The 57,671-nt window shown below is 72.4% G+C and carries 45 protein-coding genes (1 of these 45 only partly in view); 22 read left to right on the top strand and 23 right to left on the bottom strand.

Annotated elements, in window-relative coordinates:
- Window positions 1-17: 17 nt before the first annotated feature.
- The 4 genes from OG802_RS10165 to efeO are packed head-to-tail and all read right to left on the bottom strand — an operon-like array spanning window position 18 to window position 4,341.
- Window positions 18-1,040 (bottom strand): hypothetical protein, encoded by a 1,023-nt coding sequence (locus OG802_RS10165; protein ID WP_329409276.1) that lies wholly within the window; start codon window positions 1,038-1,040, stop codon window positions 18-20.
- Entirely contained in the window at window positions 979-1,872 is an 894-nt protein-coding gene (gene efeU / locus OG802_RS10160; protein WP_329409274.1) for an iron uptake transporter permease EfeU, read from the bottom strand. The genes OG802_RS10165 and efeU overlap by 62 nt, the downstream gene beginning before the upstream one ends.
- 3 nt (window positions 1,873-1,875) lie before the next feature.
- Complete coding sequence (efeB, locus tag OG802_RS10155; RefSeq protein WP_329409272.1) at window positions 1,876-3,183, bottom strand: iron uptake transporter deferrochelatase/peroxidase subunit; 1,308 nt, start codon at window positions 3,181-3,183, stop codon at window positions 1,876-1,878.
- Between the two features lie 18 nt (window positions 3,184-3,201).
- Entirely contained in the window at window positions 3,202-4,341 is a 1,140-nt protein-coding gene (gene efeO / locus OG802_RS10150) for an iron uptake system protein EfeO (protein WP_329409270.1), read from the bottom strand.
- A gap of 258 nt (window positions 4,342-4,599) precedes the next feature.
- On the opposite strand from efeO, the gene OG802_RS10145 reads away from it, so the two are divergent.
- Both OG802_RS10145 and OG802_RS10140 read left to right on the top strand, forming a co-directional pair.
- Window positions 4,600-5,244 carry a PhzF family phenazine biosynthesis protein gene (locus OG802_RS10145; protein WP_329409269.1) on the top strand — a complete coding sequence of 215 codons (645 nt, stop codon included), beginning with the start codon at window positions 4,600-4,602 and terminating at the stop codon, window positions 5,242-5,244.
- 105 nt (window positions 5,245-5,349) lie between these two features.
- Window positions 5,350-5,553, top strand: coding sequence for a hypothetical protein (locus tag OG802_RS10140; protein WP_329409267.1), 204 nt, complete (start codon window positions 5,350-5,352; stop codon window positions 5,551-5,553).
- Window positions 5,554-5,681: 128 nt separating this feature from the next.
- On the opposite strand, the gene map is transcribed toward OG802_RS10140, so the two are convergent.
- A complete protein-coding gene (gene map, locus OG802_RS10135) occupies window positions 5,682-6,539 on the bottom strand; it encodes a type I methionyl aminopeptidase (RefSeq protein WP_329409265.1) in 858 nt (285 codons plus the stop codon).
- A gap of 57 nt (window positions 6,540-6,596) precedes the next feature.
- Between map and OG802_RS10130 the strand changes: the two genes are divergently transcribed.
- Window positions 6,597-6,839: a hypothetical protein gene (locus tag OG802_RS10130; RefSeq protein ID WP_329409264.1), complete on the top strand. Its 243-nt coding sequence runs from the start codon at window positions 6,597-6,599 to the stop codon at window positions 6,837-6,839.
- A 12-nt stretch (window positions 6,840-6,851) separates the two neighbouring features.
- Here the strand turns inward: OG802_RS10130 and OG802_RS10125 are convergent, their stop codons facing one another.
- Window positions 6,852-8,183, bottom strand: coding sequence for an MFS transporter (locus OG802_RS10125; protein WP_329409263.1), 1,332 nt, complete (start codon window positions 8,181-8,183; stop codon window positions 6,852-6,854).
- Window positions 8,184-8,236: 53 nt separating this feature from the next.
- Window positions 8,237-8,833: a hypothetical protein gene (locus OG802_RS10120; protein ID WP_329409262.1), complete on the bottom strand. Its 597-nt coding sequence runs from the start codon at window positions 8,831-8,833 to the stop codon at window positions 8,237-8,239.
- Between the two features lie 103 nt (window positions 8,834-8,936).
- On the opposite strand from OG802_RS10120, the gene npdG reads away from it, so the two are divergent.
- The gene (gene npdG, locus OG802_RS10115) at window positions 8,937-9,665 is read left to right on the top strand and encodes an NADPH-dependent F420 reductase (protein ID WP_329409260.1); all 729 of its coding nucleotides are present in this window, start codon (window positions 8,937-8,939) and stop codon (window positions 9,663-9,665) included.
- A gap of 4 nt (window positions 9,666-9,669) precedes the next feature.
- The gene (locus tag OG802_RS10110; protein WP_329409258.1) at window positions 9,670-9,939 is read left to right on the top strand and encodes a hypothetical protein; all 270 of its coding nucleotides are present in this window, start codon (window positions 9,670-9,672) and stop codon (window positions 9,937-9,939) included.
- 78 nt (window positions 9,940-10,017) lie between these two features.
- Here the strand turns inward: OG802_RS10110 and OG802_RS10105 are convergent, their stop codons facing one another.
- Complete coding sequence (locus tag OG802_RS10105; RefSeq protein WP_329409256.1) at window positions 10,018-10,818, bottom strand: site-2 protease family protein; 801 nt, start codon at window positions 10,816-10,818, stop codon at window positions 10,018-10,020.
- A gap of 247 nt (window positions 10,819-11,065) precedes the next feature.
- On the opposite strand from OG802_RS10105, the gene OG802_RS10100 reads away from it, so the two are divergent.
- Entirely contained in the window at window positions 11,066-14,566 is a 3,501-nt protein-coding gene (locus tag OG802_RS10100) for an AfsR/SARP family transcriptional regulator (protein ID WP_329409254.1), read from the top strand.
- A 51-nt stretch (window positions 14,567-14,617) separates the two neighbouring features.
- On the opposite strand, the gene OG802_RS10095 is transcribed toward OG802_RS10100, so the two are convergent.
- From OG802_RS10095 to panB, 3 genes are all read right to left on the bottom strand, one after another.
- Entirely contained in the window at window positions 14,618-15,439 is an 822-nt protein-coding gene (locus OG802_RS10095) for an ABC transporter permease (protein WP_329409253.1), read from the bottom strand.
- On the bottom strand, window positions 15,436-16,461 hold the full coding sequence (locus OG802_RS10090) for an ATP-binding cassette domain-containing protein (protein WP_329409252.1): 1,026 nt from the start codon (window positions 16,459-16,461) through the stop codon (window positions 15,436-15,438). The genes OG802_RS10095 and OG802_RS10090 overlap by 4 nt, the downstream gene beginning before the upstream one ends.
- A gap of 285 nt (window positions 16,462-16,746) precedes the next feature.
- Entirely contained in the window at window positions 16,747-17,613 is an 867-nt protein-coding gene (gene panB, locus OG802_RS10085) for a 3-methyl-2-oxobutanoate hydroxymethyltransferase (protein WP_329409249.1), read from the bottom strand.
- 179 nt (window positions 17,614-17,792) lie between these two features.
- On the opposite strand from panB, the gene OG802_RS10080 reads away from it, so the two are divergent.
- The 4 genes from OG802_RS10080 to OG802_RS10065 all read left to right on the top strand — a co-directional run bounded on the left by OG802_RS10080 (window position 17,793) and on the right by OG802_RS10065 (window position 22,689).
- The gene (locus OG802_RS10080; protein ID WP_329409247.1) at window positions 17,793-19,385 is read left to right on the top strand and encodes a DHA2 family efflux MFS transporter permease subunit; all 1,593 of its coding nucleotides are present in this window, start codon (window positions 17,793-17,795) and stop codon (window positions 19,383-19,385) included.
- Between the two features lie 95 nt (window positions 19,386-19,480).
- Window positions 19,481-20,113, top strand: a complete 633-nt coding sequence (locus tag OG802_RS10075; RefSeq protein ID WP_329409245.1) for a TetR/AcrR family transcriptional regulator — start codon at window positions 19,481-19,483, stop codon at window positions 20,111-20,113.
- A 182-nt stretch (window positions 20,114-20,295) separates the two neighbouring features.
- A complete protein-coding gene (locus OG802_RS10070) occupies window positions 20,296-21,357 on the top strand; it encodes an endonuclease/exonuclease/phosphatase family protein (protein ID WP_329409243.1) in 1,062 nt (353 codons plus the stop codon).
- 108 nt (window positions 21,358-21,465) lie between these two features.
- Window positions 21,466-22,689, top strand: coding sequence for an MFS transporter (locus tag OG802_RS10065; RefSeq protein WP_329409241.1), 1,224 nt, complete (start codon window positions 21,466-21,468; stop codon window positions 22,687-22,689).
- A gap of 777 nt (window positions 22,690-23,466) precedes the next feature.
- On the opposite strand, the gene OG802_RS10060 is transcribed toward OG802_RS10065, so the two are convergent.
- The 4 genes from OG802_RS10060 to OG802_RS10045 form a co-directional block, all read right to left on the bottom strand.
- Window positions 23,467-25,506, bottom strand: coding sequence for an NAD(+) synthase (locus OG802_RS10060; RefSeq protein WP_329409238.1), 2,040 nt, complete (start codon window positions 25,504-25,506; stop codon window positions 23,467-23,469).
- Between the two features lie 129 nt (window positions 25,507-25,635).
- The gene (locus tag OG802_RS10055; protein WP_329409236.1) at window positions 25,636-27,573 is read right to left on the bottom strand and encodes a S53 family peptidase; all 1,938 of its coding nucleotides are present in this window, start codon (window positions 27,571-27,573) and stop codon (window positions 25,636-25,638) included.
- 191 nt (window positions 27,574-27,764) lie between these two features.
- Window positions 27,765-28,373 (bottom strand): DUF305 domain-containing protein, encoded by a 609-nt coding sequence (locus OG802_RS10050; protein WP_329409234.1) that lies wholly within the window; start codon window positions 28,371-28,373, stop codon window positions 27,765-27,767.
- A gap of 11 nt (window positions 28,374-28,384) precedes the next feature.
- The gene (locus tag OG802_RS10045) at window positions 28,385-29,059 is read right to left on the bottom strand and encodes a DUF3105 domain-containing protein (RefSeq protein WP_329409232.1); all 675 of its coding nucleotides are present in this window, start codon (window positions 29,057-29,059) and stop codon (window positions 28,385-28,387) included.
- 186 nt (window positions 29,060-29,245) lie between these two features.
- On the opposite strand from OG802_RS10045, the gene OG802_RS10040 reads away from it, so the two are divergent.
- The gene (locus OG802_RS10040; protein WP_329409229.1) at window positions 29,246-29,788 is read left to right on the top strand and encodes an RrF2 family transcriptional regulator; all 543 of its coding nucleotides are present in this window, start codon (window positions 29,246-29,248) and stop codon (window positions 29,786-29,788) included.
- Here the strand turns inward: OG802_RS10040 and OG802_RS10035 are convergent.
- A complete protein-coding gene (locus OG802_RS10035) occupies window positions 29,748-29,936 on the bottom strand; it encodes a hypothetical protein (RefSeq protein ID WP_329409228.1) in 189 nt (62 codons plus the stop codon). The genes OG802_RS10040 and OG802_RS10035 overlap by 41 nt on opposite strands.
- 341 nt (window positions 29,937-30,277) lie before the next feature.
- On the opposite strand from OG802_RS10035, the gene glnA reads away from it, so the two are divergent.
- Together glnA and OG802_RS10025 are read left to right on the top strand one after the other, a co-directional pair.
- Window positions 30,278-31,639 carry a type I glutamate--ammonia ligase gene (gene glnA / locus OG802_RS10030; RefSeq protein WP_329409226.1) on the top strand — a complete coding sequence of 454 codons (1,362 nt, stop codon included), beginning with the start codon at window positions 30,278-30,280 and terminating at the stop codon, window positions 31,637-31,639.
- A gap of 307 nt (window positions 31,640-31,946) precedes the next feature.
- A complete protein-coding gene (locus OG802_RS10025) occupies window positions 31,947-34,943 on the top strand; it encodes a bifunctional [glutamine synthetase] adenylyltransferase/[glutamine synthetase]-adenylyl-L-tyrosine phosphorylase (protein ID WP_329409224.1) in 2,997 nt (998 codons plus the stop codon).
- 31 nt (window positions 34,944-34,974) lie between these two features.
- On the opposite strand, the gene OG802_RS10020 is transcribed toward OG802_RS10025, so the two are convergent.
- Window positions 34,975-35,928, bottom strand: a complete 954-nt coding sequence (locus OG802_RS10020) for a DMT family transporter (RefSeq protein ID WP_329409222.1) — start codon at window positions 35,926-35,928, stop codon at window positions 34,975-34,977.
- A 96-nt stretch (window positions 35,929-36,024) separates the two neighbouring features.
- Here OG802_RS10020 and OG802_RS10015 point away from each other — a divergent pair, with 96 nt between their 5' ends.
- Window positions 36,025-36,957 (top strand): LysR family transcriptional regulator, encoded by a 933-nt coding sequence (locus tag OG802_RS10015; RefSeq protein WP_329409220.1) that lies wholly within the window; start codon window positions 36,025-36,027, stop codon window positions 36,955-36,957.
- A 103-nt stretch (window positions 36,958-37,060) separates the two neighbouring features.
- Here OG802_RS10015 and OG802_RS10010 read toward each other — a convergent pair whose 3' ends face one another.
- Window positions 37,061-37,951, bottom strand: coding sequence for a phosphatase PAP2 family protein (locus OG802_RS10010; protein ID WP_329409219.1), 891 nt, complete (start codon window positions 37,949-37,951; stop codon window positions 37,061-37,063).
- 197 nt (window positions 37,952-38,148) lie between these two features.
- A complete protein-coding gene (locus tag OG802_RS10005; RefSeq protein ID WP_329409217.1) occupies window positions 38,149-39,183 on the bottom strand; it encodes a LacI family DNA-binding transcriptional regulator in 1,035 nt (344 codons plus the stop codon).
- Between the two features lie 403 nt (window positions 39,184-39,586).
- Between OG802_RS10005 and OG802_RS10000 the strand changes: the two genes are divergently transcribed.
- From OG802_RS10000 to OG802_RS09970, 7 genes are all read left to right on the top strand, one after another.
- A complete protein-coding gene (locus tag OG802_RS10000) occupies window positions 39,587-40,861 on the top strand; it encodes an extracellular solute-binding protein (protein ID WP_329409215.1) in 1,275 nt (424 codons plus the stop codon).
- A gap of 113 nt (window positions 40,862-40,974) precedes the next feature.
- Window positions 40,975-41,979, top strand: a complete 1,005-nt coding sequence (locus OG802_RS09995) for a carbohydrate ABC transporter permease (RefSeq protein WP_329409213.1) — start codon at window positions 40,975-40,977, stop codon at window positions 41,977-41,979.
- Between the two features lie 13 nt (window positions 41,980-41,992).
- A complete protein-coding gene (locus OG802_RS09990; protein WP_329409211.1) occupies window positions 41,993-42,901 on the top strand; it encodes a sugar ABC transporter permease in 909 nt (302 codons plus the stop codon).
- A 170-nt stretch (window positions 42,902-43,071) separates the two neighbouring features.
- Window positions 43,072-44,760 (top strand): glycoside hydrolase family 13 protein, encoded by a 1,689-nt coding sequence (locus OG802_RS09985; protein ID WP_329409209.1) that lies wholly within the window; start codon window positions 43,072-43,074, stop codon window positions 44,758-44,760.
- 314 nt (window positions 44,761-45,074) lie between these two features.
- Window positions 45,075-46,460, top strand: coding sequence for an alpha-amylase (locus tag OG802_RS09980; RefSeq protein WP_329409207.1), 1,386 nt, complete (start codon window positions 45,075-45,077; stop codon window positions 46,458-46,460).
- A 143-nt stretch (window positions 46,461-46,603) separates the two neighbouring features.
- Complete coding sequence (gene pulA, locus OG802_RS09975) at window positions 46,604-52,009, top strand: pullulanase-type alpha-1,6-glucosidase (RefSeq protein ID WP_443055440.1); 5,406 nt, start codon at window positions 46,604-46,606, stop codon at window positions 52,007-52,009.
- A gap of 194 nt (window positions 52,010-52,203) precedes the next feature.
- Complete coding sequence (locus OG802_RS09970; protein WP_329409204.1) at window positions 52,204-52,569, top strand: 5-carboxymethyl-2-hydroxymuconate Delta-isomerase; 366 nt, start codon at window positions 52,204-52,206, stop codon at window positions 52,567-52,569.
- A gap of 4 nt (window positions 52,570-52,573) precedes the next feature.
- On the opposite strand, the gene OG802_RS09965 is transcribed toward OG802_RS09970, so the two are convergent.
- The 3 genes from OG802_RS09965 to OG802_RS09955 all read right to left on the bottom strand — a co-directional run bounded on the left by OG802_RS09965 (window position 52,574) and on the right by OG802_RS09955 (window position 56,011).
- Window positions 52,574-53,263, bottom strand: coding sequence for a TetR/AcrR family transcriptional regulator (locus OG802_RS09965; RefSeq protein WP_329409202.1), 690 nt, complete (start codon window positions 53,261-53,263; stop codon window positions 52,574-52,576).
- 178 nt (window positions 53,264-53,441) lie between these two features.
- Entirely contained in the window at window positions 53,442-55,370 is a 1,929-nt protein-coding gene (locus OG802_RS09960) for a hypothetical protein (protein WP_329409201.1), read from the bottom strand.
- A 137-nt stretch (window positions 55,371-55,507) separates the two neighbouring features.
- Window positions 55,508-56,011, bottom strand: a complete 504-nt coding sequence (locus OG802_RS09955) for a tetratricopeptide repeat protein (RefSeq protein ID WP_329409200.1) — start codon at window positions 56,009-56,011, stop codon at window positions 55,508-55,510.
- 101 nt (window positions 56,012-56,112) lie between these two features.
- Between OG802_RS09955 and OG802_RS09950 the strand changes: the two genes are divergently transcribed.
- On the top strand, window positions 56,113-56,526 hold the full coding sequence (locus OG802_RS09950) for a hypothetical protein (RefSeq protein WP_329409198.1): 414 nt from the start codon (window positions 56,113-56,115) through the stop codon (window positions 56,524-56,526).
- 89 nt (window positions 56,527-56,615) lie between these two features.
- Here OG802_RS09950 and OG802_RS09945 read toward each other — a convergent pair whose 3' ends face one another.
- Window positions 56,616-57,671, bottom strand: partial view of a DUF1996 domain-containing protein gene (locus OG802_RS09945; protein ID WP_329409196.1) — the 3' portion only. It continues 525 nt past the right edge of the window; only the last 1,056 of its 1,581 coding nucleotides appear in the window; its start codon lies beyond the right edge, outside the window; its stop codon occupies window positions 56,616-56,618.

Here is a 57,671-nt window from a genome sequence, read left to right as displayed (position 1 = left end):
GGGCGACGGCGCAGGCCTCACTCGCCCTTGGCGCCGGTGAATCCCTCCAGCCGGCTCAGCACCGACACCTTGCCGCCCTTGGCGCCCTTCGCGGGGCTCAGCGCGACGTCGGCGGCGACGAACTCCATCGTCAGCGACTGCTTGATCTCGCCGGTCGTCAGCGCGCGCACGTCCGCGTTCGGGGTGGGGACGGCGGCGTTCGCGGCGGCCGTCTGCTTCATGTAGTGGTGGGTGGTGAAGAACACCAGCGCCCCGCCGTCGACGGTGCGCAGCGCCAGCGGCGCGTACGCGCCCTCGGTCAGCGGCTGGTCGACGTACTGGGTGGCCAGGCCCGGCTTCGTGGCGTTCTTCGCCCGCGAGGCGCGCAGCGCGCTCGTGTACTCGCCGTCGGCGAAGGCGCCCCGGCCGCTGCGCAGATAGGCCGCGTAGTCCTTGCTCATGTCAGCGGGGGCCAGGGCGAGTCCGGCGGCGCCGGCGGGCACGGCCTCGGCCCACCCGTCCTCGTCCTTCCGGAACTCGGGCACCGCGCCCGGCGTCATCAGCGTCAGGTAGGTGGCCTGCCACGGGCGGGTCCGCCCCTCACGGGTGAACACCAGCAGCCAGCGCGCGTCGCCGCCCTTGCTGCCCTTGGCGTCGGCGACGAACCAGCGCGGCCAGCCCGCCTTCTCGGGGATCGTGTACTTCACGTCCGACAGCACCAGCGGCGTGTGCTTCGGGTTGCCCTTCGGGTGGTTGAGCCGGCCGGCCTTCAGCCGGGCCGCGTCGATGACGGCGAGGGCGCCGGCGGTGTGCTCCGCGTCCAGCGAACCGTCGTACGCCGCGTCCGCCTTGTTGTACGCGGCCGTGAACTGCTCGACGGCCTCGACGGCCTCGCCCCGGGTGGCGGACGGGAGCACTTCCCGCTCGCCGTGGACCACCACGCAGCCGCTCGCGGTCAGCGAGACGGCGACGAGCGAGGCCGCCACGAGGGCGTACCGGTCACGCCTGCGGAGTCCTCGACGCTTGCGAACCCCGGTCGTCAGGCTGCGTTCCCTGGTCATCAGGCGACTTCACCTTCCCCTTCCCGGAGGCGAACCCTACCGGGGCGAGGAACAGCGCGAGCGTCGGGACCAGGTAGAGCAGCCACACCGTGACCTGGAGAACCGTCGGGTCGGGCTGGAAGTTGAACACGCCCTTCAGCAGCGTGCCGTACCAGCTGTCCGGCGGGATCGTGCCGCTGACGTCGAACGCCCGGTCCGTCAGGCCCGCGATCCAGTCGGCCTCCTGGAGGTCGTGGACGCCGTACGCCAGCACGCCCGCGGCCACGACGACGAGCATGCCGCCCGTCCAGGTGAAGAACTTCGCCAGGTTGATCCGCAGCGCGCCGCGGTAGAACAGCCAGCCCAGCAGGACGGCCGTCGCCAGGCCGAGCGCCGCGCCGATCAGCGGGCGCGGGGTGCCGTCGCCGGCCGCGTGGACGGACGTCCACACGAACAGGGCCGTCTCCAGGCCCTCCCGACCGACCGCGAGGAACGCGGTGGCCACCAGCGCGCCCGTGCCCATCGCGAGGGCCGCGTCCAGCCTGCCGTGCAGCTCGGACTTCAGGTGCCGGGCGGTGCGCCGCATCCAGAACACCATCCACGTCACCAGCGCGACCGCGACGATCGACAGGGAGCCGCCGAGCGCCTCCTGCGCCTTGAACGTCAGCTCCTGCGAACCGAATTCGAGGACGCAGCCGAAGCCCATCGCGAGGAGCACCGCGATGGCGATGCCGGTCCACACCGGCTTCAGCGCGTCGCGGCGGCCGGTCTTCACCAGGTAGGCGATGAGGATGCAGACGACGAGAGAGGCCTCCAGGCCCTCGCGCAGTCCGATCAGGTAGTTGGAGAACACGGGCTACGCCTCCTCGGAGAACAGCGTCCGGCCCCACCAGTCGTCCTTGTCGCGGACGCCTGGCGGGACGGCGAAGACGGCCGAACCCACATGCTGGATGTATTCGTTGAGCGCGTCGGTCGCCAGATTGCGCTGGATGCGGACGAACCCGTTGCCCACGTCGCGCATGTAGGCGAGGAAGAACAGCCCCGCCTCCAGCCGTCCCAGACCGTCGGTGCCGTCGGTGAAGGAGTAGCCGCGGCGCAGGATCGTCGACCCGTGGTTGGCGTCGGGGTGCGCGAGCCGCACGTGCGCGTCGGGCTTCATCGCCTTCAGGAACGGCTCGTCGCGCTCCTTGGCCTTGCCCACCGGAGCGCCCTCGCCCTTGTCGCGGCCGAAGATGTCCTCCTGCTCCTGGAGCGGGGTGCGGTCCCAGGTCTCGATGTGCATGCGGATGCGCCGGGCGACGAGATAGGAACCGCCCACCATCCAGGCGGACTTCGCGTCGACGTCCTTGTCGCCGACCCACACGAACTTCTTCAGCCGGTCCGTCTCCGTGCCGGCGATGTTGCGGGTGCCGTCCTTGAAGCCCATCAGGTTGCGCGGGGTCTGCGCGTCGGGCGTGGTGGAGGAGGTCTTGCCGAAGCCCAGCTGCGACCAGCGGATGACGACCTTGCCCATGCCGATGCGGGCCAGGTTGCGGATCGCGTGCACGGCGACCTGCGGGTCGTCCGCGCACGCCTGCACGCACAGGTCGCCGTTGCTGCGGGCCGGGTCGAGGGCGTCCCCGGCGAACGTGGGCAGGTCGACGAGCGCGTCCGGCCTCCGGTCGGCCAGGTCGAACTTCTTGAACAGGGAGGGACCGAACCCGACCGTCAGGGTCAGCCGGGACGGCTTGAGACCCAGCGCCTCACCGGTGTCGTCCGGCGGGGCCTCGGGCAGACCGCCGTAGGCGCCTTCACCGACCGCCTTCCCGGCCGTCATCCGGCGGGCCGCCTCCGTCCAGTCCTTGAGCAGCCGGACGAACTCGTCGCGGTCGGTCGTCGTCACGTCGAACGCGGCGAAGTGCAGCCGGTCCTGCACGGGGGTGGCGATGCCCGCCTGGTTGGCGCCGTGGAAGCCGACGGCGGCGCCCGTGTCGGCGCCCGCCGGGTCGACGTCGTTGCCGGCGCGGGTCATCGCGACCGCGCCGCCGGCCGCGGCGGCGCCGATCGCGAGCCCGGCGCCGCCCCAGCCGATCAGCGACCGCCGGGACGGGCCTCCGGCCCTGTTCCCCGGGTTCTCCGCGTTCTCCGGGCTGTCCGGGCTGTCCGGGTTCTCCGACTCCGTCATGTTCGTGATGCCCCTCGGTTACTTGGCGACGGCGGCGGCGAGCTTGGACAGGGGCTCGGCGAGCGCGTTGACCGCGTCCGACAGCTCCTTGCGGCCGGCGGCGCCGACCTTGTCGTAGGAGGTGAACTCGTACGACGTCGTGTTCGGGCGGTACTTGTCCAGCAGCGCGTCCAGCGCGGCGAACTGCTTGTCCAGCTCGGTGACCAGGGCCCCGTCGTTCTCCTTGGCGACCGGCTTGAGCAGCTCGTAGGACTGCTGCGCGCCCTCGACGTTGGCCTTGAAGTCGACCAGGTCGGTGTGCGAGTAGCGCTCCTCCTCGCCGGTGACCTTGCCGGTGGCGACCTCGTCGAGGAGTTCCTTGGCGCCGTTGGCCATGGAGGTCGGGGTGATCACGGCCTTGCCGACCCGGTTCTGCCAGTCGGTCAGGTCGGTGACGAGCTTGTCGGCGAGGGTCTTCTCCTCGGGGCCGATCTTCTTGTCCTGCCAGAGGGCCTTCTCCAGCCGGTGCCAGCCGGTCCACTTCTGGCCGCTCTCCAGGCCGTCGGCGCGGACGTCGACCAGCGGGTCGATGTCGCCGAACGACTCGGCGACCGGCTCGGTGCGCTCCCAGCCGATGCGCGAGGGCGCGTACGCCTTCTTGGCGGCCTCGATGTTCCCGGTCTTGACCGCGGCGGCGAAGACGGCGGCCTTCGGGAGCGTCTCGTCGGCCTGGGTCTGCGCGTAGGCGCGGTAGGCGGCGACGGCCTTGTCCAGCCGGGGGTCGCGCTGGGCGGCCGAGCCGCCGGTGACCTTGAGGGTCTGGCGGATGCCGTCGCCCTTCATGCCCGGCTTGCAGGCGATGCGGTACTCGCCGGCCTTCACCTCGGCGGTGACGCGCTGCTTGGTGCCGGGGCCGATGTTCTCGCGCTCGCTGACGATCCGGTCGTCGGGGAAGAGCAGGTAGACCTCGGTGACCTTGGAGCCCTTGTTCTCGACGGCCAGTTCGACGTGCCCGGCGGGGATCTCCTTCTTGGAGGTCTCGCACGTGGAGTCGGTGGCGGTCACGCCGATGACCCGGTCGCCGTCCTTCGCGTCGCTCTTGGAGGTGCAGCCGGTGACGGCGGCCAGAGCCGTGACGGCGGCTACGGCGGTGACGGCGGACAGTCTGGCGGCTCGCATTCGGGCTCCCAGCGGTGGCTGAAAAATCGCGTGACAGGGCTCACACGGATTGGTGAGGCTCGCCTAACTTATCCAAGGCTTACCTGCGTAATACCCGTCCAGGCCGTGATTCACCTCTCATAGACGCTGTAAGAGCACGAGCCGATCACGGTCGGGCCAAGCGGACGTCAACGGAGAGTCAAAGGAGATTCAAAGGTTCCGCTTCGCCCGCCTCGGCCACCACGCGGGCGGCCGCCCCGGCGGTGCTTCAATTCCCCGGTGACTGATTACGACGTGCTCCGCGTCTTCTGCGCGCCGAACGGCGGCTACGGCAACGAACTGGGCGTGGTCCGCGAAGGCTCGGTGCTCCCCGCCCGCGAGGACCGGCAGGACCTCGCGGCGAAACTCGGCTTCAGCGAGACGGTGTTCGTCGACGACCCCGAGCGCGGGGTCGTCGACATCTACACGCCCACCCTCCGGCTGCCCTTCGCCGGCCACCCGTGCGTGGGCGTCGCCTGGCTGCTCGACGTGCCCGAGCTGGTCACCCCGGCCGGCGTCGTGGGCACCCGGCTGGACGGGGAGTTCACCTGGATCGAGGCGCGCGCCGAATGGGTCCCGCCGCGCACCCTGCGGCAGTACGCGACCGCCGCCGAGGTCGACGGCCTCCCCGTGCCGCCCAAGGGCGAATGGATCTACGCCTGGGCCTGGGAGGACGAGCCCGCCGGCCGCGTCCGCGCCCGCGCCTTCCCCGGCCGCGACGACGGCATCGACGAGGACGAGGCCACCGGCGCGGCGGCCCTCCTGCTCACCGAACGACTGGGCCGCGCCCTGAACATCACCCAGGGCGCGGGCTCCCAGATCCTGACGGCCCCGCAGCCGCACGGCTGGGTCGAGGTCGGCGGCCGGGTCTTCCTGGAGCGCTGAGCCCTTCGGGCCAGGGCCTGGGGTCCGTACGGGTGGTGTGGAGTGTGCGGCGCGAGGGGAGCGGGGACCTCTGGGCGTGACCACTCGCCCCGTGAGAGGAACACCATGCGCATCCGTTCAGTCCTGGCCGCGACCGTCCTCGGCATCGCTCTCGCCGCCGCCGGCGCCACGACCGCCACCGCCGACGATGGCCCCCGCCAGCACCACCACTTCGGCGGGGACGAGGGCGTCTGCAGCCCGTACATCGGCGCGGTCGACACGGTGTCGGCGGACATCTTCTGGGCCGGCAAGCACTGCGACCGGATCTGACCCGGCGCCGGGCCCCCTCGCCGTGAACCGAGGGGGCCCGGCCCGTCCGCCGCACCCGCGCCGGCGCGCCGGCCCACGCGCGACGAAGGCCCGCCCTCCGAAGAGGGCGGGCCTTCGTCGCACCACGGCTACGGCAGGGTGAGGATCTCCGCCCCCGTCTCCGTCACCACCAGCGTGTGCTCGAACTGGGCCGTGCGCCTGCGGTCCTTGGTCACCACGGTCCAGCCGTCGTCCCACATGTCGTACTCGTGCGTGCCGAGCGTCAGCATCGGCTCGATCGTGAACGTCATCCCGGGCTGGATGACCGTCGTCGCGTGCGGGCTGTCGTAGTGCGGGACGATCAGCCCGGAGTGGAACGACGAGTTGATGCCGTGACCGGTGAAGTCCCGCACCACCCCGTACCCGAACCGCTTGGCGTACGACTCGATGACCCGGCCGATGATGTTGATCTGCCGGCCGGGCCTGACCGCCTTGATCGCCCGCTCCAGCGACTCCCGGGTCCGCTCCACCAGCAGCCGCGACTCGTCGTCGACGTCCCCGACCGGATACGTGGCGTTGTTGTCGCCGTGCACCCCGCCGATGTACGCCGTCACGTCCAGGTTGACGATGTCGCCGTCCCGCAGGACCGTCGAGTCCGGGATGCCGTGGCAGATCACCTCGTTGACGCTCGTGCACAGCGACTTCGGGAAGCCGCGGTAGCCCAGCGTCGACGGATAGGCGCCGTGGTCGCACATGTACTCGTGCGCCACCCGGTCCAGCTCGTCGGTGGTGACCCCCGGCGAGATCAGCTTCGCGGCCTCCGCCATCGCCTGCGCGGCGATCCGGCCGGCCCGGCGCATCGCCTCGATCGTCTCGGGCGTCTGCACCTCCGGTCCGGTGTAGGGCGTCGGCGCCGGCTTGCCCACGTACTCGGGGCGGCGGATGTTTCCGGGCACGGAACGGGTGGGGGACAGCTCCCCCGGAACGAGCAGCGACTGGCCAGACATGCCAGTGAGTCTAACGAGACGCCATGGGGGAACATGACGATGGCGAGAGGAGCCGTCATGCCCCTGTTCAAGAAGCGGACCGCCGGAAAACCGGGCGAGTGGTACTACTGCCTGGAGCACAAGAAGGTCGAGGAAGGGCCCGAGTGCCCGGCCAAGGACCGGTTCGGCCCGTACGCCACCCGTACGGAGGCCGAGCACGCGATGGAGAGCGCCCGCGAGCGCAACCTCCAGTGGGAGAACGACCCCCACTGGCACGACGCGCCGACGGGCGGCGCGACGGGCGCGGGGGACGAGGACTGACCGGCCGGGCGGTCAGCCCTCCAGGGAGGGCGCGGCCGCCGACCGCTGCGCCCGCACCCGCGCCGCGTGCTCGTCCGTGCGCGCGTCGTACCGCATCAGCCCCGGCAGGCACAGCGCCAGCAGCCCCACCGCGCCCACGCACAGCACCCCGCCCGACCACACCGACGTCCGCACCCCCAGCCACGCCGCGAGACCGCCGCTGCGCACCTGGCCGACCGTCGGCCCCACCGAGTACGACAGCAACTCGATCCCGGCGAGCCGCCCGCGCAGCTCGTCCGGGATCGTCTGGTTCCACATGATCCCGCGGAACACCCCGCTGACCATGTCGAAGCCGCCCGCCAGGGCCAGGCAGAGCAGCACCCACCAGACGTTCCCCACCAGCCCCGCAGCGGCGATCGCCGCACCCCACAGGGCGGCCGACAGCACCACCATCCGCCCGTGCCGGTGCACCCGCCCCGTCCAGCCGCTCGTCACGCTCACCACCAGCGCCCCGGCCGGCACGGCCGCGTACATCAGCCCGAGCGACCACTGCGCGTGCAGCTCGTCCGCGAGGAAGGGCAGCACGGCGAGGGGCATCGCGAAGAACATCGCGGCCAGGTCGACGGCGTACGTGCCGAGCAGTTCCTTGCGGTTCCAGGCATACCGGGCGCCCTCGGCGATCGCCCGCAGGGAGGGCCGGGCGGCCTCCCGGGCCGCCGGGGAGGACGCGATGCGCACGACCAGCGCGAGCGAGACGACGAAGGTCAGCAGGTCGGCGGCGTAGGCCCAGCCCAGGCCCGCGTAGGCGACGACGACGCCGGCGACGGCCGGCCCCGCGACCCCGCCCACGGTCCACCGCAGGGCGTTCAGCGAGGCCGCCGCCGGCAGCTGTTCATGGGCGACGATCCGCGGCCACAACGCGTCCAGCGCGGGCCGCTGCACGGAGCCCAGGGCCGACGACAGCGCCGCGACCACGTACAGCGGCCACACGGCCGGCCCCGGCAGCACCGCGTTGACCAGCAGCACCGCGCTCAGCAGCCCCTGCCCGGCCTCCGTCCACAGGATGAGCCCGCGCTTGTCCCACGCGTCCGCCAGCGCACCGCCGTACAGCCCGAACACCAGGAGCGGCACCAGCTCCACCGCGCCGATCGCCCCGACGGCGGCGGCCGACCCGGTCAGCTCCTTCACCTGCACCGGCACCGCGACGAAGGTGAGGAAGCTGCCGAACGTCGACACCGCCCCCGAGACCCACAGCCGCCGGAAGTCCCGCGAGGTCCGCCACGGGGCGAGGTCGGGAAGCAGCCCGCGCAGACCCGAGGGGGAGTCGGAGGGCGGGGGAACGGTGGCGGCGCCGGAATCTGTCACGAAGGGTCATGCTCGGCCGCCGCAAGAGCCGCGGACAACTCCTTTTCCCGGCGTCACCAAGGGGGTGGGGGTGGGGCTGTCAGGCGTTCGGCGAGGCGGGAGAGACGGTCGGCCAGGCGGCGGCGGCCCCGGGCCGGCGGCAGCGTCTCGCCGGCCGCCGCGCTCACCAGGTGCTGCACGGTGTCCAGGTCCAGCTCGGAGCCGTCCGGCACGGCCAGCGTCTCGTGCGCCAGAGCCGTCAGCTCCGCCTCCTCGGGACCGAGGGCGAGCACGGTGACCCCGGCCCGGCGGGCGTCCGCCACCCGTTCCAGCAGAGATGCGTCCGCCGACGGCGACGCCACCAGCAGCGTCTCGCCCCGCCGCGCCGCCTCGATGCGGCCCGGCCCCACCGAGAGGTGCGCGGGGTCGCCGGGGCGCGGTTCGTGGCGGACCAGCGTCGGCGCCAGCTCCGGCGTGCCGGACCACGCCGCCTCGTCCACCAGGTGCGCCGCGAGGTGCCACGGCTCGTACTCCGCCGTCCCCGCCAGCAGCAGCCCGCCCCCGTGCGACACGACCGATCCCCGCAGCACCCCGGCGAACCTCCGGGTGGCCCCGAGCCACTCGGTCCCGGCGAGCACCTCGCGCAGCAGCGCGACCCGTACGGCGTCCATGCGCCCGCATGCTGCCGCACCCGGCCGTCCCCGGCACCGGGTTCGCCGCCCGTTCACCCGACATGGGGAAGGGCCGCCGGACGCGCCGACGTAAAGTCGGCCCATGACCTCTACCGACAGTGCCCACCACACGTCCGGGGAAGCCCCGGCGAAGGCCCCCGCCAAGGACCCCTGGGACCTTCCGGACGTCTCCGGACTGGTCGTCGGCGTGCTCGGCGGCACCGGCCCGCAGGGCAAGGGCCTCGCCTACCGCCTCGCCAAGGCCGGCCAGAAGGTGATCATCGGCTCGCGCGCCGCCGACCGCGCCCTGGCCGCCGCCGAGGAACTCGGACACGGCGTCGAGGGCGCCGACAACGCCGAGACCGCGCGCCGCAGCGACATCGTGGTCGTCGCCGTCCCGTGGGAGGGCCACGGCAAGACGCTGGAGTCCCTGCGCGAGGAGCTGGCCGGCAAGCTCGTCGTGGACTGCGTCAACCCGCTCGGCTTCGACAAGAAGGGCGCCTACGCGCTCAAGCCGGAGGAGGGCAGCGCGGCGGAGCAGGCCGCGGCCCTGCTGCCGGACTCGCGCGTCGCCGCCGCCTTCCACCACCTGTCGGCCGTCCTCCTCCAGGACCCGCGGATCGACGAGATCGACACCGACGTGATGGTGCTGGGCGAGGAGCGGGCCGACGTCGAGATCGTGCAGGCCCTGGCCGGCCGCATCCCCGGCATGCGCGGCGTCTTCGCGGGCCGGCTGCGCAACGCGCACCAGGTGGAGTCCCTGGTCGCCAACCTGATCTCGGTCAACCGCCGCTACAAGGCCCACGCCGGGCTGCGCGTCACCGACGTCTGAGCGGATGGGGGACACTGGACGGCGAAGCAGTGTCCCCCGACAGGAGCCGACCGACATGCCCGCCGTGCCCCCGCCCAGCCCGACCCGGCGACTCGCCCTCTACAGCCTCGTCGTCTGCGTCCTCGCCGTGGCCGCGGCGGTCGTCTCCTTCGTCCAGGGCAGCCTCCTGGGCATCGTGTGGGTGCTGCTCGCGGGCCTGTCGTCCAACATGACCTGGTACTACATGAAGCGGGACAAGGCGCGCAGGGCGGACCGGACCCAGCCCACCGGCTGACCCGCCCCACGGGCGCCCCGCCCCACGGGCCGGCCGAGGCCGCCCGTGCACCGGGATCACGGCCCGGCCCGTCCCGGCTCAGCGGCCGACCGAGCAGAACTCGTTCGTGCCCTCCCAGAAGCGGTACAGCGACTGACCGCAGTACGTGTCGACGTCGCTGATGCCCAGGCCGCGCAGCAGCGCGTCGACCATGTCGAAGAACGCGCCGTTCACCGACGGCACCCACAGCAGGGCGAACACGAACAGCAGGCCGAACGGCGCGAACGGCTCGACCTGCCGCTTGACGTCGTACGACAGCCAGGGCTCGACGACCCCGTAGCCGTCCAGGCCCGGCACCGGCAGGAAGTTCAGGATCGCCGCCGTCACCTGGAGCATGGCGAGGAAGCCGAGCGCGAAGCGGAAGTCGTCCGGCACGCCGTCCAGCGCGTCCAGCCAGAACGGGGCCGTGCACACCACCGCGAACAGCACGTTCGTCAGCGGTCCGGCCGCCGAGATCAGACTGTGCCGCCACCGGCCCCGGATGCGGTCGCGCTCGATGAACACCGCCCCGCCCGGCAGACCGATGCCGCCCAGGATCACGAACAGCACCGGCAGCACGACGCTGAGCAGCGCGTGCGTGTACTTGAGCGGGTTGAGCGTGAGATAGCCCTTCGCCCCGACCGAGATGTCCCCGCTGTGCAGGGCCGTCCGCGCGTGCGCGTACTCGTGCAGGCACAGGGACACGATCCAGGCCGCCGTGACGAACAGGAACACCGCGACGCCGGGCTGTTCGGCGAAGCCCGTCCAGGTCGCCCATCCGGTGACGGCCGTCACGGCCAGGATGCCGACGAAGACGGGACTGATCCTCCGCTCGCCCCGGCGGGTGGTGGCGGTCGTCATGGGGCCCCCTGAGGTCGTACGCACGTGTGGAACTGCCCGACCGTACCGGGCACACCGGGGAAACGTCTCGTGCCGGGCCTCTGGTTCCGCCCGGAGCGGAGCGGTGCACCGGGCTTCCGGGGCCCGCGCTCCGGGGCCCGGAGGCTTCGGCGTCCTGGCCGGCGGCCCGTCCCGCGTCCGCCCGGCGCCACCGCGTCCGCCGCCACTCCGGCGAACCCCGTGACCCCCGCCGTCCGGGCCAGGGACAATGAACCCCGTGCGCTACCGCATTCTCGGCACCACCCAGGCGCTCCGCCCCGACGGGACCCCCGTCGCCGTCGGCGGAGCGCGGCTGCGCGCCCTGCTCACCGTGCTCGCGCTGCGGGCCGGGCGCAGCGTGCCGGCCGGGCTGCTGACGGAGGAGGTGTGGGCCGGGGACCCGCCCGCCGACGCGCCGGGCGCGCTCCAGGCGCTCGTCGGGCGGCTGCGCCGGGCCCTCGGGGCGGACGCGATCCGCTCCGCCGACGGCGGCTACCGGCTGGCGGCCGCCCCCGACGACGTCGACCTGCACCGTTTCGAGCGGCTGGCCGGCGACGGGACGCGCGCCCTGGCCGACGGCGACCCCGCCAAGGCGGCCGTCCTGCTCGACGACGCCCTCGCCCTGTGGCACGGCCAGGCCCTCGCCGACCTGCCCGACCGGGTGACCGAGGCGGCCCGCTGGGAGGCCCGCCGCGTGGACGCGCTGCGCGCCCGGCACAGCGCCGCCCTCGCTCTCGGCCAGGCGGGGCAGGCGCTGCCCGAGCTGACCGCGCTGTGCGACGCGCACCCGCTGGACGAGCCGCTCCAGGCGCTGCGGCTGCGCGCCCTGCGCGACGCGGGCCGCACCGCCCAGGCGCTGGCCGCCTACGACGAGGTGCGCCGACTGCTGGCCGACCGCCTCGGCGCCGACCCCGGGCCCGAGCTGCGCGCCCTGCACGCCGAACTGCTCGACCCGCCGACCGCCCGCACCGCTGCGTCCCCGCCGGGAGCGGAAGCCGCCGAACGGGCGCGAGCCCACGCAGCCGCAGGGGGGCCCGCCGGTCCCGAGGGCGAGCCGGAAGGGGCGGCCGTGCGGTCGGCGCGGGGTTCCCGGTCCGCGGCCTCGCCGCCGCGCGGCAACCTCCGGGCCCGGCTCACCTCGTTCGTCGGCCGTGAGGACGACATGAAGGCCCTGCGGGGCGACCTGGCGCGCGCCCGTCTGGTGACGCTGCTGGGCCCCGGCGGGGCCGGCAAGACACGGCTGTCGCAGGAGGCCGCCGAGGCCGTCGGGGACACGGCACGCGACGGCGTCTGGCTGGCCGAACTCGCGCCCGTCGCCGACCCGGGCGCCGTGGCGCAGACCGTCCTCACCGCCGTGGGCGCCCGCGAGACCGTCCTGTACGGCGCCGGGGCCGAGGAACTGCGGGCCGTCGCCGAGCGCCGCGGCGACCCCGTGGAGCGGCTGGTGGAGCACTGCTCCCGACGCCGCATGCTCCTCGTCCTGGACAACTGCGAACACGTGGTGGAGGCGGCCGCCCGGCTCGTCGAGGAACTGCTGGCGCGCTGCCCCGGGGTGACGGTGCTGGCCACCAGCCGCGAGCCCCTCGGCGTGCCGGGGGAGGTCCTGCGCCCGCTGGACCCGCTGTCCGAGCCGGCCGCGCTGCGCCTGCTGGCCGACCGGGGCGCGGCCGCGCGTCCGGGCTTCCGCGTCGAGGACGACCCCGAGGCCTGCGCCGAGATCTGCCGCCGCCTCGACGGACTGCCCCTGGCCGTCGAACTCGCCGCCGCCCGGCTGCGGATGCTGACGCCCCGGCAGATCGCCGGCCGGCTCGACGACCGGTTCCGCCTCCTGACCTCCGGCAGCCGCACGGTCCTGCCCCGCCAGCAGACCCTGCGGGCCGTCGTCGACTGGTCCTGGGACCTGCTCGACGACGACGAACGCGACGTCCTGGCCCGGCTCTCCGTCTTCGCCCGCGGCTGCGACCTCGCCGCGATCGAGGCCGTCTGCGCCCCGCCCGCCCCGCCCGCGCCGTACGTCGCCGGGCCCGCGGACGCCGCGAGCACCCGCGGAGCCCGCGGCTCCCGCCCGCCGTCGAGCGCCTCCCGCGCGGGCCGCACCCCCCTGGACGCCCTCGCCTCCCTCGTCGACAAGTCGCTCGTCGTCGCCGCTCCCACGCCCGGCGGGGGCATGCGCTACCGGCTCCTGGAGACCGTCGCCGAGTACGCGGGCGAGCGGCTGGACGAGTCCGGGGGACGGGAGGCGGCCGAGCGCGCCCATCTCACGTACTACCGCGAACTCGCCCGCACGACCGACCCGTTGCTGCGCGGACCCGGTCAGCTGGCGGCCGTCGAGCGACTCCAGCTGGAGTACGAGAACCTGCGCACGGCGCTGCGCCGGGCCGTCGACGCGCGCGACGAGCAGGAGGCGCTCGTCCTCACCCTGTCGCTGGTCTGGTACTGGCAGCTGCGCGATCTGCGCCTGGAGGCCCGCGGCTGGTGCGTCGAGGTCATGGCCCTGGGCCCCGACCCGTTCGCCGAGCCGCTGCGCCGGGCCGCCCCGGTGTGGCAGCCGTGCACCGACGCCCCGCCGCCGCTGACCGGCGAGAACCTCCTGGAGGCCCGCCGAGGCGTCCACCTGGCGCATCTCGCCTGCATGGACACCGAGTTGGCGGCCTGGCACAACCCGGCCGCGCGGACCAAGCTGCGTCTGATCGCCGAGGCCTACGAGCCGGGCCTCCCGCAGACCTGCCGGACGCCCGGCCTGATCTGGTTCTTCGCCGTGCTGATGACCGGCGACCAGGAGCGCATCCGCGAGATCATCGACGCCAACGTCGACACCTGCCGCCGCACGCCGGGCTACGAGTGGGAGCTGGCCTCCTGTCTGCAGATGCGCGCCAACGTCCTCGCCAACCGGTCCGACTGGGCCCGGGGCGCCTTCCGTGACGCCGACGAGGCGCTGGAGATCTTCCGGCGGCTCGGCGACGCCTGGGGCACCGCCGAGGCGCTCTCCGCCCGCGCCGAGGCCCACGAGCGGCTGGGCGCCTACACCAGGGCGGCCGCGGACTACGAGGACGCCATCGACCACGCCGAGCGGCTGAACGCGCGGGCGCAGGCCGCGGTCCTCGCCGCGCGGCTGGGCAGCGTGCTGCTGGAGGCGGGGGACGGGGAGCGGGGCGAACGCATGCTCCGCGAGGTGATCGACGGGCCCGAGCACATCGGCCACGAGGCCGTCCCGGCGGCCCGTCTCTTCCTCGCCGGCTGGCTCGGCACCACCGGCCGCCGGGCCGAGGCGCGCGAGCAGCTGCGGCTGCTGCGCGAGAGCTTCGACTTCGGCCACTTCGCCGTCTTCGACGCGTTCGTGCAGGGCGCGGAGGCCTGGCTGGACGCGGTGGAGGAACGGTACGCGCAGGCCCTGACCGGCGTCCGCGCCGCGCTGCGGCGGGCCGCCGACCCGCTGTCCCTGGCCATCGCCCCGCAGATGCGCTCGGTCTACCTGTGCGTCGCCGCGACCACCCTCGCCGGCGCGGACGGCGGCAGCCGGGCCGGGACCGCCGCCCGCTGCCTGGGCGCCGCGGACGCGCTGCTGCCGGCGGGGCACGTGCCGTCGCGCTGGGAGCGCGACGCGCACGACACGGCCGTGCACCGCACCCGTGCCGCCCTCGGCGAGCGGGACTTCGCGTCCGCCTACGCCGAAGGCGGCGGCCTCTCCTACGAGGAGGCCACCGCCCTGGTGGAGCGCGCACCGTTGTGAACGCGCGGGTCACGAGCGGGATCACGCGCGGACCCCCGTGGGCCGACGCGCTCAGCTCTTGGTGCGGAACTTGTGGATCGCGACCGGGGCCATCAGCGCGGTGAGCCCGAACGACCAGGCCAGCGTGATCCACAGGCCGTGCGCGACCGGGCCGCCGGACATCAGACCGCGCGCCGCGTCCGCGAGCGCGGACAGCGGGTTGTAGTCGGTGAAGGCCTGGAGCCAGCCCGGCATCGACGCCGTGGGCGCGAAGATCGACGAGCCGAACTGGAGCGGGAAGAGCACCAGGAATCCCATGGCCTGCACGGACTGCGCGTTCTTCAGGACCACGCCCAGGGTGAGGAACACCCACATGATCGACGAGGCGAAGACGGTGGACAGGCCCACGGCGGCGAACAGTCCCGGCCAGCTCTCGATGTCGAATCCGACGAGGACGGAGACGATCATCAGCACGGTCGTCGCGAAGAGCATCCGGACGATCTCCACCGAGATCTTCGCGAACAGCACCGAGCCGCGCCCGATCGGCAGCGAGCGGAACCGGTCCATGACGCCGGAGTTGAAGTCCTGGCTGAAGCCGGTGCCGACGCCCTGGGACAGCGTCATGCTCATCATCGCGATCATGCCGGGGATCACGTACTGGACGTAGCCGTCCTGGCCGCCGCCCAGCGCCTGCCCGATCGAGCCGCCGAAGACGTACACGAAGAGCAGGGTGAAGACGATCGGCATCAGCAGCGCGTCGAACATCGACTCGGGGTCCTGCCTGATCCACAGCAGGTTGCGCCGGATCAGAGCCCCCGTGTGGCGCAGGTGGCCGCGCAGCGGGATGCGGGCGTCCGGCTCCACGCCGGCGATCGGAGCGGTCGTGGTGCTCATACGGAGACCTCCTCAAGGGTGTCGGCGGGCGCGGTGTCGTCCGCGGCGCCGGCCCGGTGGCCGGTGAGGGACAGGAACACCTCGTCCAGGCTGGGCAGTTCGGTGGTGACGGAGGCCAGCGTGATGCCTCGCGCGGTGACCGCGCCGACCACGGCGGTCAGTTGTTCGTCGCTGAGGACGGGGACCAGGACCGAGCCGCGCTCGGTGTCCACGGTGGTGCTCGCGAGGCCGGTGAGGCCGAGGTCGTCGATCCACCCGGCGAGCGGGCGCAGTTGCGCCGGGTCGGCCGGGCGGACCCGCAGCGCGCGGCCGCCGACCTTCGCCTTCAGCTCCTCGATGGCGCCGCCCGCGATGACCTTGCCCCGGTCCACGACGGTCAGCTCGGAGGCGAGCTGCTCGGCCTCCTCCATGTACTGGGTGGTGAGCAGGACGGTCACCCCGTCGCCGACCATCCGCTTGACCTCGCCCCAGACCTCGTTGCGGGTGCGGGGGTCGAGCCCGGTGGTCGGCTCGTCCAGGAACAGCACCTGCGGGCGTCCGATCATCGACGCGGCCAGGTCGAGCCTGCGCCGCATGCCGCCGGAGTAGGTGCTCGCGGGGCGCTTGGCCGCGTCCGTGAGGGAGAACCGCTCCAGCAGCTCGTCGGCGCGGGTCCGGGCGTCCTTGCGGGACAGGTCGAGCAGCCGGCCGATGAGGTAGAGGTTCTCCCACCCGGGGAGCTTCTCGTCGACGGACGCGTACTGACCGGTGAGCCCGATGACCCGGCGCAGCTGCCGGGGCTGGCGCAGCACGTCGTACCCGGCGACGGTCGCCCGGCCGGCGTCCGGGCTCAGGAGGGTGGACAGGATCCGTACGAGGGTGGTCTTTCCGGCCCCGTTCGGCCCGAGCACACCCATCACGGTGCCCTCGCGCACGTCCAGGTCGACGCCGTCCAGCGCCCTGGTCTCGCCGTAGTGCTTGACCATCCCCCGTACGGTGACGGCGTTCCCGCCGCCGCTGGAGTTCTTGTCGATTCGTGTCATGCCGGGAACGCTGTCAGCCCACGCCGACAAACCGCCGACAGGCCACCGACAGAAGCCGACGGGCACCGACAGATCACCGACAGATCGCCGACAGGCCATCGGCGGGCCGTCGGCACGGGCGCCGGCAGGTCACCGACGGGCCGTCGCCACGGGCACCGGCAGATCGCCGCCTCGGGCGGCGGCAGGCCATCGACGGACCCCCGGGAGGCCCTGGACGGGAGCCGTACAGGGGGACAGCCCGCCGACGGGGGACGGTCGGCGGGCTGTCGTGGTGCGGAACCGGCCTCAGTGGACGGAGTGCTCGTCCAGCGGGAACGTTCCGCCGACGACGTCCTCCGCGAACGCCTTCGCCGCGTCGCCCATGACCTCGCGCAGGTTCGCGTACTGCTTGACGAACTTCGGCACCCGGCCGCCGGTCAGCCCGAGCATGTCGGTCCACACCAGCACCTGGGCGTCGGTCTCCGGACCGGCGCCGATGCCGACCGTCGGGATGTGCAGCACCCGCGTGACCTCGGCCGCCAGCTCGGCCGGCACCAGCTCCAGCACCACCGCGAACGCGCCCGCGTCCTGCACGGCCTTGGCGTCGCGCAGCAGCTGGGCGGCCGCCTCCTCGCCGCGGCCCTGCACCCGGTAGCCCATGGAGTTCACGGACTGCGGGGTGAGGCCGATGTGGGCCATGACCGGGATGCCCGACTCCACCAGCAGCTCGATCTGGCGGTGCGAGCGCTCGCCGCCCTCCAGCTTCACGGCCCCGACCCCGGCCTCCTTGACCAGCCGGGTCGCCGAGCGCAGCGCCTGCACCGGCCCCTCCTGGTAGGAGCCGAAGGGCAGGTCGCCGACGATCAGCGCGCGGGAGGTGCCGCGTACGACCGCCGCGGACAGCATGGTCATCTCGTCGAGGGTGACGGGGACGGTCGTCTCGTACCCGAGGTGGCAGTTGCCCGCCGAGTCGCCGACGAGCATCACGGGGATCCCGGCCTCGTCGAAGACGGAAGCGGTCATCGCGTCGTACGCGGTGAGCATGGGCCACTTCTCGCCCCGCTCCTTGGCGAGCGCGAGGTCGCGAACGGTGATGCGGCGTGTGCCCTTGCCCCCGTACAGCGCCTTGCTGCCGTCGGTGGACTTCGTCTGGGCAGCCGAGGACTGCGTCATTGCACCGGCTCCTTCGTCATCTCGAGGCGCCCTCACGGCGTCCCCGGACCGCTTCCCATGGTGGCACCTCGCCCCGGCGAGGGCCAGAGCGCCCCCTGTGGGTAAAGCCTCAGTAAGAAAGACGGCGGCGGAATCGATACGAGACGGTTCCGTATCGGAAGTGTTCTAGGCTCGGCGTCATGACTACTCCTGCCGTCCCCACCGCTCCGCGGATACCGGAAGCGGTGCACCGGCGTCGTTGGGCGATCCTCGGCGTCCTGATGCTGAGTCTGCTGATCGTGGTGCTCGACAACTCGATCCTGAACGTCGCGATCAAGACGATCTCCACGCCCGCCCCGACGGGACTCGGGGCCACCCAGAGCGAGCTGGAGTGGGCGATCAACGCCTACACGCTCGTCTTCGCGGGACTGCTGTTCTCCGCCGGCCTCCTCGGCGACCGCATCGGCCGCAAGAAGGTCCTGCTCGGGGGACTGGCGGTGTTCGGCATGGGCTCGGCGCTCGCCGCCGAGTCCGGCTCGCCCGCCCAGCTCATCGCCTTCCGCGCGCTGATGGCGCTCGGCGCGGCCTTCGTGATGCCCGCCACGCTCGCCGTCCTGATGAACGTCTTCGACCGGGAGGAGCAGCCCAAGGCGATCGGCATGTGGGCCGGCGGCGTCGGCCTCGCCATCGCCATAGGCCCCATCACCGGCGGCCTGCTGCTCGACCACTTCTGGTGGGGCTCGGTCTTCCTCATCAACGTGCCGATCGTGCTGCTCGCGATCGGGCTGATGCTGTGGCTGGTGCCCGAGTCCCGCGACCCGAAGCCGGGCCGGGTCGACCTCGTCGGCGTCGTCCTGTCGGTGATCGGCCTCGTCCTGCTCGTGTACGGCATCATCAAGGGCGGTGAACTGGCCGACTTCACCGACGCGAAGGTGCTGGCGACCATAGGGGCCGGCCTCGTCGTCCTGGCCGCGTTCGTGGTGTTCGAGAAGCGCAGCGACCACCCGTCCGTCGACATGGACTACTTCAAGAACAAGGTGTTCTCCGCCGCCATCTCCGTCATCGCGCTGGTCTTCTTCGCGCTGATGGGCGTCACCTTCTTCTCGGTCTTCTACACCCAGAGCGTGCGCGGCTACTCGCCGCTCCAGACCGGTCTGCTGCTGCTGCCGCTGGCGGCCGCCCAGCTGATCTTCGCGCCGCGCGCCCGGCTGGTCGTCGACCGCATAGGGATCCGGGCGACGACCACGACCGCGATGCTCGTGCTCGCCGCGACGCTCGTCGCGTTCGCCACCCTGGACGCCGACACCCCGATCTGGCTCCTGGAGGTCGTCTTCTTCTTCATGGGTGCGGGAATGGCCCACATCATGACCCCGACCAGCGTCGTCATCATGCAGGCGCTGCCCCGCGAGAAGGCGGGCTCCGCCTCCGCGCTGAGCAACACCTTCCGCCAGGTCGGCGGCGCGCTCGGCATCGCCGTCCTCGGCTCCGTGCTGTCGACGTCGTACCGCAACGGCATCGAGGGCCACCTCGGCACGCTGCCGCCGGGCCTGCGCGACACGGCGGGCGAGTCGATCGAGGCCACCCTCGGGGTCGCCGCCAAGCTCGGCGACCAGGGCCGGTCGCTGGTCGTGCCCGCTCATGACGCGTTCCTGCACGCCATGCACATCACCGCCCTGTGCGGGGCGGGCGTGGCCGTGGTGGGCGCGATCGTGGTGGCCCTCTTCCTGCCGGGTCGTCCGAAGCCCGTGCAGGAGGCCGCGAACGAGGAGGAGTTGGCGCGGGCGAAGCCGTGACCGGCGGGCGGGCGGGGCGGCCGGGAGTCGCCGCCCCGCCCGCCATCCGCGCGACAATCGCTTCAGCGCGACGAAGGGACCGGACGAAAGGACCGATGGACGTGAGCCCCGCCGACAGCACAGCCGTGGAGCAGCCGGTCCGGGGCCGGCCCCGGAGCGAGGCCGTGGAACGGGCCATCATCGAGGGCGTGATGAAGCTGCTGGAGGAGGGCGTCTCGCTCGGCGAGATCTCCATCGAGCGCATCGCCCGCACCGCCGGCGTCGGCAAGGCCGCCATCTACCGCCGCTGGAGCGGCAAGGAGGAACTCTTCGTCGACGTCCTGCGCACCGCGGAACCCGACGACCTGGAACTCCCCGGCACCTCCATGCGCGACGACCTGATCGTGCTGCTGGAGTCGCTGCGCCGGCGGGGCCTCGTCAACCGTTCCTCCGCCATCCTGCACAACGTGCAGGCCCAGATGAAGAGCAGCCCGAAGATCTGGGCCGCCTACCACAACACGGTCATAGCACCGCGGCGCAGGCTGGGGATCGAGGTCCTGCGCCGGGGCCAGCGCGACGGCGAACTGCGCGGCGACGTCGACGTCGATCTCGTGAACGACCTGTTCGTCGGGCCGATGCTGGTGCGCGCCGTCCTGCGGCCCGACGCCGACCTGCCGGAGGACCTGCCCGAACGCATCGTCGACACGCTGCTCGCCGGACTACGCCCCGTCAGCTCCCCGGCTCCGTAACGCCCATGTGCGCGTTCCGTCACAGACCAGGTCACACGGCCCGGGTCCGGAACCCCTGAGCGCGCCCCGTTCGTCCTCCTGCCCGTACGGCCGTCACGGGACGGCGAGAACGAAACCGAACATCGCCTAGGGTCGTACCCGGGGGGACGTACGGTGTGCACGGCAGGCAGTGAGGCGACGGTATGGCGCAGCAGGCGTACATGACGGAGACGGACGACAACGGCGGCTCGGGACACGAGCCTCGGGGAGCCCGGCTCCGGCGCCTGATCGGACGCTTCGTCGGCCGGCTGTCGACGGGCTGGCGCGGTGATCCGCGCATCTGGCGGCGCGGTCTGGTCCTCACCGGCGTCGCCACGGCGCTCGCCCTGGTGATGCTGCTGCACTCGCGCATCCCGAACCGCTTCGGCAACCTCGGCAGCCTGACGGAGACGTTCCTGCCCTGGATCGGCGTCCTCGTCCCGGTGCTGCTGGTGCTGGCGCTGGTGCGCAGGTCGGCGATCGCGCTGATCGCCGTCGTCCTCCCGGCCGTGGTCTGGGCGAACCTCTTCGGCGGACTCCTCGTGGACCGGACCGGCGCGGGCGGGGACCTGACCGTCGCCACCCACAACGTCAACGCGGACAACCCCGATCCGGCCGGCACCGCCCGTGACGTCGCCGCGTCGGGCGCGGACGTGGTGGCGCTGGAGGAACTGACCGGCACGGCGGCGCCGGTGTACGCGAAGGCGCTGGCGGCGACGTACCCGTACCACTCGGTGCAGGGCACGGTTGGGCTGTGGAGCAGGTACGCGCTGAGCGCCGTGAAGCCCGTGGACATCAAGCTGGGCTGGACGCGCGCCATGCGGGCGACCGTGGCGACACCGCAGGGCGAGGTCGCCGTCTATGTCGCCCATCTGCCCTCGGTGCGGGTGAAGCTGCGGGCCGGTTTCACGGCCCGCCAGCGCGACACGAGCGCGGACGCGCTGGGCGAGGCGATCGCCGACGAGAAGCTGACCCGGGTGATCCTGCTGGGCGACCTCAACGGCACCATGAACGACCGTTCGCTCAACGCCGTGACCTCGCAGATGCGCTCCACGCAGGGCGCGGCGGGCAGCGGCTTCGGGTTCAGCTGGCCGGCGTCGTTCCCGATGGCCCGCATCGACCAGATCATGGTCAAGGGTGTGGATCCGGTCACCTCCTGGACCCTGCCGCAGACGGCGAGCGACCATCTGCCGGTGGCGGCGCGTGTGAAGGTCACCACACCGTAACCGGGGCGTCGGCCGCCGGAATACCGGGCCGGGGAGACTTTGTTCCGTACTTGAACATACGAAACGTATGATGGCCGGAACCCGCTCTCTCTGAAAGGCACGTTCTTCATGCCCCTGGCCCTGCTCGCCCTGGCCGTGGGTGCCTTCGGCATCGGCACCACCGAGTTCGTGATGATGGGCCTGCTGCCCGAGGTCGCGGACGACCTGCACATCTCGATCCCGGCGGCCGGGCACCTCGTCTCCGCGTACGCGCTCGGCGTCGTCATCGGCGCGCCGCTGCTGGCCGCCGCGACGGCGCGGATGTCCCGCCGCACGGTCCTGATCTCCCTGATGGCCCTCTTCGTCACCGGCAACGCGCTCTCGGCGCTCGCCCCGGACGACGGCTGGCTGCTGGCCGCCCGCTTCCTCAGCGGTCTGCCGCACGGCGCCTTCTTCGGCGTGGGCGCGGTGGTGGCCACCAACCTGGTCGCGCCGGAACGCAAGGCCCGCTCGGTGTCGCTGATGTTCCTCGGCCTGACCGTCGCCAACGTCGCGGGCGTTCCCGTCGCCACCCTCGTCGGCCAGCACCTCGGCTGGCGCGCGACCTTCCTCGGCGTCAGCGTGATCGGCCTCGTCGCCATCGCCGCCCTGGCCCTGCTCATCCCGCGCGACGACGCCCAGGCGCCCGCCGTCGGCCTGCGCCGCGAACTGGCCGCCCTGCGCTCGCTGCCGGTGTGGCTGGCGCTCGGCACCACCGTGGCCGGCTTCGGCGCCCTCTTCTCCGCCTACAGCTACATCACGCCGATGCTGACGGACTCCGCCGGCTTCGCCGACTCCAGCGTGACGCTGCTGCTGGCGCTGTTCGGCGTCGGCGCCACCGCCGGCAACCTGCTGGGCGGCCGCCTCGCCGACCGCGCGATGCGCCCCACCCTGTTCGCCGGTCTCACCTCGCTGGCCCTGGTCCTGGCCCTCTTCCCGCTGCTGATGACGACGGCGTGGGGCGGCGCGCTGGCCGTGCTCCTGCTCGGCGTCGCGGCGTTCGTCACGGGCTCGCCGCTGAACCTGATGGTGATGGAGAAGGCCGCCGACGGCCCCTCCCTCGCCTCCTCCGCCAATCAGGCGGCCTTCAACCTGGCCAACGCCGGCGGCGCCTGGCTCGGCGGCCTGGCCCTCACGGCCGGCCTCGGCGTCACCTCACCCGCACTGGCGGGCGCGGCCCTGGCCGCCCTCGGCCTGGCGGTGGCCGCCACCGCCTACGCGGTCGACGCCCGCCGCACCCACCGCCCCACCACCCGCGACCGAGTCATCGCCACCCACCACCCCCACCCAACCCCAGCAGAAGCCCACCACTGACCCCAGTGGCGGTGCGCTGGAACCCGCTTCCGGGCAGGCCTCCCCCCGCCTGCGGGGTCGTGGGCTGGGACTCGGGGCGGGGCCGGCCGGCCTCCCCCCAGGGGGGCGGGGAACTGCGCGACCAGCCACGGCGGACCCGTAGGTGCTCACGGCCCTACCCGCCCCGCCTGCGGGATCGTGCGCTGGGACCCGGGGCCGGGCTGGCCGGCCTCCCCCAGGGGCGCGGGGAACTGCGCGACCAGCGGCAGCGGATCCGCAGGTGCTCACGGCCCTACCCACCCCGCCTGCGGGGACGTGCGCTGGGACCCGGGGCCGGGCCGGCTGGCCTCCCCCAGGGGGGCGGGGAACTGCGCGACCAGCGGCAGCGGATCCGCAGGTGCTCACGGCCCTACCCACCCCGCCTGCGGGGACGTGCGCTGGGACCCGGGGCCGGGCCGGTCGGCCTCCCCCAGGGGCGCGGGGAACTGCGCGACCAGCCACGGCGGACCCGCACATGCCCACGGCCCTACCCACCCCGCCTGCGGGATCGTGCGCTGGGACCCGGGGCGGGGCCGGCCGGCCTCCCCCAGGGGCGCGGGGAACTGCGCGACCAGCCACGGCGGACCCGCAGATGCCCCGCAGCGCACCAGTCACCCGGCCCCGGCCCGCCGGCCCCCGGGCCACCGCTCACCAAGACCCGGCCCCCCGGCCCCCGGCCCCGTGTACACCGCGAACCGGCGAACCGGCCACCGCCGCACTCCAACACCCCCCACCGACAAAGCGCCCCGGGCGGCAGCCCTACGCGTCGAAACGCGCAAGATCCCGCAGCCAAGCCGCCGCCGAACTGTCCGACGGCGCCCGCCAGTCACCCCGCGGCGACAGCGAGCCGCCCGCCGACACCTTCGGCCCGTTGGGCATCGCCGACCGTTTGAACTGGGCGAAGGCGAAGAAGCGACGGCAGAAGACCTCCAGCCAGCGCCTGATCTCGGCCTGGTCGTAGGCCACCCGCTTGGCGTCGGGGAAGCCGGGAGGCCAGTCGCCGGCGTCCGCGTCGTGCCAGGCGTGCCAGGCCAGGAAGGCGATCTTCGAGGGACGGAAGCCGTAGCGCAGCACGTGGAAGAGCGTGAAGTCGTGCAGCGCGTAGGGGCCGATCCGGGACTCGGTGGACTGCATCTCCTCGCCCGGCACGAGCTCCGGGCTGATCTCGGTGTCGAGGATCGCGGAGAGCGTGCGCCCGGTCTCCTCGTCGAACTGGCCGCTGCTGACGACCCAGCGGATCAGGTGCTGCATCAGCGTCTTCGGCACGCCGGAGTTGACGTTGTAGTGGCTCATCTGGTCGCCCACGCCGTACGTGGACCAGCCGAGCGCCAGCTCCGACAGGTCGCCGGTGCCCAGCACGATGCCCCCGCGCTGGTTGGCCAGCCGGAACAGGTAGTCGGTGCGCAGCCCGGCCTGCACGTTCTCGAAGGTGACGTCGTACACCGGCTCGCCGGAGGCGAACGGATGGCCCATCTCCTTCAGCATCAGCCGCGCGGTGGGCGTGATGTCCAGCTCGGCCGCGGTGACGCCGAGCGAGTTCATCAGCTTGTGGGCGTTGTCCTTGGTGTGGTCGCTGGTGGCGAAGCCGGGCAGCGTCCAGGCCAGGATGTCGCTGCGCGGGCGGCCCGCCCGGTCCATCGCGCGGGCGGCGACGATCAGCGCGTGCGTGGAGTCGAGCCCGCCGGACACGCCGATGACGACCTTGGGCCCGCCGATCGCCGCCATGCGCTGCTGGAGGCCCGCGACCTGGATGTTGTACGCCTCGTAGCAGTCCTGGGCGAGACGGTCGGCGTCGGCCGGCACGAACGGGAAGCGCTCCAGACGGCGGCGCAGCCCGAGGTCGGCGGAGGGCGGGCCGAGTGCGAAGTCGACCGTGCGGAAGTCGCCGGTGCGCGCGAGGTGCGTGCGGCGGTTGTCGTCGAACGTGCCCATCCGCTGCCGTTCCTGGCGCAGCAGGTCGAGGTCGACGTCGGCGATCGCGTACTCGTCGCCGAGCGGGAACCGTTGCGTCTCCGCGAGCAGCACGCCGTTCTCGTAGACCATGGCCTGGCCGTCCCAGGACAGGTCGGTGGTCGACTCGCCCAGCCCGGCGGCCGCGTACACGTAGGCGGCCAGGCAGCGGGAGGAGGCCGAGCGGCACAGCAGCTTGCGGTCCTCGGCCCGCCCGACGGTGATCGGGCTGCCCGACAGGTTGACGAGGACGGTCGCGCCGGCGAGGGCGGCCTCCGCGCTGGGCGGCACCGGCACCCACATGTCCTCGCAGATCTCGGCGTGCAGCACGAGGCCGGGGACGTCCTGCGCGGTGAACAGCAGGTCGACGCCGAACGGCACGCTCTCGCCGCCGACCCGGACCGACCCGCCGCGCTCGTCGGCGCCGTCGCCGATCTGCCGGCGCTCGTAGAACTCCCGGTAGTTCGGCGGGTACGACTTGGGCACGACGCCGAGGACCCGGCCGCGGTGCACGATCACCGCGCAGTTGTAGACCCGGTTGCGGTGCCGCAGGGGGGCGCCCACGACGAGGACCGGCAGCAGGCCGGCCGACCCGGCCACCACCTCCTGGAGCGCCGCCTCGACCTCGTCGAGCAGCGCGTCCTGCAACAGCAGGTCCTCGATGGAGTAGCCGCACAGCACCATCTCCGGGAAGACGGCGACCGCCACCCCCTCGTCGGCGCACCGGCGCGCGTGGCGCAGGACCGCTTCGGCGTTGGCGGGCGGGTCGGCGATGACGGTGTGACCCGTGCATGCGGCGACCCGCGCGAACCCGTGCTGATAAAGGGACCAGAAGTTCGATTCAGGCACGGGCCCAGTGTAATCGTCAGAGCGACGCGATAGGGGGTGCGGTCACCTGCGCGCCGCCCCGGCACGCGACGAGGGGGCGCGGGTGACCCACCCGCGCCCCCTCAAGGCGCCTGCCCGCTGCGCCCGGTGCTACTTCTTGTACGACTCCACGTAGCCCTTCGTGGGCGTGCCCACGCCGGTGACGTCGTCGTAGCCCTTCACCGCGGACAGCGAGCTGTCCTTGCCGAGGCTGCGCACGGAGGTCAGCAGACCGCCGGTCGCGTCCACGCTGTTGGCGAAGTCGACGCGCACGACCGCGAGACCGGAGCCGGTCGGGTTGTCCGTGACGTCGTGGTAGACCCGCGACCCGAACTTGGAGTAGATCGACGGGTTGGCGAAGCCGATCGCCTTGCCGCCGCGCGCCTCCTGGGCCAGCGCCTGCACGGCCGCGATGACCGGAGCCGCCAGCGAGGTGCCGCCGATGCGGTACTCGCTGTACTGCTGGGACCCGTCCGGGAAGGTCTGGGTCTGGCCGACCCGGAAGCCCGTGTTCGGGTCGGCGATCGCCGCGATGTCCGGGACGACGCGGTTGCCCGCGGCGCCGTTGGCCGTGGCGAGCGCCTTCGGGACGACGCCCTTCTGGTAGTACGGCTGGGCGACCGTCTTGCTCGTGCCGCCGCCCGCGCCCGAGGTGAACGCGCCCGGGAAGCCCGTCCAGCTCTTGCCGTCGGCCGACAGCGACGCCTTCTCGGTGCCCCAGCCGGTCTCCCACAGGTACTTGTCGTTCTTGCCGACCGCCAGCGAGGTGCCGCCGACCGCCGTCACCCACGCCGAGTTGGCCGGGGTGTCGACCTGCTTCGTACCGGTGTTGGCGACCTCGTCGCCGTTGTCGCCGGAGGAGAAGTAGAAACCGATCCCCTCGACCGCGCCGAACTGGAAGACCTGGTCGTAGGCGGCCGCCAGGTCCGGCGTCTGGTTGGCCTCGATGTCGCCCCACGAGTTGGAGACGATGTCGGCCAGGTGGTTGTCGACGACCTTGCTGAGCGAGTCGAGCAGGTCGTCGTCGTAGCAGGACGCGGCGCCCACGTACGTGACGTTCGCGGCCGGCGCGACCGCGTGCACGGCCTCGACGTCGAGGGTCTCCTCGCCGTACCAGCCGGCCGCCCCGCACTCCTCGGTCTTCGTGTAGTTCGCCGGCAGGACCTGGCGCAGCTGCCCGGTCTTCCAGGACGCGTCGCCGTGCGCCTTCGCGTACGTCGCCGCGTCGAAGGCGATGGTCGGCGAGGCGTAGGCGTCGGTGATGGCGACCCGCACGCCCTTGCCGGTGAACTTCCCGGCGCCGTAGGCGGACCGCAGCTGCTTGCCGGTGTAGCCCTGCACGGCGTACGGGATCTTCTTGCCGTACGCCGACGGGAGGCTGCTCGCGGTCTTGGAGCCGTAGTACGAGGAGAACGGCCCGGCGTTCTTGAACACCGCGTCCGGCGGCGGCAGCTGCTCCTTGGAGGCGGCCTTGTGCGGCGCGTTGTCCAGACCGGTCACGGTCAGGACGGCGCCGTCCAGGCTCGCGGGAGCCGTCGCGCTCTTCGCCGGCGCCCGGTAGGTCTTGGCGCCCTTGGCGAAGTTGTGCAGCTGGGTGCCGAATGCCTTCTCGGCGGCGGCGACGTCACCGCTGACGGAGACGTAGTGCCGGCTGGTGCCGGTCACCTTCAGACCGGCCGCCGTCAGCCACGACCTGACCGCGGCCACCTGGGCCTCGGTCGCTCCGAAGCGGGCCTGCGCCTGCTCGGCGGAGAGGTACTTGCCGAAGGCGGCGGAGTGCGGGTCGGAGACCGACTTCGCGTACTGCGCGAGGCCGGCCGCGTCGCGTCCCGCGAGGTAGACACGGGCGGAGACCTGCGCGCTGTCCGCCGTCGCGCCCTTGTCCGCCTTGGCGGTGGCCCACGCGGGCCTGGTCCCGGACAGCGTGTCACGGGCCGGGCCGTCCGCGGCGTGGGCCGCGGGTATGCCGAGCGCCAGCGCGCCGGCGATCATGGGCAGTGTCGCCGCCATGCTCGCTCCGGCGCGCAGCGTGGCGCGATTGGATCTCATAGGACCCCCTGATATGTGGTTCGACGCGAGTGGATCACTCGACGTGGTGGCCACTCTCGCGACGAACACCTCATGCCTGGGGAATGCGAACACCAAGAAGACGCCAAGTGACCGCTTTCTGGGCGGGTTTGACGGATAAGTCCGTGAAGTCGAGGGAAAACCCTATGAATTGAGCGAGGGGAGTGCGGGGGCTACGGCTTGGCCCCGCGTGCCTTGAGCATGTCCGCCATGAGGCCGATCTCCGACTGCTGGGCCTCCACCATGCCCTGCGCGAGCCGCTTCTCCACGCCCACCGCGCACCGGTGCGCGCACCCCTCGGCCATGTGGACGCCGCCCTTGTGATGGGCCGTCATCAGCCGCAGGTAGAACACCTCGGCCGCCCTGCCGTTCAGCGTCCCGAGCTTCTTCATCTCGGTGTCGGTGGCCATGCCCGGCATCAGCGCGCCGTCCCCGCCCCCGCTCATGCCGGCCATGCCCATCCAGGCCATCGGCCCGTCCGCCGACACCTTCGGCAGCCCCCACAGATCGAGCCAGCCGAGCAGCATGCCCCGCTGGTTGGCCTGCGTCTGGGCGATGTCGTAGGCCAGCCGCCGCACCTCCGCGTCGGTCGTCCGGTCGCGCACGACGTACGACATCTCGACGGCCTGCTGGTGGTGCACCGCCATGTCGCGGGCGAACCCGGCGTCCGCGGATCCCGCGGCGGGGACGCCGGAGCCGGCCGCGTCCGCGCCGCCCTCCCCGGCCACCGAGTAGGTGACGGCCCCCGCGGCGACGAGGACGCCGGCCACGGCGACCGCCACTCCCGCGTACCTCACCGCGACAGACCGCCCGTGCACGCCGCGCCCGGCTCCGGCGTCTGCGCGCCCTGCACGAACTGCTCGAGGAACTTGTCCACGTTCGCGTCGCTCGCGCCCGTCACCGTGCGCTGGTGCCCCCACGCGGTGAGCATGATCGGGTCGGCCTGGTCGTCGTCGGGGCTCATGAGCGTGTACGGCGTCTTCTCGACCTTGGCGGCCAGGGCGGCCACGTCGGCCTTCGGGGCCTTGCTGTTGTACGTCACCCAGACCGCGCCGTGCTCCAGCGAGTGCACGGCGTTCATGTCGTCGACGGGCTCGGTGTAGACGTCGCCGTCGCAGTTCATCCACACCTGGTGGTGATCGCCGCCGACGGGCGGCACCGTCGGGTAATGGACCCGCTTGGTGACGTGCGTGCGCCCGAGCTTGCCCGTCCAGGTCCTGACCCCGTCCGCGCCGGTGGCGAACTTCCCGGCGGCCGAGTCCGAGGAGGCGGCCTTCGCGTCGGCGCCGTCGTCCTTGGACTGCGACCTCAGGACGAACACCCCGCCCGCGACGATAGCGGCGACGGCGACGAGGCTGCCCGTGATCACGAGGAACCGGTTGCGCCGCTCCCGGGCCACTTCGGCCCGCCGCATCTCCTCTATGCGCGCCTTGCGCGTGGCGCTGGTGGTCTGGCTGCCGGAACCCATGAGGCCTGTCCTTCTGGGGAAAGGGGCGGGACGGTCGGGACGCTCGGGACTCTTCTGACATGCGGGTCAGCTGATCGTAATGGGGGGAGGGGAAAACGCGTAGACCGTCACCGGCGCGCGACCGGATCAGGACCGGATCCCGCCGATAATTTGAAGGACAGATGCGCATTATCTACGCTTCGGTGCATGCGGCTGCTGCGATCCACCGACCTGGCACTGCGCGTCCTCATGCGGCTCGCGGTGACCGGCGACGACCCGGCCGCCGCCCCCGCAGCCCCCACCACTCCCACCCCCATCACCCCCACCACCCGTGACGTGGCCGCCGCCATGGACGTCCCGTACACGCACACGGCCAAGGTCGTCGCCGAGCTCCAGCACCTGGGGCTCCTGGAGGCCCGCCGGGGCAGGGGCGGGGGACTGGCGCTGACCGAGCGGGGCCGTACCGCCTCCGTGGGCGCGATCGTGCGCGCCTTCGAGGGTGACGGCGACGTCGTCGACTGCGAGGGGACCACTCCCTGCCCGCTGGCGTCGGGCTGCCGGCTGCGGGGCGCCCTGCGCCGGGCCCAGGAGGCGTTCTTCGCGTCCCTGGACCCGCTCACGCTCACCGACATCGTGGCGGACCCGACGGGCCCGCTGCTGCTGGACATCGCCCGGCCCGTCCCGACCGGCCCGCGACCGGCCGCGCCCTCTACCGGCCGTGCGCCCGGTAGTGCCTCGTCAGGGCCGTGATCCGCGCCGGATCCGCCCCGCCGTTCAGCTCCGCCAGGAGACCGTCCGGGCACAGTTCGTAGAGGTCCCCCCACCACCGCCGGCCCCGGTTGTCCCAGATCCGGTAGCCGCCGGGCACGCCCCGGGCGACGTAACGCCTTCTGCTCACGGCCTGCTCACGGCCCCTCCGGATCATCTGGCCTACGAGCGGATGACAGGACGGGGCGCGGCCGCCGCGACGGCTCCGGCGCGGCGTCGGCCGCCGGGGCGATTCGCCCGCAGGCCGGGACGGAGGGGGGCTGGGCGTTACGGATGCCGGTGCGAGCAGGCAAGATGGGCTCCAGAGCAGTACATCTGCCCGACGCGAGGCGTTCAGGCCCGGGTCGCCGAGGCGATCATGGTCCGCAACGCGGACGAAACGCCGGCGTGGTGTGATGCTCAGGTGCCCGACCGCCTCTTTCGTGGGACGGGAGACAGGCGGCCTGACCAGCAAGGATGGGGAAGCGGAAGATGGACAAGCAGCAGGAGTTCGTGCTCCGGACGTTGGAGGAGCGCGACATCCGGTTCGTACGGCTGTGGTTCACGGACGTCCTGGGCTTCCTCAAGTCCGTCGCCGTGGCCCCCGCCGAGCTGGAGCAGGCCTTCGACGAGGGCATCGGCTTCGACGGCTCCGCGATCGAGGGCTTCGCCCGGGTCTACGAGTCCGACATGATCGCCAAGCCGGACCCCTCCACCTTCCAGGTGCTGCCGTGGCGGGCCGAGGCCCCCGGCACCGCCCGCATGTTCTGCGACATCCTCATGCCGGACGGCTCGCCCTCCTTCGCCGACCCCCGCTACGTCCTCAAGCGCGCCCTCGCACGCGCCTCCGACCTGGGCTTCACGTTCTACACCCACCCGGAGATCGAGTTCTTCCTGCTCAAGGACAAGCCGACCGACGGCTCCCGGCCGACCCCGGCCGACAACTCCGGCTACTTCGACCACACGCCCCACAACGTCGGCATGGACTTCCGCCGCCAGGCGATCACCATGCTGGAGTCGATGGGCATCTCCGTCGAGTTCTCCCACCACGAGGGCGCCCCCGGCCAGCAGGAGATCGACCTGCGCTACGCCGACGCCCTCTCCACGGCCGACAACATCATGACGTTCCGCCTGGTCATGAAGCAGGTCGCACTGGAGCAGGGCGTCCAGGCCACCTTCATGCCGAAGCCGTTCAGCGAGCACCCCGGCTCCGGCATGCACACCCACCTCTCCCTCTTCGAGGGCGACCGCAACGCGTTCTACGAGTCGGGCGCCGAGTACCAGCTGTCGAAGGTCGGCCGGTCCTTCATCGCCGGTCTGCTCAGGCACGCCGCCGAGATCGCCGCCGTCACCAACCAGTGGGTCAACTCGTACAAGCGCATCTGGGGCGGCTCCGAGCGCACCGCGGGCGCCGGCGGCGAGGCCCCCTCGTACATCTGCTGGGGCCACAACAACCGCTCCGCCCTGGTCCGCGTGCCGATGTACAAGCCCGGCAAGACCGGCTCGGCCCGCATCGAGGTCCGCTCCATCGACTCCGGCGCCAACCCCTACCTGGCCTACGCCATGCTGCTCGCCGCCGGCCTCAAGGGCGTCGAGGAGGGCTACGAGCTGCCGCCGGGCGCCGAGGACGACGTCTGGGCCCTGTCGAACGCCGAACGACGCGCCATGGGCATCGAGCCGCTCCCGCAGAACCTCGGCGAGGCGCTCACCCTGATGGAGGGCAGCGACCTCGTCGCCGAGACGCTCGGCGAGCACGTCTTCGACTTCTTCCTGCGCAACAAGCGCCAGGAGTGGGAGGAGTACCGCTCCGAGGTCACCGCGTTCGAGCTGCGCAAGAACCTGCCGGTGCTGTAGCGCCGGAGCCGCCGCCGCGGCCGCCCGCGGGCGGCCGTGTGCGGGGCGGGGAGTGTGCGGGCAAGGAGTGCGCGGGCGGAGACTGCGGGTCGCGGGGTCTCGGCTGCCGGGGGCCGCGTCGGCCCGCATCCCGCCGCGCGCCCACGGCCCGCGGTCTGCCCCGCGAGGAGCCCGTCCGGGGCCCTGACGTACGGGAAGGCGCCCCGCGCTCCCGGCTCCGCGGAACCGGAAGCCGGCCCGCAGCGCCGGACAGACGTGCGGGTTACGCTCGACTGCGGACGGGCTTGATCGCAGGAGGAGGCCGGGGATGATGGCGCCGGGGCGCAGGAGCAGCACCTTCACACGGCTGCTGCGGCACGGCTTCACCGATCCGAGCGCCGCCGAGCGGCTGTTGGACGGGCCCGAGTTGTCCCCGGTGCGGGACGACCCCTTTCTGCTGGGGGCCCTCGCGGCCACCGCCGACCCCGATCTCGCCCTGCACGGTCTCGTCCGGCTGCTGGAGGCCCAGCCCGGCCCCACCGCCCGCCGGGAACTGCTCGACACGCTGATCGCGGCCAAGCCGCTGCGCGACCGGCTGCTGGGGGTGCTGGGGGCGTCCGCCGCGCTGGCCGACCACCTCGCCCGCCACCCGCGGGACTGGGAGGCGCTGGTCACCTACGAGCCCCGTGACCTGCATCCGGGGGTGGAGGAGTTCGAGCGGGGGCTGGCCGACGCCACGGACCCGGTGCTGCTGAGGGTCGCCTACCGGCGCTGTCTGCTGTCCATCGCGGCGCGGGACGTGTGCGCGACGACCGACGTCGCCGAGACCGCCGCCGAGCTGGCCGACCTCGCCACGGCGACCCTGCGGGCCGCGCTGCGGCTGGCCAGAGCCGACGCGCCCGACGACGCCGCGCTGTGCCGGCTCGCCGTCATCGCCATGGGCAAGTGCGGCGGCCACGAGCTGAACTACGTGTCGGACGTCGACGTCATCTTCGTCGGGGAGGCCGTCGACGGCGCCGACGAGGACAAGGCGCTGCGGGCCGCCACCAAGCTCGCCTCGCACCTGATGCGGATCTGCTCGGAGACCACGGTGGAGGGGTCGATCTGGCCCGTCGACGCCAATCTGCGGCCCGAGGGCCGCAACGGCCCGCTCGTGCGCTCGCTCAGCAGCCATGTCGCCTACTACCGCAGATGGGCCAAGACCTGGGAGTTCCAGGCCCTGTTGAAGGCGCGGCCGGTGGCCGGCGACCTGGAGCTGGGGGCCGAGTACGTCGCCGCCGTCGAGCCCTTGGTGTGGAAGGCCGCCGAGCGGGAGAACTTCGTCGTCGACGTGCAGCGGATGCGGCGGCGGGTCGTCGAGAACATCCCGGCCGCCGAGATCGACCGCGAACTCAAGCTCGCGCCGGGCGGCCTCAGGGACGTCGAGTTCGCCGTGCAGCTCCTGCAGTTGGTGCACGGCCGGGCCGACGCGTCGCTGCGCAGCGGGACCACGCTGGACGCGCTCCAGGCGCTCGCCGCGGGCGGCTACGTCGGCCGGGCGGACGCGACGCAGCTCGACGCCGCGTACCGGTTCCTGCGCTCCATGGAGCACCGCATCCAGCTCTACCGGCTGCGCCGCACCCACCTGGTGCCGGAGGACGAGGCGGACCTGCGCCGGCTCGGCCGCTCGCTCGGACTGCGCACCGACCCGGTCGCCGAGCTGGGACGCGAGTGGAAGCGGCACGCCGCCGTGGTGCGCCGGCTGCACGAGAAGCTGTTCTACCGGCCGCTGCTCGACGCGGTCGCCCAACTCGCTCCCGGTGAGACCAGGTTGAGCGCGAAGGCGGCCCGCGAGCGGCTGGTCGCCCTCGGCTACGCCGATCCCGCGTCCGCGATGCGGCACCTGGAGGCGCTGGCCTCCGGCGTCTCGCGCAAGGCCGCCATCCAGCGCACCCTGCTGCCCGTCCTGCTGGGCTGGTTCGCGGACTCCGCCGACCCGGACGCGGGGCTGCTCAACTTCCGCAAGGTCTCGGACGCCCTGGGCAAGACCCCCTGGTATCTGCGGCTGCTGCGGGACGAGGGGGCCGCCGCGGAGAACCTCGCGCGCGTGCTGTCCGCCGGACGGCTGGCCCCCGATCTGCTGATGCGGGCGCCGGAGGCGGTGGCGCTGCTCGGCGACGGGGAGAGCGGGCGGCTGGAGCCGCGCGCCCGCGGCCCGTTGGAGCAGGAGATGCTCGCCGCCGTGCGGCGGGCCGACGGGGCCGAGCAGGCGGTGACCGCGCTGCGCGGAGTGCGCCGGCGCGAGCTGTTCCGCACGGCCGCGGTGGACATCGTCGGCAGCTACGGCACCGAGGGGCAGCCGGCCGAGGCCGATCAGGGCGCCCTGGTGGACCTGGTGGGCGGGGCCGTGTCGGACCTCACGGCCGCCACCCTGGCCGGGACGCTCCAGGCGGTCGTGCGGGAGGGCTGGGGCGACGCCCTCCCGACGCGCTTCGCCGTCATCGGCATGGGACGCTTCGGGGGTCACGAGCTGGGCTACGGCTCCGACGCCGACGTGCTGTTCGTGCACGAGCCCCGCGACGGCGTCGACGAGCGGGAGGCCTCCGACGCGGCCAACAAGGTCGTCTCCGAGATGCGCCGGCTGCTTCAGATCCCGAGCGCCGATCCGCCGCTGCTCGTCGACGCGGACCTGCGCCCCGAGGGCAAGTCCGGCCCGCTGGTGCGGACGCTGAACTCCTACGAGGCCTACTACCGGCGGTGGTCGCTCGTCTGGGAGGCGCAGGCCCTGCTGCGGGCCGAACCCGTCGCGGGGGACGAGGAGTTGGGGCGCCGGTTCATCGCGCTCGCGGACCCGCTGCGGTATCCGGCGAGCGGGCTGCCGGAGGAGTCCGTGCGGGAGATCCGGCGGCTGAAGGCCAGGATGGAGTCGGAGCGGCTGCCCCGCGGCGCCGACCCGAAGCTGCACACCAAGCTCGGTCCGGGCGGGCTGTCCGACGTCGAGTGGACGGTGCAGCTGATGCAGATGCGGCACGGGGCGTCGGTCGAGGGCCTGCGGACCACCCGCACCCGCGAGGCGCTCGCCGCCGCCCGCGACGCCGGGCTGGTCACCGCGGACGACGCGGTGACGCTGGACGAGGCCTGGGTGCTGGCCACGCGGGTGCGCAACGCGGTGATGCTGGTGCGCGGGCGGGCCGGGGACACGTTCCCGACCGACCCCCGTGAACTCGTCGCCGTGGGCCGCTACCTGGGATACGGCCCCGGTCGGGTGGGCGACATGCTCGACGACTACCGCCGAACCGCCCGCCTGGCGCGCGCCGTCGTGGACGAGCTGTTCTACGGGGGCTGACACCGGCCGTGCGCACGGCAGTTCGCGCGGGTCAGGGCCCTTCGGGGCGGGCGCAGCCGAGCCGGACCCCGCCCTGCTGCGCCGGCCGGGGGAGCGCAAGCGGTGCGGCGGCGGCGCCCGCTGCCGCCGTCCGGAGGTTCCCCGCCGCCCTGCCGCCGGTGCGGGTCAGGGCCACCGCCAGGAGGACGACCGTCATGCCGGTCAGCACGCGGGGGCCGACGTGTTCGTCCAGGAGCGCCGCGCCCAGGGCCACGGAGACCACCGGGAGCAGGTAGCCGACGGTGGCCGCAGCGGTCGGCCCCTCGTCCGTGATCAGGCGGTAGTTGAGGTAGAAGGTCACGCCGGTGCCGAGGACGCCCAGGGCGGTGACGGCGAGCAGGGCGGTGACGTCCGGGTGCAGGGGGCCGGCCGCGGGGAGGGCGAGCGTGCTCAGGCCCGTCGCCGTCAGGAGCTGCGCCGCCGACATCGCCAGGGGAGTCTCCCGCGTCGTGAGGTGGCGGGCCATGTAGGCGAAGGCCACCGCATAGCTGGCGGCCGCCGCGAGCAGGGCGGCGGCGGGCCAGGTGAGGAGACCGCCCCGCTGCCAGGGGGCGAAGATCAGCACCGTCCCGGCGAACCCCAGGAGAAGACCGGCGAGGCGGGCGGGGTGGGTGATCCGTTCGGCGCCGGTGGTCATGCCGATGAGCAGCGACCACAGCGGGGTCGTGGCGTTGAGGACGCCCGCCAGGCCCGAGTCGAGATGCTGCTCGCCCACGGCGAAGAGGGCGAACGGCAGCGCGTTGCAGAAGAGGGCCGCCACGACGAGACGCCGCCAGGTGGCCCGGGAGCGGGGGAGGCGCTGGCCGGCCCGGCGGGCCAGGAGCAGGAGGACGGCCGCGCCGAGGGCGCAGCGCGCGAAGGTGATCTGGGCCGGGGTCAGGCCGTGGGTGAGGGCCAGCTTGATCCAGAGGAAGCCCGAGCCCCAGAAGAGGGCGAGCGCTGCCATGCGGAGAGTCGAGGGGAGGGGCATGCCGTCCACGGTGACCGCAGCGACCTGTGAGGACAAGTGAAAGGTTCTTGATGGTTCGTTAAGCTGGACTGCATGCTTGATGTGCGGCGGTTGCAGGTGCTGCGGGCGGTCGTGGCGAGCGGGTCGGTGACGGGGGCGGCGGCCGCGCTGGGCTACACGCCGTCCGCCGTCAGTCAGCAGATCGCGGCTCTGGAGAAGGAGGCGGGGGCCGAGCTGCTGGAGCGGGTGGGGCGCGGAGTGCGGCCCACGGCCGCCGGGCTGCTGCTCACCGAGCACGCGGACGCCGTCGGACGGCAGCTCGCCGAGGCCGAGGCCGCCCTCGCCGATCTGCTCGCGGGACGCAGCGGGCGGCTGTCCGTGCGCTACTTCGCCACCGCGGGGGCCGGACTGGTCGCGCCGGCGGTGGCCAGGCTGCGGGAACTGCATCCCGGAGTGCGGCTGGAGCTGCGCGTGAGCGCGCCGCAGGACGCGTTCGCCGAGGTGAGGGAGGGGCGGGCCGATCTGGCGCTGGTGGTGCGCGGGGACGGGGCCCCGGGAGTGCGGCTGGTGCCGCTGCTCGACGATCCCTACCTCGCCGTCCTGCCGCGCGGGCACCGGCTGGCCGGGCGGCGGAGCGTGCGGCTGGCGGAGCTGGCCGACGAGGACTTCGTGGGCAGCGAGTGGCCGGGGCCCTGTCTCGACGCCCAGCTCGACGCGTGCGCGGCCGTCGGGTTCCGGCCGCGGTTCGCCGTCGAGAGCGAGGACTACATGACCGCTCAGGGCTTCGTCGCCGCCGGGCTGGGCGTGAGCCTGGTGCCGCGGCTGGGACTGGGCAGCCGGCATCCGGGGGTCGTCGTACGGGAGGTGCGTGATCCCGTGCCGGTGCGGACCGTGCAGGCGGTCGTGCGGGAGACGGCGCCGCCGCAGCCCGCGCTGGAGGCGTTCCTGGCGGCGCTCAGGGCGGCCGCGACGCCCGCGGACGGCCCGGCCCGCCCCTCCGGACGCCGGCCCATGCCCGCCCCCTGACTCCCGGCACGGCGCGACACTCCCGCCCCCTGACTTCCGGCTGACTCCCGCACGGCGCGATACTCCCGCGGCCGGATCAGGGAGCCGGTCGAGGCATCCGCCGTCAGGGGCCGGAGCCGGTGCGCGCTCCGGGCCGGTCCGCTCGCTTCCCCGGCGCTTTCCTCGGCGCTTTCCTCGGGACGCTCCTCGGCAGGGTGTACGGCAGCGCTCCGTACCAGAGGCGGGCCACGGCGAAGCCGAAGGCGAGACACAGGACGCCGCCCACCGCGTCCAGCCAGAAGTGGTTGGCCGTGGCGACGATGACGACGAGGGTCGCCGCCGGGTACAGCAGGCCCAGGATGCGCACCCAGGGCAGACGGGCCAGGGCGAAGACGGTCAGGCCGCACCACACCGACCAGCCGATGTGCATGGACGGCATCGCCGCGTACTGGTTCGACATGTGCTTGAGATCGCCGGACGCCATCGAGCCCCACGTCCGGTGGGCCGCCACCGTGTCGACGAAGTCGCCGCCCGGCATCAGGCGGGGCGGCGCCAGGGGATAGAGGTAGTAGCCGGCCAGGGCGACGGCCGTGGTCGCGAAGAGCACCAGGCGGGCGGCCCCGTAACGGCCGGGATGGCTGCGGTAGAGCCAGACCAGGACGGCCAGGGTGACCACGAAGTGCAGGGTGGCGTAGTAGTAGTTCATCCCCACGATGAGCCAGGTCACCGAGTTCGCCGCGTGGTTGGCGGACTCCTCCCACGCGAAGCCCAGGGTGCGCTCGGCGCGCCAGATCCAGTCGGCGTTGCGCAGGGCGGCGCCGCGCTGCTCCGGGACCGCGTTGCGCACGAGCGAGTACGTCCAGTAGCTCACCGCGATGAGCAGGATCTCGAACCAGAGGCGCGGTCGGCGCGGGGTGCGCGGGCGGCCGGGGCGGCGCTGTCGTGTGCGGGCCGTGACGGGCTGCGGAACGGCCTGTGCACGGCCTTCCAGTGGTGTCACAGTGGGTTCACCCATGGACGCAAAGTCTGCCAGAAAGGCCCTCTTCGCCCGATCATCCCTCGGTAGGGCACGGTGCGCACGTTCTACGGCGTGAAGCCCCTTTGGTGTTCTTTTCGGTGTTCTCCTCGGCGTCCTTCCGGCGCACCGGCCGGCGGACCCCGCCCCTGCGCCGCGCGGACGACGAGCGCCCGCCGTGGGCCGCGGTGGCGGGCTCAGGGCCGGACGCGGTCCCCGGGGGCCGAGGCGGTCGAGCCGCGCACCACCAGTTCCGGCATGAACACGAACTCGCTGTGCGGCGCGGGCGTCCCGCCGATCTCCTCCAGGAGCGTGCGGACGGCGGCCTGGCCCATCGCGGGGACCGGCTTGCGCACGGTCGTCAGGGGCGGGTCGGTGAAGGCGATCAGCGGGGAGTCGTCGAAGCCGACCACCGAGACGTCACGGGGGACCGCGAGCCCGCGCTGCCGGGCCGTGCGTATCGCGCCCAGCGCCATCATGTCGCTGGCGCAGACGATCGCCGTGCAGCCGCGGTCGATCAGGGCGGTGGTCGCCGCCTGGCCGCCCTCCAGGGTGTAGAGGGAGTGCTGGATCAGCTCGGTCTCGATCGTCTCCGGGCTGAGCCCCAGCTGCTCCTGCATCGCCCGTACGAAGCCCTCGATCTTGCGCTGCACCGGCACGAAGCGCTTGGGACCGAGGGCCAGGCCCACCCGGGTGTGGCCGAGGGAGACGAGGTGGGTCACCGCCAGGGTCATCGCCGCCCGGTCGTCGGGGGAGATGAAGGGGGCCTGCACCTTCGCGGAGAAGCCGTCCACGAGGACGAAGGGGACGCCCTGGGCGCGCAACTGCTCGTAGCGCTCCATGTCGGCCGTGGTGTCCGCGTGCAGGCCGGAGACGTAGATGATGCCGGCGACGCCCCGGTCGACCAGCATCTCGGTCAGCTCGTCCTCCGTGGAGCCGCCCGGGGTCTGGGTGGCGAGCACGGGGGTGTAGCCCTGACGGGTCAGCGCCTGGCCGATGACCTGGGCCAGGGCCGGGAAGATGGGGTTCTCCAGCTCCGGCGTGATCAGGCCGACCAGGCCCGCGCTGCGCTGGCGCAACCGGACGGGGCGCTCGTAGCCCAGGACGTCCAGAGCGGCGAGCACGGACTGACGGGTGGTGGCGGCGACGCCAGGCTTGCCGTTGAGGACGCGGCTGACGGTCGCTTCGCTCACCCCCGCCTGCGCGGCGATGTCGGCAAGCCGTGTGGTCACAGGGGTGGACTGTACCGGTCGGGCGCTGCCTTGCACACCGATCGGTCGCCGTGGGCGGCCTGGTGAACGGGCCGCGCCGGGCTGCTGCGTCATCGCGCTCCCTCGTGAAAGTGATGGCAAGAGCTTTCAGAGTCTTGCACAGTGGCGGCCCGCCCCGCTGTGAGGCCGGTCAACCGCGACAACAACGGTCTCACGGCGGTCGAGGAGAGGTCACGCGCGCGTCACGCGCGGATAACTTCAGCGATGTCTTGCACTTTTTTGCTGCAAGGTCTTTCGTGCCGCTTGCAACGCTGTTACGTTCACGTCGCCCGGCGGCAGCAACGGCGCGGTCGGCAAGTCGGCAGGACGGCGGACGGGACCGCCGCCTGCAGCTATACGGGCTTTCACCCTCAAGGAGAAACTCATGCGGCGTGGCATAGCGGCCACCGCGCTGGTGGCGTCCTTCGCCCTCGCGGCGACGGCCTGCGGCGGAGACGACAGCGGCAGCGACAACTCGTCCGGGCCGGTCACCATCACCTGGTGGGACACCTCCAACGCCACCAATGAGGCGCCCACGTACCAGGCTCTGGTCAAGCAGTTCGAGGCCGCCAACAAGGACGTCAAGGTCAAGTACGTCAACGTGCCCTTCGACCAGGCGCAGAACAAGTTCGACACGGCCGCCGGCGCCTCCGGCGCCCCGGACGTGCTGCGCTCCGAGGTCGGCTGGACCCCGGCCTTCGCCAAGAAGGGCTACTTCCTGCCGCTGGACGGCACGGACGCCCTGAAGGACCAGTCCAAGTTCAAGCCGAACCTGCTGGAGCAGGCCAAGTACGAGGGCAAGACGTACGGCGTCCCGCTGGTCACGGACACCCTCGCCCTGGTCTACAACAAGGCCCTCTTCGCCAAGGCCGGCATCACCACGGCCCCCAAGACCTGGGACGAGCTGAAGACCGCCGCCGCCACCGTCAAGGACAAGACCGGCGTCGACGGCTACTGGGGCTCCACCCAGGCCTACTACGCGCAGTCCTTCCTCTACGGCGAGGGCGCCGACACCGTCGACGCCAAGGCCAAGAAGATCACCGTCGCCTCGCCCGCGGCGAAGAAGGCCTACGGCACCTGGCTGGGCCTCTTCGACGGCAAGGGCCTGCACAAGGCCGACACCACGGCCGACGCGTACGCCCACATCCAGGACGCCTTCGTCAACGGCAAGGTCGCCGCGATCGTGCAGGGCCCGTGGGAGATCACCAACTTCTACAAGGGCGGCGCCTTCAAGGACAAGGCCAACCTCGGCATCGCGACCGTCCCGGCCGGCTCCGCCGGCACGGCGGGCGCCCCGACCGGCGGCCACAACCTGTCGGTCTACGCCGGCTCGGACAAGGCCCACCAGGCCGCCGCGCTGAAGTTCGTGAACTTCATGACCTCCGCCGCGTCGCAGTCGGCCATCGCCCAGAAGAACTCCACGCTGCCCACCCGTGACGACGCCTACACCGACGCCGTCAAGGCCGACCCGGGCATCGCGGGCTACCAGACCGTCCTGTCCGCCGCGCAGCCGCGCCCGGCGCTGCCGGAGTACAGCTCCCTGTGGGGCCCGCTGGACACCGAACTGCCCAAGATCGCGGGCGGCAAGGAGAGCCTCGACAAGGGCCTCGGCAACGCCGAACTCGCCATCGCCAAGCTGGTGCCGGACTTCAGCAAGTGAGTCCGCGTGGCCGCCGGACCCGCCCCCCACGGTGGGGAGGACCCGGCGGCCACCGGCCTGTGAGCCGTACCCCCGTCGACGATCCAGCGTGAAGATCCAGAAGGTGTCGAACCATGACAGTCGCCATCGACCGCGCGACCGGCAAGCGCCGCGGTGACCGTGAGCCGGGGCCCGGGCTCGCCGGACGCCTCAAGCGCGGCTACCACAAGCACTGGTACGCCTACGTGATGATCGCCCCGGTGGCGGTCGTCCTCGGCGTCCTCGTGCTGTACCCCCTGGTGTACGGCCTCTATCTGACGCTGACCGACGCCAACAGCCTCAACACCGCGCGCACGATCGGCGTCAACCACATCGACGCCACCTACAAGTTCATCGGCCTGGACAACTACGCCGACATCCTGTGGGGCCCCACCGCCTACGACCGCTTCTGGTCGCACTTCATCTGGACGATCGTCTGGACCGCGGCCTGTGTCGCCCTGCACTACGGCATCGGACTCGGCCTCGCCCTGCTCCTCAACCAGAAGCTGCGCGGACGGACCCTCTACCGGCTGATCCTGGTGCTTCCCTGGGCGGTGCCCACGTTCGTCACCGTCTTCGGCTGGCGCTTCATGCTCGCCGACGGCGGCATCATCAACTCCGCGCTCGACGCCCTGCACCTGCCCTCGCCCCTGTGGCTGGAGGACACCTTCTGGCAGCGGTTCGCCGCGATCATGGTCAACACCTGGTGCGGTGTGCCGTTCATGATGATCTCGCTGCTGGGCGGCCTGCAGTCGATCGACGCCTCCCTCTACGAGGCCGCCGAGATGGACGGCGCGAGCGCCTGGCAGCGCTTCCGCTTCGTCACCCTGCCCGGTCTGCGCTCGGTCAGCTCGACCGTCGTCCTGCTGGGCATCATCTGGACGTTCAACCAGTTCGCCGTCATCTTCCTGCTGTTCGGCAACACCGCGCCCGACGCGCAGATCCTCGTCACCTGGGCGTACTACCTCGGCTTCGGACAGCAGCCGCGTGACTTCGCCCAGTCCGCCGCCTACGGCATCCTGCTGCTGGCCATCCTGATCGTCTTCACCTCGTTCTACCGCCGCTGGCTGAACCGCAACGAGCAGCAGCTCGCGATCTGAGGCAGGAGTTCCCATGAGCACCACCACCACCGAGACCCCTGCCCCGGTCGCCGGACAGCGTCCCCCGAGGGCCCCGCGCCGGTCCCGCCGGCGCGGCGAGAACAGCCTCGCCGGAACGCTCGCCTCCCACGGCGTCCTGATCGTCGCCAGCCTGATCGCGCTCTTCCCGATCGCCTGGCTGGTCTACCTGTCCCTCGGCCCGGACAAGGACGACTACCTGCACCCGGGCGGCATCTGGGACAAGATGACGTTCTCCAACTACTCGTTCGTGCTCCAGCACACCGAGTTCTTCAACTGGCTGAAGAGCTCCCTGATCGTCACGCTCGGCACCACCGCCATCGGCGTGCTCATCGCCGCCACCACCGGCTACGCCGTCTCGCGCATGCGCTTCCCCGGCTACAAGAAGTTCATGTGGGTGCTGCTGGTCACCCAGATGTTCCCGGTCGCCGTGCTCATGGTGCCGATGTACCAGATCCTGTCCGACCTCCAGCTCATCGACAACTACCTCGGCCTGATCCTCGTCTACTGCACGACGGTCATCCCGTACAGCGCGTGGCTGCTCAAGGGGTACTTCGACACCATCCCCTTCGAGATCGACGAGGCGGGACGCGTCGACGGGCTCACCCCGTTCGGCACCTTCTTCCGGCTGGTGCTCCCGCTGGCCAAGCCCGGCCTCGCGGTGGCCGCCTTCTACAACTTCCTCACCGCGTTCAGCGAGGTCGCCTTCGCCTCGACGTTCATGCTCAGCGACGACAAGTACACGCTCGCCGTCGGCCTGCAGTCGTTCGTCAGCGAGCACGACGCCCAGCGCAACCTGATGGCCGCCACCGCCGTGCTGATCGCGATACCCGCGGCCGTGTTCTTCTACCTCGTGCAGAAGAACCTGGTGACCGGTCTGACCGCGGGCGGCACCAAGGGGTGACGCGCCCCGCCCGGCAGGTCCCCCGAAAGAACCCGGGGCGGCCGCGGTCACCATCCGACCCCGCTGTGACCGCGGCCGCCTCGTCACCCCTTTCACCCCCGTCACCACTTCACCCCCGTCACCCCTTCAACCACTCCGACCCGATGACTCCGTTAGGTACCAAGGACGCCATGAGCCAGCAGCCCGCAGCCCCGGCCCCCGCCCCCACCTCGGCCGTCGTCACCGTCGCGAAGCCCCGCGACTGGTGGCGGGACGCGGTGATCTACCAGGTGTACCCCCGCAGCTTCGCCGACAGCGACGGCGACGGCATGGGCGACCTGGAAGGCGTCCGCTCACGCCTTCCGTACCTGCGCGATCTCGGCGTGGACGCCGTGTGGCTCAGCCCCTTCTACGCCTCCCCGCAGGCCGACGCCGGCTACGACGTCGCCGACTACCGCGCGGTGGACCCGATGTTCGGCAACCTGCTCGACGCCGACGCCCTGATCCGCGACGCCCACGAGCTGAGCCTGCGCGTCATCGTCGACCTGGTGCCCAACCACTCCTCCGACCAGCACGAGTGGTTCAAGCGGGCGCTCGCGGAAGGCCCCGGCTCGTCCCTGCGCGACCGCTACCACTTCCGCCCCGGCAAGGGCGAGAACGGCGAACTCCCGCCCAACGACTGGGAGTCCATCTTCGGCGGCCCCGCGTGGACGCGCGTCACCGAGCCGGACGGCGCCCCCGGCGAGTGGTACCTGCACCTCTTCGCCCCCGAACAGCCCGACTTCAACTGGAACCACCCGGCCGTCGGCGACGAGTTCCGCTCCATCCTGCGCTTCTGGCTGGACATGGGCGTCGACGGATTCCGCATCGACGTGGCCCACGGCCTGGTCAAGGCCGAGGGCCTGCCCGACCTCGGCGCCCACGACCAGCTGAAACTGCTGGGCAACGATGTCATGCCGTTCTTCGACCAGGACGGCGTCCACGAGATCTACCGCCAGTGGCGGCTCATCCTGGACGAGTACTCCGGCGAGCAGATCTTCGTCGCGGAGGCGTGGACCCCCACGATCGAGCGCACCGCGAACTACGTCCGCCCCGACGAGCTCCACCAGGCGTTCAACTTCCAGTACCTGAGCACCGCGTGGGACGCGGCCGAGCTGCGCGAGGTCATCGACCGCACCCTGGAGTCGATGCGCCCGGTCGGCGCCCCGGCCACCTGGGTCCTGTCCAACCACGACGTCACCCGCCACGCCACCCGGTTCGCCAACCCGCCCGGTCTCGGCACCCAGATCCGCACCGCCGGCGACCGCGAGCTGGGCCTGCGCCGGGCCCGCGCGGCCACGCTGCTGATGCTGGCGCTGCCCGGCTCCGCGTACGTCTACCAGGGCGAGGAACTCGGCCTGCCCGACGTCGTCGACCTGGCCGACGAGGTCCGCCAGGACCCGGCGTACTTCCGCGGCGCCGGCCAGGACGGCTTCCGCGACGGCTGCCGGGTGCCGATCCCGTGGACGCGCGACGGCTCGTCCTACGGCTTCGGAGACGGCGGCAGCTGGCTTCCGCAGCCGGCCGGCTGGGGCGAGCTGAGCGTGGCGGCCCAGACGGGCGACCCCGGCTCGACCCTGGAGCTGTACCGCTCGGCCCTGCGCGTGCGCCGTGCCCTCCCCGACCTGGGCGCGGGCGACTCGGTGGAGTGGCTGAAGGCCCCCGAGGGCGTTCTCGCCCTGCGGCGCGGGGAGTTCGTGTGCGTCGCGAACACGACGGGCGAGTCGGTGACGACCCCCGCGTACGGGCGCGTGCTGCTCGCGAGCGGCGAGGTGACCGAGACGGACGCCGGCGAGGCGAAGCTGCCGGCCGACACGACGGTGTGGTTCACGACCGCGTGAAGACGGAACCGCGGGCGCGGACGACCTGACCGCCCGCACACGTGACCGCGTGACCGCCTGAACTCCGAGGCCCGTCGCCCCTCCCCGGGCGGCGGGCCTTCGGCATGGGCGCGCACCCGCGGGGCGGGACGGACCGGGACGCCGGGCCGCCGGTGTCGGTGGTCACCGGGGGATTCGGCCAGGGCCCGCCCGCGACCTCTTGCAGATCCTTCACACCGACCTCTGCACTTTTCGGCCGCCGACCCTTAACATCACGCCACTGCAAGGTATCTGAAAGATTGCAGCAAGAGCCTTCAAAGACGAAGGAACCCCACATGTCACACAGCAGACCCCTCACGGGCGCTCTCGCCCTGGCCGCCGCCCTGGCCGCGGTCGTCGTCCCCGGCGCTTCCCCCGCCTCCGCCGCCCCACCCGGCGTCAAGGACGTCACCGCCGTCCTCTTCGAGTGGAACTTCGCCTCCGTCGCCCGGGAGTGCACCAACACCCTCGGCCCCGCCGGCTACGGATACGTGCAGGTCTCTCCGCCCGCCGAGCACATACAGGGCTCGCAGTGGTGGACGTCGTACCAGCCCGTCAGCTACCGGATCGCCGGGCGGCTCGGCGACCGCACGGCGTTCCGGAACATGGTGAACACCTGCCACGCGGCGGGGGTGAAGGTCGTCGCCGACAGCGTGATCAACCACATGGCGGCGGGCGGCGGCACCGGGACCGGCGGCTCGTCGTACACGAAGTACGACTACCCGGGCCTGTACTCCTCCTACGACTTCGACGACTGCACCTCGCAGATCTCGAACTACGCGGACCGCTGGAACGTCCAGCACTGCGAACTCGTCGGGCTGGCCGACCTGGACACCGGCGAGGAGTACGTCCGCAAGACCGTCGCCGGCTACCTGAACGACCTGCTCGGCCTGGGCGTCGACGGCTTCCGCATCGACGCGGCCAAGCACATCGACGCCGCCGACCTCGCGAACATCAAGTCCCGGCTGACCGACCCCGGCGTGTACTGGAAGCAGGAGGTCATCCAAGGCGCCGGAGAAGCGGTCCAGCCCACCGAGTACACCGGCAACGGCGACGTCCAGGAGTTCCGTTACGCCTACGACCTCGAGCGGGTCTTTACCAGCGAGAAGCTCGCCTACCTGAAGAACTACGGGGAGGGCTGGGGGTACCTGAACGGCTCGGTCGCGGGCGTCTTCGTCGACAACCACGACACCGAGCGCAACGGCTCCACCCTGAACTACAAGGACGGCTCGGCCTACACGCTCGCCAACGTCTTCATGCTCGCCCACCCCTACGGCGCACCGGACGTCAACTCCGGCTACGAGTGGTCGAACGCGGACGCGGGACCCCCCAACGGCGGTGCCGTCAACGCCTGCTGGCAGGACGGCTGGAAGTGCCAGCACGCCTGGCCGGAGATCAAGGCGATGGTCGGCTTCCGCAACGCCACACGCGGGCAAGGGCTTTCGAACTGGTGGGACGACGGCGACGACGCCATCGCCTTCGGCCGGGGCGGCAAGGGCTTCGTCGCCGTCAACCACGAGACCTCCGCGCTGAGCCGGACGTTCAGCACCTCCCTGGCCGCGGGAACGTACTGCGACGTCCAGAACAACACGAGCGTCACGGTGAACGGCTCGGGCCAGTTCACGGCGACGCTGGGCGCCGGCACGGCCCTCGCGATCTACGCGGGCAAGTCCAGCTGCTGAAAACCCTTTCCGCATGTTGCATGACTCTTGCTGCAACCCTTGCGTGAGCGATACGGTCACGCGGGCGTTCGGCATCGTGGCCGAAACGCGCGCGGGGTCGGACCCGAGTACGCCGTAATCGCTAGGAGTTCACAACCGTGGACCTGATATCGAGAGGGCAGGCCGGCCGCTTCGGCCGCCCCCGGCTGCGCGCAGCCGTCCTCGCCGCCGCACTGGCCGTATCGCTTGCGCAACCCCTCGTGGCGCGGGCTCAGACCCCGCCCGCACCGCCGTCGGACGCCCGGCTCGCCGCCGAGCCGTCCCGGCACGACTCCACCCGTGAGCAGTTCTACTTCGTCATGCCGGACCGTTTCGCCAACGGCGACGCGTCCAACGACAAGGGCGGCCTGACCGGCTCCCGGCTGTCGACCGGCTACGACCCCACCGACAAGGGGTTCTACCAGGGCGGCGACCTCAAGGGCCTGACGAAGCGGCTCGACTACATCAAGGGCCTCGGCACCACCGCCATCTGGATGGCGCCGATCTTCGAGAACCAGCCCGTCCAGGGCGTCGGCAAGGACGCCTCGGCCGGCTACCACGGCTACTGGATCACCGACTTCACCAAGGTCGACCCGCACTTCGGCACCGGCAAGGACCTGGAGACCCTGATCTCCAAGGCCCACGCCAAGGGCATGAAGGTCTTCTTCGACGTCATCACCAACCACACGGCCGACGTCGTCGACTACGCGGAGAAGTCCTACGGCTATCTGTCCAAGGGCGCGTTCCCGTACCTGACGAAGGACGGCCGCCCCTTCGACGACGCGGACTACGCCGACGGCGCCGAGCCCTTCCCGCCGGTCGGCGCCGGCTCCTTCCCCCGCACGCCGGCCGTCCCGGCCGCGAAGAAGAACGCCAAGGTGCCGTCCTGGCTCAACGACCCGACGATGTACCACAACCGCGGCGACTCCACCTACGCGGGCGAGTCCGCGACCTACGGCGACTTCTCCGGGCTCGACGACCTGTGGACCGAGCGTCCCGAGGTCGTCAGCGGCATGGAGAAGATCTACGAGAAGTGGGTCGGCGACTTCGGGATCGACGGCTTCCGGATCGACACCGTCAAGCACGTGAACATGGAGTTCTGGACGCAGTGGGCGACCGCCCTCGACGCGTACGCGGCCCGGCACGGGCGCAAGGACTTCTTCATGTTCGGCGAGGTCTACTCCGCCGACACGTCCGTCACGTCCCCCTACGTCACCCGCGGCCGCCTCGACTCCACCCTCGACTTCCCCTTCCAGGACGCGGCCCGCCAGTACGCCTCCCAGGGCGGCAGCGCGAAGAAGCTCGCCTCCGTCTTCGCCGACGACTACAAGTACACGACCGACAAGGCCAACGCCTACGAACAGGTCACCTTCCTCGGCAACCACGACATGGGCCGCTTCGGCTGGTTCCTGAACCAGGACAACCCGAAGGCCACCGACGCCGAACTCCTCGCCAAGGACCGGCTCGCCAACGAGCTGATGTTCCTCAGCCGCGGCAACCCCGTCGTCTACTACGGCGACGAGCAGGGCTTCGCCGGATCCGGCGGCGACAAGGACGCCCGCCAGACGATGTTCGCCTCGAAGGTCGCCGACTACCTCGACGACGACGAGATCGGCACCGCCCGCACCCACGCGAGCGACGCCTACGACACCTCCGCCCCGCTGTACCGGCAGATCGCGGCCCTCGCCGCGCTCCGCAGGGCCAACCCCGCCCTGACCGACGGCGTCCAGACCGAGCGCTACGCGGACGACGGCCCCGGCGTCTACGCCTTCTCCCGCAACGGGACCGGCAAGGACGCCACCGAGTACGTCGTCGCCTTCAACAACGCCGGCACGGCGAAGCGGGCGACGTTCGCGACCGGCTCGGCGAACACCGCGTTCCACGGGATCCACGGCACGAAGAACACCGTCACCTCCGGCGCCGACCGGAGGATCACGGTGAGCGTGCCCGCGAACTCCGCCGTCGTCCTCAGGGCCGACCGCCGGCCGGCCGTCCCCGCGGCCCGGCCGACGATCACCCTGCACGCCCCCGCGGCGGGCGCCACCGGCACCGTCGAACTCGGCGCGGACGTCGGAGGCGGACAGCTCGCCCGCGTCGTCTTCGCGGCTCAGACCGGCACCGGGAAGTGGCAGATCCTCGGCTCCGCCGACCACGCCCCCTACCGGGTCACCCAGACCATCGGCGCCGGCCTGCCGCCCGGCACGCCCCTGCGCTACAAGGCCGTCGCCGTGGACCGGGCGGGCCGCAGCGCCGCCGCCACCGCCGCCTCCACCACCGGGACGTCGCCCGCCGAGGAGATCCCCACCGCGTCCTCGCGCGACTACGCGGTCGTCCACTACAAGCGCACCGACGGCGACTACGACGGCTGGGGCCTGTACGCCTGGGGCGACCTCGCCGACGGCGAGGCGACCACCTGGCCCGCCAGTCACCCGTTCGCGGGCCGCGACGCGTACGGCGCCTTCGCCTACGTCAAGCTGAAGCCGGGCGCGTCGGGCGTCGGCTTCCTCGTCATCGACAAGGCGGGGAACAAGGACGTCGCCGCCGACCGCACCATCGACGTCGGCAAGACCGGCGAAATCTGGATCGAGCAGGGCAAGGAGGCGGTCGTCACGCAGCGGCCCGACCATCCCGCCCAGGACACCGCGAAGGCCGTCCTGCACTACCACCGCGCCGACGGCGACTACGACGGCTGGGGCCTGCACGTCTGGACCGGCGCCGCGAACCCCACCGAGTGGTCCGAGCCCCTCCCGCCGGCCCGGACCGACGCCTACGGCGCGGTCTTCGAGGTCCCCCTCGCCGCCGGCGCCACCAGCCTGAGCTACATCGTCCACAAGGGCGACGACAAGGACCTCGCCGCCGACCGGTCGCTGGACCTCACCGCGAACGGCCACGAGGTGTGGCTGCTGAACGGACAGGAGAAGTACCTGCTCCCGCAGCCGGCCGGATCCGCCGCGGCCCTCGACCTCACCGCCTCCAAGACGGTCTGGATCGACCGGGACACCGTGGCCTGGAACGGCGCGGAGGCAGCCGCCTCCACCCAGCTGCTCTACAGCCGCACGGGCGCGATCGCGGTGAAGGACGGCAGGCTCACCGGCGACGCCAGGTGGCTGCGGTTGACGAAGAGCGCGCTCACCGACGCCCAGAAGGCGAAGTACCCCCACCTGAAGGACTACGCCGCCTGGTCCGTCGACCCGCGCGACCGCGACCGGGTGCGCGAGGCGCTGACCGGCCAGGTCGTCGCCACCCAGCGCACCGTCCAGGGCGCCGTCCTGGCCGCGACCGGCGTGCAGACCGCGGGCGTGCTGGACGACCTGTACGCGGCCGCCGCCTCGGCGAAGCTCGGCCCGGTCTTCCGCGACGGCCGCCCCACGCTGTCCGTGTGGGCCCCGACGGCGCAGAAGGTCGCCCTCGAGCTCGACGGCTCCACGGTCGCCATGCACCGCGACGACGCCACCGGCGTCTGGTCCGTCACCGGCCCGAAGAGCTGGAAGAACAAGCCCTATCGGTACGCCGTGACGGTGTGGGCGCCCACCGTGCGCCAGGTCGTCGTCAACAAGGTGACCGACCCCTACTCGCTCGCCCTGACCGCCGACTCCGCGCGCAGCCTCGTCGTCGACCTGGACGACCCGGCCCTGGCTCCCGGCGGCTGGTCGAAGCTCGCCAAGCCGAAGGCCGTCCCGCTGCGCGACGCCCGCATCCAGGAACTGCACGTCCGGGACTTCTCCGTCGCCGACCCGACCGTCCCGGCCAAGGACCGGGGCGGCTACCTCGCCTTCACCGACCGCGGCGGCGACGGCTCGAAGCACATGCGGGAGCTGGCGGCGGCGGGCACCTCGTACGTCCACCTGCTGCCCGTCTTCGACATCGCCACCATCGCCGAGAAGAAGGCCGACCAGGCCGCACCCGCCTGCGACCTCGCCTCCTACCCGGCGGCCTCCGAGAAGCAGCAGGAATGCGTGTCCGCGACCGCCGCGAAGGACGCCTACAACTGGGGCTACGACCCTTACCACTACACCGTCCCCGAGGGCTCCTACGCCACCGACCCCGACGGCACGGCCCGCACCGTCGAGTTCCGCAGAATGGTCCAGGCGCTCAACGGCGACGGACTGCGCGTCGTCATGGACGTCGTCTACAACCACACCGCGGCGAGCGGCCAGGCGCAGACCAGCGTCCTGGACCGGATCGTCCCCGGCTACTACCAGCGGCTCCTCGCCGACGGGTCCGTCGCCACCAGCACCTGCTGCGCCAACACGGCCACCGAGAACGCCATGATGGGCAAGCTCGTCGTCGACTCGGTCGTCACCTGGGCCCGGCAGTACAAGGTCGACGGCTTCCGCTTCGACCTCATGGGCCACCACCCGAAGGCCAACATCCTGGCCGTGCGCAAGGCCCTGGACGCCCTCACCCCCGCCCGCGACGGCGTCGACGGCAAGAAGATCATCCTGTACGGGGAGGGCTGGAACTTCGGCGAGGTCGCCGACGACGCACGCTTCGTGCAGGCCACGCAGAAGAACATGGCGGGAACCGGCGTCGCGACCTTCTCCGACCGGGCGCGTGACGCCGTCCGCGGCGGCGGCCCCTTCGACGAGGACCCCGGCGTGCAGGGCTTCGCCTCCGGCCTCTACACCGACCCCAACTCCTCGACCGCCAACGGCACCCCGGCACAGCAGAAGGCCCGGCTCCTGCACTACCAGGACCTCCTCAAGGTCGGCCTGACCGGAAACCTCGCCGACTACCGCTTCACCGACACCGACGGTAAGGAGGTCACCGGCGCCGAGGTCGACTACAACGGCGCCCCGGCCGGCTACGCGAAGGCGCCCGGCGACGCCCTCGCCTACGTCGACGCCCACGACAACGAGTCGCTGTTCGACGCCCTGGCCTACAAGCTCCCGGCCGGCGCCTCCGCCGACGACCGCTCCCGCATGCAGGTCCTCGCCCTGGCCACCGCCGCGCTCTCCCAGGGCCCGGCCCTGTCACAGGCCGGCACCGACCTGCTCCGCTCGAAGTCCCTCGACCGCAACTCCTTCGACAGCGGCGACTGGTTCAACGCCATCCACTGGAACTGCGCCGACGGCAACGGCTTCGGCCGCGGACTGCCCCCGGCCGCCGACAACGCCGCCAAGTGGCCGTACGCCAGGCCCCTGCTGGACACCGTCCGGGTGGGCTGCCCGCAGATCACCGCCGCCTCGGCCGCCTACCGCGACCTGCTGCGGATCCGGACGACGGAGAAGGCGTTCTCCCTCGAAACGGCCGCACAGGTGCAGTCGGCGCTCTCCTTCCCGCTGTCCGGCGAGGACGAGACCCCCGGCGTCGTCACCATGCGGCTGGGCGACCTGGTCGTCGTGTTCAACGCGACGCCCGACGCACAGCGGCAGACCGTGACCGCGCTCGCCGGGACCGGCTACCGGCTGCACCCGGTGCAGGCGTCCGGCGCGGACCCGGCCGTGCGCACCGCCTCCTGCACCGCGCGGTCGGGCACGTTCACCGTTCCGGCCCGGACCGTGGCGGTGTTCACCCGCACGACGCCCTAGACAGCCGCACCACCGTGCTGGAGCAGGCCTCGAACCAGGCCTGCTCCACCGGCGCGTCCGAGGCCGACCTGATGAGCGTCGACGGCACATCCGCACATGGCCGCAGTGCCCGTCGCGCCGGCCCCGAGGCCGGGGCACCGGACCCCGTCGTGAGGTCCTAAAGTGGGCCCGGTCGCCCTAGAACTGGAGCCCCCATGCCGCAGATCACCGTCGAAGTCTCCTCCGGGCTCGACCACGTCGACTGGCGCGCGTTCGCGCTGGAACTGCACCCCGTCGTCGTGGAGACGGCGGCCGCCAGGCTGGAGGCGTGCAAGACGCGGGTCCTGCGCACCGAGGCGGACGTCGTCGGAGCCGTCGCGGCGGACGGCGACGGAGGTCCTGCGATCGTCAATCTCACGATCGCCCTGCTGGCCGGCCGGACCGACGAGACGAAGGCCCGGCTCACCGAATCCGCCCTGGAACTGCTGCGCAAGCACATCGCGCCGGCCGACGGCGTGAGCCTGCACGTGTCCGCCGAGGTGCGCGACCTCGACCCGTCGTACCGCAAGTTCGAGGCCTGAGCGCTCAGGACGCGAGGGCGATCAGCCGGGTGGCCAGGTCGCCGAAGGGGCCGCCCGCGGGCTCGCCGCCCAGCACCGGCCGCAGCAGGATGCGCAGCTCGTCGTCGTAGGCCGCGCTGACGGCGGTCAGGGCGGCGAAGTCGTGCACGAGCTGGCGTTCCAGCTCCTCGCGCGGGATGCGCCGCCCGTCCAGCCAGATCAGCGCGGTCGATTCGGAGAGCGAGATCCAGGAGCGGACGACCAGTTCCAGCCGTGGCGGCGGATCGGTGACGCCCAGATGCGACAGGATCTGCTCGTAGGCGATCTGGCGCACCGAGTCGACGAGCGCGTTCGTCGTCGACGAGCCGACCGCCGGACCGCCGCGCATCAGGGCGGAGAAACCGGGCCCGTGGGCGTCGACGAAGTCGAAGAACCGGTGCATCACGCGCAGCAGCCGGGCGCCCAGCGGCCCCTCGTGCGGCTCGGTGAAACGGCTCGCCAGATCCTCCGACGCCCGCTTCAACGCGGCCTCGTACAAGCTGAGTTTGCCGGGGAAGTAGTGGTAGACGAGGGGGCGCGAGATCCCCGCGGCGGCGGCTATCTCGTCGATCGAGACCTCGTCCGGCGAACGCTGGGCGAACAGTTCGAGGGCGACGCCGATCAACTGCTGCCGACGCTCCTCGACTCCCATTCTGCGACGAACCCCGGTAGTCATGCGAACACCTTACCGATCGAATCCGGACTCGAACGGACCGGACCGTTCCAGGTGTTCTCCCTGATCCGCCGGCCGGCCGATCACCCGGTAGGCAGGGGCCGCCCGCCCGGGACCGCGGCGCACGGCCGCCGCCCCGGGGCAGGTTTGCCGCCCGCCCGGAACGGGCGCGAGCGGGCCGTCAGCGCAGTCCGCTGATCGGCCGCCCGTCCTTCGACTCGCCTTCCAGACCGGCCTGCGCGCCCTGCTTCGCCGCCAGCGTCAGCAGGTTCCCCCGCCCCGAGCCGCGCACCCCGCCGGTCGCGCGCACGGACGCCGTGTCCTTGTCGCCGGCCGCCAGGAGGTACCAGTGGCCGCCCTTGGACTTCCACAGCACCCCGGCCAGCACATGCGGATCGCGCGGACCGCACGCCGGCACGTCACCGGCCTTCGCCACGGCCGCCCCGAACAGCCCGCCCGGCGTGTGGAACTGCGCCAGCACCCGGTTGCCGTCGCCCCGCCACGTCTCGGCCCTGGTGCACACCCAGGACGCCGAACCGCTTCCGTCGGGCAGCGGCTGGCGCGCGTAACCCCAGGCGTTGACCGTCCGCACGCCCTGCCCGCGCGCGTCGGCCAGCGAACACGCGAACGGCGCCCACGTCCGCAGCGCCTGCGCGCCGCTCGCGTCCGCGGCCCCGGTCGGCCGCCCCGCGGTGATCCGGGCGGGCACCAGCTCGCCGAGGTCGCTGAGCAGATGACTGCCGGACGCGTCCGTCAGCTGGAGCACGTTCCACGTCGTGCACGCGGTGGTCCGGGTGACCGGACTGGCCAGCGGCGAGGTGATCCCGTCGGTCAGCGTCAGGTCCATCGTCCCGGCGCCCGGCTTCGACAGGTCCCGCTCGGCGGCCCCGGTCACCCACGGGGCCGTGAGATAGCGGACGTTGCCGTCGGCCCGGTCGAGCACCAGCGCGGCCGCCTCGGCGCCGCTCGCGCCGTCGACCCGCGCGAAGTCCAGGGCCGCGCCCGCCGTGCCGTCCGCGGGCTCCGCGTAGCGGGCGATGCGCAGCCCGTCGTAGAGGATCACCACGCGCGCGTTGGCGACCTCGCCGGCGTAGAGCAGCTGCGGCGGACCGGCCGGGCCCCCGGTGGGCGTCTCGGGAGTCGCGGAGACCTGGACGGTCTCCCCGGGGCGGGCCCAGACGGCGAGCGCGCGGCGCAGCAGCGCGGTGTCGCGGACCAGCGCGCCGCGCGCGGGCCACACCGAGAAGTCGGTGCGGGCGGAGGTCTTCCAGACGGCCGGGGAGATCCGCACCAGCCGTCCGGGGTCGAGGGCGGCCTCGGCGGCCGGGTTGCGCGCGTACGCCGGAGCGGCCGCGCCGTCCGGCCCCCAGCCGTCGCCGGGCAGCGCCACCAGCGCGCCGCACACCGCGAGCGCGGCCGCCGCGGCGAGCGCGGCCCTGGTGTGCCGGCGGCGGCGCATCAGATCGGTGGGCCGGGCCTGGAGGACGCACGGGTCGAACTCGCCGGACTCGGCGAGCAGCGCGTACTGCGCCGCCGGCACCCCCGCGGCCTCCCGCAGGGCCGCCTCCGCCTTCTCGACGCCGGCCCCGGTCAGCGCCTCGCGCACATCGCCGTCGGGAAGCCGCTCCAGACCGCGCAGGACGTAGGCGGCCCGCGCCGGGCCCGACAGCGCGGCGAGCCGCTGGTCGAGGGCGAGTTCGTCGGCGCCCCCGGATCGGGGGAACAGGCGCAGCCCCCACACCTGGGGGAACAGCGGCGGCAGCTGCGCCCGCCGGGGCCGGGAGCGCAGCGTCAGCGGGCGTCCCGCCTCCAGCGCCGAACGGACCACCTGGAGACGGACGTAGGCGTACCCGGGGTCGCCGTCACGGCCGGTGGACTGGGCCGGGATGACGGGAGCGGACGCCCGGCCGCGCGGCAGGGCGCGCTGGACGAGGGCGTGCGCGGTCAGGACGCGCCGGCCGCGGCCGAGGCCGGGCGGCAGCACGAGATAGGCGAGCCGGACCAGACGCGGGTAGTGCTCGACGAGCGCGGCTTCGGCCTGCTCGGCGTCGACGGTCCGGTCGGCTGCGGATCGGGCTGCGGGGCGTGGGGCGACATCCTGTGGCTGCACGCCCACCAGAACGAGCGAGACGCGCGATAGGTCACCGCCCGGACGGGCCCGCCGCCCGCCCCGCGGTTGCCCGGCCGCCGGGCCGGCGGGGCGGCGGCGGGCCGTCCGGGCGGGTCGACGACGCGTCGTGCCGGCGGTCAGTCGGTGACGAGCGCGCGGGCGTAGTGGGCCATCGAGCGCTGGTAGCGCGGCAGATGAGGGGCCAGGGCGCCGAGCACCAGGGACAGGCCCTCGCGGTCCCGGCCGAGGCTCGACAGGCACAGGGCCAGCGTGGCGCGCACGGCGTCGTCCAGTTCGTCGGAGGGCGCCGTCAGTTCGGGGGTCAGCAGCTCGACGCCCTCCTGGGCGCGGCCGATGTTGCGCAGCGAGCTGGAGAGCTGGATCTTGGCGCGTCTGCCCTTGTAGCCGCTGACGTCGCTCAGGCCGCGGGCGAGCGCCTCGCGGTAGAGCGGGGCCGCCCGGTCCGAGTGGCCGGTGGAGTCCCAGGCGCAGGCCCGCTCGAACAGTCCCAGCGGGCTGTCGCCGGGCAGTTCGGCGACGAGCGCGTCGATCAGCGCCCGGAAGTCCGCCGCCCTCGCCTCCGGGTAGTCGTCGAAAGAGGCCCAGGCGGCGCTCACGCGGTCTTCCCAGTCATGGTTCACCGGATCACCTTCGCACGCGTGTCCCACGCCCGGCACCGGTATTTTGAGCGCACCGCGCGCGGGAGCCGTATCCAGGGCGAGGCTCTCGCTTGGAGGAACAGATGAAGATGACCCGACCGATGCTCGCGACGGCGGCCGCCGCTGCGGCGCTGCTGCTGGCGGGATGCTCTTCCGGCGGCTCCGGGAAGGCGCAGGCGTCCATCCCCCAGGTGGCGACCGGCAGCCTGGAGCAGCTGGCCGCCGAGGTGAAGTGCACCCCCGACATGCAGACCGACGCGGACGAGATCCGCCAGGCGATCTGCAAGAACCGCGACGGCCGGTTCATCCTCGCCACGTTCGCCACCGACCGCGGACTGCGCGAGTGGATCAACACGGCCAAGGATTACGGCGGCCACTACCTCGTCGGCCGCAAGTGGGTGGCCGTCGGCGAGGACTCCACGGTCGCCGCGCTGCGCACCACGCTCGGCGGGGACATCGAGCAGGGGACCGACCACTCCGCGCACTCGGGTCACTGACCGTCCGCCCGCCCCCGGTGCGGACGGCGAAGAGCCGGCGGTGGGATCTCCCACCGCCGGCTCTTTTGTGCGGTCACCGCGTCAGCGTGTCACTGGCAGCGCTGGCCGCGGTTGATGCAGCTGGCGATCTTGTTCGCCAGGTTGTTCTTGGTGATGCTGATGAAGTCGTCGTGGTCGGTGGACGGCTTGTGGAGCTGCTCCGGGAAGCCGTCGACCGCGTAGGCGTTCTTCACCTGTCCGTTCTGGATGACCGGCGCGGGAACGTCGTAGACGAGGCGCATCGTCAGCTGCGGGATCGCCTTGAAGCCGTTCTGGCAGTTGCCGTTGGCGTCGGCGAAGGCCACGTGCGAACGGTGGTTGGCGCTGTCGGCGTTCTTGCCGTCCCAGCAGCTCTGGAAGGCGAACGAGCGGACCACGCTGCTGCCCTTGGGGCAGATCGGGTACTGCTCGGTCAGCTGCACCTTGTTCTCGAAGCCGGTGCAGCTCCAGTGCGCGTTGGCGTTCGCCAGGCCGTTGGTGGTGGTCTTGGCGTCACCGGTGATGATCCGCAGGAACTGCGGCATCGCGACGACCTTGCTCTTCGGGCTGCCGACGTACTTGATCTCCGCCTGCTTGGCGGTCAGGATCTTGCCGACGTTGCCTTCCTTGCCACCGCCGTCCCGGTTCTGGTCGAACTCCTGGGTGCCGTTCTGCAGACGCAGCACCGGCCAGTAGTAGGACGACAGGTCGCTCTTGTTCGAGCAGCTGGTGCCGCCCTGAAGGAACGTGTTGTTGCTGGAGAACGCGTTGATCTTCTGGTTGCCGACGTAGTCGTGCGTGTGGTGCGCGCCGTTGGTCACGCCCGGCGCCACGATCACGTTGTCGGTGTTGAAGTTCTTGTTCGCGTTCACGCCGCAGGAGGCGGTGAACGTGCCGTTCGAGGCACGGTTGTTCTTGCGGGGCTTGGCCTTGACGTTCGCCTGGACCTTCGTGATGTCGACGAAGTCCGAGGCGACGGGACCGTTGCCGCCCTGCCCGCCGTTGCCGCCCTGCTGCTGGCCGCCGTTGTTCTGGCCGCCGTTCTGCTGGCCGCCGTTGTTCTGGCCGCCGTTGTTCTGGCCGCCGTTCTGCTGACCGCCGTTGTTCTGCTGGCCGCCCTGCTGCTG

Origin of the sequence: Streptomyces sp. NBC_00704 (genome assembly GCF_036226605.1) — a bacterium.
Lineage (GTDB): Bacteria > Actinomycetota > Actinomycetes > Streptomycetales > Streptomycetaceae > Streptomyces.
Note: the sequence above shows the minus strand (reverse complement) of the source record. Positions and strands in the feature narration are given on the sequence as shown.

Bases quoted from the DNA above. Each gene is read 5' to 3' on its own strand.
- OG802_RS10105 (WP_329409256.1), bottom strand. From the start codon at position 10,818: ATGACGACCGCCACCACCCGCCGGGGCGAGCGGAGGATCAGTCCCGTC.
- OG802_RS10045 (WP_329409232.1), bottom strand. From the start codon at position 29,059: ATGGGTTCCGGCAGCCAGACCACCAGCGCCACGCGCAAGGCGCGCATA.
- OG802_RS10040 (WP_329409229.1), top strand. From the start codon at position 29,246: ATGCGGCTGCTGCGATCCACCGACCTGGCACTGCGCGTCCTCATGCGG.
- OG802_RS10015 (WP_329409220.1), top strand. From the start codon at position 36,025: ATGCTTGATGTGCGGCGGTTGCAGGTGCTGCGGGCGGTCGTGGCGAGC.
- OG802_RS10165 (WP_329409276.1), bottom strand. From the start codon at position 1,040: ATGACCAGGGAACGCAGCCTGACGACCGGGGTTCGCAAGCGTCGAGGA.
- efeB (WP_329409272.1), bottom strand. From the start codon at position 3,183: ATGACGGAGTCGGAGAACCCGGACAGCCCGGACAGCCCGGAGAACGCG.
- OG802_RS09995 (WP_329409213.1), top strand. From the start codon at position 40,975: ATGACAGTCGCCATCGACCGCGCGACCGGCAAGCGCCGCGGTGACCGT.
- OG802_RS10055 (WP_329409236.1), bottom strand. From the start codon at position 27,573: ATGAGATCCAATCGCGCCACGCTGCGCGCCGGAGCGAGCATGGCGGCG.
- OG802_RS10010 (WP_329409219.1), bottom strand. From the start codon at position 37,951: ATGGGTGAACCCACTGTGACACCACTGGAAGGCCGTGCACAGGCCGTT.
- OG802_RS09970 (WP_329409204.1), top strand. From the start codon at position 52,204: ATGCCGCAGATCACCGTCGAAGTCTCCTCCGGGCTCGACCACGTCGAC.
- OG802_RS09990 (WP_329409211.1), top strand. From the start codon at position 41,993: ATGAGCACCACCACCACCGAGACCCCTGCCCCGGTCGCCGGACAGCGT.
- OG802_RS10075 (WP_329409245.1), top strand. From the start codon at position 19,481: ATGGACGTGAGCCCCGCCGACAGCACAGCCGTGGAGCAGCCGGTCCGG.
- OG802_RS10140 (WP_329409267.1), top strand. From the start codon at position 5,350: ATGCGCATCCGTTCAGTCCTGGCCGCGACCGTCCTCGGCATCGCTCTC.
- OG802_RS10120 (WP_329409262.1), bottom strand. From the start codon at position 8,833: ATGGACGCCGTACGGGTCGCGCTGCTGCGCGAGGTGCTCGCCGGGACC.
- OG802_RS10080 (WP_329409247.1), top strand. From the start codon at position 17,793: ATGACTACTCCTGCCGTCCCCACCGCTCCGCGGATACCGGAAGCGGTG.
- OG802_RS10095 (WP_329409253.1), bottom strand. From the start codon at position 15,439: ATGAGCACCACGACCGCTCCGATCGCCGGCGTGGAGCCGGACGCCCGC.
- OG802_RS09980 (WP_329409207.1), top strand. From the start codon at position 45,075: ATGTCACACAGCAGACCCCTCACGGGCGCTCTCGCCCTGGCCGCCGCC.
- glnA (WP_329409226.1), top strand. From the start codon at position 30,278: ATGGACAAGCAGCAGGAGTTCGTGCTCCGGACGTTGGAGGAGCGCGAC.
- OG802_RS10100 (WP_329409254.1), top strand. From the start codon at position 11,066: ATGAACCCCGTGCGCTACCGCATTCTCGGCACCACCCAGGCGCTCCGC.
- OG802_RS10110 (WP_329409258.1), top strand. From the start codon at position 9,670: ATGGGGGACACTGGACGGCGAAGCAGTGTCCCCCGACAGGAGCCGACC.
- OG802_RS10000 (WP_329409215.1), top strand. From the start codon at position 39,587: ATGCGGCGTGGCATAGCGGCCACCGCGCTGGTGGCGTCCTTCGCCCTC.
- OG802_RS10070 (WP_329409243.1), top strand. From the start codon at position 20,296: ATGGCGCAGCAGGCGTACATGACGGAGACGGACGACAACGGCGGCTCG.
- OG802_RS09950 (WP_329409198.1), top strand. From the start codon at position 56,113: ATGAAGATGACCCGACCGATGCTCGCGACGGCGGCCGCCGCTGCGGCG.
- OG802_RS09965 (WP_329409202.1), bottom strand. From the start codon at position 53,263: ATGACTACCGGGGTTCGTCGCAGAATGGGAGTCGAGGAGCGTCGGCAG.
- efeO (WP_329409270.1), bottom strand. From the start codon at position 4,341: ATGCGAGCCGCCAGACTGTCCGCCGTCACCGCCGTAGCCGCCGTCACG.
- OG802_RS10020 (WP_329409222.1), bottom strand. From the start codon at position 35,928: ATGGCAGCGCTCGCCCTCTTCTGGGGCTCGGGCTTCCTCTGGATCAAG.
- panB (WP_329409249.1), bottom strand. From the start codon at position 17,613: ATGACGCAGTCCTCGGCTGCCCAGACGAAGTCCACCGACGGCAGCAAG.
- OG802_RS10090 (WP_329409252.1), bottom strand. From the start codon at position 16,461: ATGACACGAATCGACAAGAACTCCAGCGGCGGCGGGAACGCCGTCACC.
- OG802_RS09985 (WP_329409209.1), top strand. From the start codon at position 43,072: ATGAGCCAGCAGCCCGCAGCCCCGGCCCCCGCCCCCACCTCGGCCGTC.
- npdG (WP_329409260.1), top strand. From the start codon at position 8,937: ATGACCTCTACCGACAGTGCCCACCACACGTCCGGGGAAGCCCCGGCG.
- OG802_RS10130 (WP_329409264.1), top strand. From the start codon at position 6,597: ATGCCCCTGTTCAAGAAGCGGACCGCCGGAAAACCGGGCGAGTGGTAC.
- OG802_RS10065 (WP_329409241.1), top strand. From the start codon at position 21,466: ATGCCCCTGGCCCTGCTCGCCCTGGCCGTGGGTGCCTTCGGCATCGGC.
- OG802_RS10025 (WP_329409224.1), top strand. From the start codon at position 31,947: ATGATGGCGCCGGGGCGCAGGAGCAGCACCTTCACACGGCTGCTGCGG.
- map (WP_329409265.1), bottom strand. From the start codon at position 6,539: ATGTCTGGCCAGTCGCTGCTCGTTCCGGGGGAGCTGTCCCCCACCCGT.